The sequence below is a fragment of the Citrobacter sp. GW821-FHT07H02 genome (assembly GCF_059418505.1).
This window is the reverse complement of the sequence record NZ_JBWKPZ010000022.1, coordinates 1-57671: the sequence shown is the minus strand read 5'-3', so window position 1 is coordinate 57671 and position 57671 is coordinate 1. Positions and strand designations below refer to the sequence as shown.

At 53.6% G+C, this 57671-nt stretch carries 55 protein-coding genes and 5 tRNA genes (1 of these 60 running past the window's edge); 15 read left to right on the top strand and 45 right to left on the bottom strand.

Going from position 1 to position 57671, the window contains the following annotated elements; genetic code table 11:
- A protein-coding gene (yigL, locus tag AC07NP_RS18875) for a sugar/pyridoxal phosphate phosphatase YigL (protein WP_494661387.1) crosses the window boundary here: on the bottom strand, position 1 shows a 1-nt sliver of it. Its footprint begins 800 nt before the window's first position; just 1 of its 801 coding nucleotides falls inside the window; the start codon is cut by the window's left edge — 1 of its three bases falls inside, at position 1; its stop codon lies beyond the left edge, outside the window.
- A gap of 15 nt (positions 2 to 16) precedes the next feature.
- Entirely contained in the window at positions 17 to 1033 is a 1017-nt protein-coding gene (gene pldB, locus AC07NP_RS18870) for a lysophospholipase L2 (RefSeq protein WP_494661386.1), read from the bottom strand.
- A gap of 110 nt (positions 1034 to 1143) precedes the next feature.
- On the opposite strand from pldB, the gene rhtB reads away from it, so the two are divergent.
- Positions 1144 to 1764 (top strand): homoserine/homoserine lactone efflux protein, encoded by a 621-nt coding sequence (gene rhtB / locus AC07NP_RS18865; protein WP_494661385.1) that lies wholly within the window; start codon positions 1144 to 1146, stop codon positions 1762 to 1764.
- 40 nt (positions 1765 to 1804) lie between these two features.
- Here rhtB and rhtC read toward each other — a convergent pair whose 3' ends face one another.
- The 3 genes from rhtC to pldA form a co-directional block, all read right to left on the bottom strand.
- A complete protein-coding gene (gene rhtC / locus AC07NP_RS18860) occupies positions 1805 to 2425 on the bottom strand; it encodes a threonine export protein RhtC (RefSeq protein WP_203359453.1) in 621 nt (206 codons plus the stop codon).
- Positions 2426 to 2489: 64 nt separating this feature from the next.
- Positions 2490 to 4319 (bottom strand): ATP-dependent DNA helicase RecQ, encoded by a 1830-nt coding sequence (gene recQ, locus AC07NP_RS18855; RefSeq protein ID WP_494661403.1) that lies wholly within the window; start codon positions 4317 to 4319, stop codon positions 2490 to 2492.
- A gap of 77 nt (positions 4320 to 4396) precedes the next feature.
- Positions 4397 to 5266 (bottom strand): phospholipase A, encoded by an 870-nt coding sequence (pldA, locus tag AC07NP_RS18850; protein WP_203359454.1) that lies wholly within the window; start codon positions 5264 to 5266, stop codon positions 4397 to 4399.
- A 162-nt stretch (positions 5267 to 5428) separates the two neighbouring features.
- On the opposite strand from pldA, the gene yigI reads away from it, so the two are divergent.
- Together yigI and rarD are read left to right on the top strand one after the other, a co-directional pair.
- Positions 5429 to 5896: an acyl-CoA thioesterase YigI gene (yigI, locus tag AC07NP_RS18845; RefSeq protein ID WP_192613959.1), complete on the top strand. Its 468-nt coding sequence runs from the start codon at positions 5429 to 5431 to the stop codon at positions 5894 to 5896.
- Positions 5897 to 5947: 51 nt separating this feature from the next.
- Positions 5948 to 6844: an EamA family transporter RarD gene (gene rarD, locus AC07NP_RS18840; RefSeq protein WP_203359455.1), complete on the top strand. Its 897-nt coding sequence runs from the start codon at positions 5948 to 5950 to the stop codon at positions 6842 to 6844.
- A gap of 82 nt (positions 6845 to 6926) precedes the next feature.
- Here the strand turns inward: rarD and corA are convergent, their stop codons facing one another.
- From corA to lptM, 8 genes are all read right to left on the bottom strand, one after another.
- A complete protein-coding gene (gene corA, locus AC07NP_RS18835) occupies positions 6927 to 7877 on the bottom strand; it encodes a magnesium/cobalt transporter CorA (protein ID WP_192613961.1) in 951 nt (316 codons plus the stop codon).
- Between the two features lie 153 nt (positions 7878 to 8030).
- Positions 8031 to 8087 carry a YsgD/CorL family protein gene (gene ysgD / locus AC07NP_RS18830; protein ID WP_238340021.1) on the bottom strand — a complete coding sequence of 19 codons (57 nt, stop codon included), beginning with the start codon at positions 8085 to 8087 and terminating at the stop codon, positions 8031 to 8033.
- A gap of 213 nt (positions 8088 to 8300) precedes the next feature.
- Positions 8301 to 10463 carry a DNA helicase II gene (gene uvrD, locus AC07NP_RS18825; RefSeq protein WP_192613962.1) on the bottom strand — a complete coding sequence of 721 codons (2163 nt, stop codon included), beginning with the start codon at positions 10461 to 10463 and terminating at the stop codon, positions 8301 to 8303.
- Positions 10464 to 10539: 76 nt separating this feature from the next.
- The gene (gene yigB / locus AC07NP_RS18820; RefSeq protein ID WP_276293366.1) at positions 10540 to 11256 is read right to left on the bottom strand and encodes a 5-amino-6-(5-phospho-D-ribitylamino)uracil phosphatase YigB; all 717 of its coding nucleotides are present in this window, start codon (positions 11254 to 11256) and stop codon (positions 10540 to 10542) included.
- Positions 11256 to 12158, bottom strand: a complete 903-nt coding sequence (xerC, locus tag AC07NP_RS18815; protein WP_276293367.1) for a tyrosine recombinase XerC — start codon at positions 12156 to 12158, stop codon at positions 11256 to 11258. Before xerC ends, yigB begins: the two co-directional genes overlap by 1 nt.
- Positions 12155 to 12862, bottom strand: coding sequence for a DUF484 domain-containing protein (locus AC07NP_RS18810; RefSeq protein ID WP_494661384.1), 708 nt, complete (start codon positions 12860 to 12862; stop codon positions 12155 to 12157). The genes xerC and AC07NP_RS18810 overlap by 4 nt, the downstream gene beginning before the upstream one ends.
- Positions 12859 to 13683 (bottom strand): diaminopimelate epimerase, encoded by an 825-nt coding sequence (dapF, locus tag AC07NP_RS18805; RefSeq protein WP_203361351.1) that lies wholly within the window; start codon positions 13681 to 13683, stop codon positions 12859 to 12861. Before dapF ends, AC07NP_RS18810 begins: the two co-directional genes overlap by 4 nt.
- A 36-nt stretch (positions 13684 to 13719) precedes the next feature.
- Positions 13720 to 13923: an LPS translocon maturation chaperone LptM gene (gene lptM, locus AC07NP_RS18800; protein WP_192613966.1), complete on the bottom strand. Its 204-nt coding sequence runs from the start codon at positions 13921 to 13923 to the stop codon at positions 13720 to 13722.
- 137 nt (positions 13924 to 14060) lie between these two features.
- Between lptM and cyaY the strand changes: the two genes are divergently transcribed.
- The gene (gene cyaY, locus AC07NP_RS18795) at positions 14061 to 14381 is read left to right on the top strand and encodes an iron donor protein CyaY (RefSeq protein WP_192613967.1); all 321 of its coding nucleotides are present in this window, start codon (positions 14061 to 14063) and stop codon (positions 14379 to 14381) included.
- Positions 14382 to 14423: 42 nt separating this feature from the next.
- Here cyaY and cyaA read toward each other — a convergent pair whose 3' ends face one another.
- Positions 14424 to 16970 (bottom strand): class I adenylate cyclase, encoded by a 2547-nt coding sequence (gene cyaA / locus AC07NP_RS18790; RefSeq protein ID WP_494661383.1) that lies wholly within the window; start codon positions 16968 to 16970, stop codon positions 14424 to 14426.
- Positions 16971 to 17359: 389 nt separating this feature from the next.
- Here cyaA and hemC point away from each other — a divergent pair, with 389 nt between their 5' ends.
- From hemC to hemY, 4 genes are read left to right on the top strand one after another with little or no spacing between them, the layout of a single operon-like run.
- On the top strand, positions 17360 to 18301 hold the full coding sequence (gene hemC / locus AC07NP_RS18785) for a hydroxymethylbilane synthase (protein WP_494661382.1): 942 nt from the start codon (positions 17360 to 17362) through the stop codon (positions 18299 to 18301).
- Positions 18298 to 19038 (top strand): uroporphyrinogen-III synthase, encoded by a 741-nt coding sequence (gene hemD, locus AC07NP_RS18780; protein WP_494661381.1) that lies wholly within the window; start codon positions 18298 to 18300, stop codon positions 19036 to 19038. The genes hemC and hemD overlap by 4 nt, the downstream gene beginning before the upstream one ends.
- A gap of 21 nt (positions 19039 to 19059) precedes the next feature.
- The gene (hemX, locus tag AC07NP_RS18775; RefSeq protein WP_494661380.1) at positions 19060 to 20313 is read left to right on the top strand and encodes a uroporphyrinogen-III C-methyltransferase; all 1254 of its coding nucleotides are present in this window, start codon (positions 19060 to 19062) and stop codon (positions 20311 to 20313) included.
- A gap of 2 nt (positions 20314 to 20315) precedes the next feature.
- Entirely contained in the window at positions 20316 to 21512 is a 1197-nt protein-coding gene (gene hemY / locus AC07NP_RS18770) for a protoheme IX biogenesis protein HemY (protein ID WP_494661402.1), read from the top strand.
- 594 nt (positions 21513 to 22106) lie between these two features.
- On the opposite strand, the gene AC07NP_RS18765 is transcribed toward hemY, so the two are convergent.
- From AC07NP_RS18765 to trxA, 20 genes are all read right to left on the bottom strand, one after another.
- A tRNA-Pro gene (locus AC07NP_RS18765) sits at positions 22107 to 22183 on the bottom strand.
- Positions 22184 to 22225: 42 nt separating this feature from the next.
- Positions 22226 to 22312, bottom strand: a tRNA-Leu gene (locus AC07NP_RS18760).
- Positions 22313 to 22334: 22 nt separating this feature from the next.
- Positions 22335 to 22410 (bottom strand) — tRNA-His (locus tag AC07NP_RS18755).
- Positions 22411 to 22466: 56 nt separating this feature from the next.
- Positions 22467 to 22543, bottom strand: a tRNA-Arg gene (locus tag AC07NP_RS18750).
- Positions 22544 to 22645: 102 nt separating this feature from the next.
- Positions 22646 to 24031, bottom strand: a complete 1386-nt coding sequence (gene thrP / locus AC07NP_RS18745; protein ID WP_494661379.1) for a bifunctional threonine/serine APC transporter ThrP — start codon at positions 24029 to 24031, stop codon at positions 22646 to 22648.
- Positions 24032 to 24305: 274 nt separating this feature from the next.
- On the bottom strand, positions 24306 to 25046 hold the full coding sequence (gene wecG / locus AC07NP_RS18740) for a lipopolysaccharide N-acetylmannosaminouronosyltransferase (protein ID WP_494661378.1): 741 nt from the start codon (positions 25044 to 25046) through the stop codon (positions 24306 to 24308).
- 2 nt (positions 25047 to 25048) lie between these two features.
- Entirely contained in the window at positions 25049 to 26401 is a 1353-nt protein-coding gene (gene wzyE, locus AC07NP_RS18735; protein WP_494661377.1) for an ECA oligosaccharide polymerase, read from the bottom strand.
- Entirely contained in the window at positions 26398 to 27477 is a 1080-nt protein-coding gene (locus AC07NP_RS18730) for a TDP-N-acetylfucosamine:lipid II N-acetylfucosaminyltransferase (protein ID WP_494661376.1), read from the bottom strand. Before AC07NP_RS18730 ends, wzyE begins: the two co-directional genes overlap by 4 nt.
- Positions 27474 to 28724: a lipid III flippase WzxE gene (wzxE, locus tag AC07NP_RS18725; protein ID WP_494661375.1), complete on the bottom strand. Its 1251-nt coding sequence runs from the start codon at positions 28722 to 28724 to the stop codon at positions 27474 to 27476. The genes AC07NP_RS18730 and wzxE overlap by 4 nt, the downstream gene beginning before the upstream one ends.
- A 1-nt stretch (position 28725) precedes the next feature.
- Complete coding sequence (rffA, locus tag AC07NP_RS18720) at positions 28726 to 29856, bottom strand: dTDP-4-amino-4,6-dideoxygalactose transaminase (protein WP_494661374.1); 1131 nt, start codon at positions 29854 to 29856, stop codon at positions 28726 to 28728.
- A gap of 4 nt (positions 29857 to 29860) precedes the next feature.
- Complete coding sequence (gene rffC / locus AC07NP_RS18715) at positions 29861 to 30538, bottom strand: dTDP-4-amino-4,6-dideoxy-D-galactose acyltransferase (protein WP_494661373.1); 678 nt, start codon at positions 30536 to 30538, stop codon at positions 29861 to 29863.
- Positions 30516 to 31397 carry a glucose-1-phosphate thymidylyltransferase RfbA gene (gene rfbA / locus AC07NP_RS18710; protein WP_494661372.1) on the bottom strand — a complete coding sequence of 294 codons (882 nt, stop codon included), beginning with the start codon at positions 31395 to 31397 and terminating at the stop codon, positions 30516 to 30518. Before rfbA ends, rffC begins: the two co-directional genes overlap by 23 nt.
- Positions 31398 to 31415: 18 nt before the next feature.
- Entirely contained in the window at positions 31416 to 32483 is a 1068-nt protein-coding gene (gene rffG / locus AC07NP_RS18705; protein WP_494661371.1) for a dTDP-glucose 4,6-dehydratase, read from the bottom strand.
- Positions 32483 to 33745 carry a UDP-N-acetyl-D-mannosamine dehydrogenase gene (wecC, locus tag AC07NP_RS18700; RefSeq protein ID WP_494661370.1) on the bottom strand — a complete coding sequence of 421 codons (1263 nt, stop codon included), beginning with the start codon at positions 33743 to 33745 and terminating at the stop codon, positions 32483 to 32485. The genes rffG and wecC overlap by 1 nt, the downstream gene beginning before the upstream one ends.
- The gene (wecB, locus tag AC07NP_RS18695; RefSeq protein ID WP_494661369.1) at positions 33742 to 34872 is read right to left on the bottom strand and encodes a non-hydrolyzing UDP-N-acetylglucosamine 2-epimerase; all 1131 of its coding nucleotides are present in this window, start codon (positions 34870 to 34872) and stop codon (positions 33742 to 33744) included. Before wecB ends, wecC begins: the two co-directional genes overlap by 4 nt.
- Positions 34873 to 34927: 55 nt before the next feature.
- Positions 34928 to 35974: an ECA polysaccharide chain length modulation protein gene (gene wzzE, locus AC07NP_RS18690; RefSeq protein ID WP_494661368.1), complete on the bottom strand. Its 1047-nt coding sequence runs from the start codon at positions 35972 to 35974 to the stop codon at positions 34928 to 34930.
- 12 nt (positions 35975 to 35986) lie between these two features.
- Positions 35987 to 37090 (bottom strand): UDP-N-acetylglucosamine--undecaprenyl-phosphate N-acetylglucosaminephosphotransferase, encoded by a 1104-nt coding sequence (gene wecA / locus AC07NP_RS18685; protein ID WP_203359474.1) that lies wholly within the window; start codon positions 37088 to 37090, stop codon positions 35987 to 35989.
- Between the two features lie 239 nt (positions 37091 to 37329).
- On the bottom strand, positions 37330 to 38589 hold the full coding sequence (rho, locus tag AC07NP_RS18680) for a transcription termination factor Rho (RefSeq protein WP_002437993.1): 1260 nt from the start codon (positions 38587 to 38589) through the stop codon (positions 37330 to 37332).
- 87 nt (positions 38590 to 38676) lie between these two features.
- Positions 38677 to 38796: a rho operon leader peptide gene (locus tag AC07NP_RS18675; RefSeq protein ID WP_162380372.1), complete on the bottom strand. Its 120-nt coding sequence runs from the start codon at positions 38794 to 38796 to the stop codon at positions 38677 to 38679.
- A 130-nt stretch (positions 38797 to 38926) separates the two neighbouring features.
- Positions 38927 to 39256, bottom strand: a complete 330-nt coding sequence (gene trxA / locus AC07NP_RS18670) for a thioredoxin TrxA (protein WP_001280776.1) — start codon at positions 39254 to 39256, stop codon at positions 38927 to 38929.
- A gap of 118 nt (positions 39257 to 39374) precedes the next feature.
- Here trxA and rhlB point away from each other — a divergent pair, with 118 nt between their 5' ends.
- Positions 39375 to 40640 carry an ATP-dependent RNA helicase RhlB gene (gene rhlB, locus AC07NP_RS18665; RefSeq protein WP_494661367.1) on the top strand — a complete coding sequence of 422 codons (1266 nt, stop codon included), beginning with the start codon at positions 39375 to 39377 and terminating at the stop codon, positions 40638 to 40640.
- Between the two features lie 6 nt (positions 40641 to 40646).
- Positions 40647 to 42134, top strand: a complete 1488-nt coding sequence (gene gppA, locus AC07NP_RS18660) for a guanosine-5'-triphosphate,3'-diphosphate diphosphatase (RefSeq protein ID WP_203359476.1) — start codon at positions 40647 to 40649, stop codon at positions 42132 to 42134.
- Positions 42135 to 42173: 39 nt separating this feature from the next.
- Here gppA and rep read toward each other — a convergent pair whose 3' ends face one another.
- Positions 42174 to 44195, bottom strand: a complete 2022-nt coding sequence (gene rep, locus AC07NP_RS18655) for a DNA helicase Rep (protein ID WP_494661366.1) — start codon at positions 44193 to 44195, stop codon at positions 42174 to 42176.
- Between the two features lie 112 nt (positions 44196 to 44307).
- Between rep and ppiC (AC07NP_RS18650) the strand changes: the two genes are divergently transcribed.
- On the top strand, positions 44308 to 44589 hold the full coding sequence (ppiC, locus tag AC07NP_RS18650) for a peptidylprolyl isomerase PpiC (RefSeq protein WP_192613989.1): 282 nt from the start codon (positions 44308 to 44310) through the stop codon (positions 44587 to 44589).
- 48 nt (positions 44590 to 44637) lie between these two features.
- The gene (ppiC, locus tag AC07NP_RS18645) at positions 44638 to 44919 is read left to right on the top strand and encodes a peptidylprolyl isomerase PpiC (RefSeq protein WP_015960967.1); all 282 of its coding nucleotides are present in this window, start codon (positions 44638 to 44640) and stop codon (positions 44917 to 44919) included.
- An 86-nt stretch (positions 44920 to 45005) separates the two neighbouring features.
- Here the strand turns inward: ppiC (AC07NP_RS18645) and ilvC are convergent, their stop codons facing one another.
- Complete coding sequence (ilvC, locus tag AC07NP_RS18640) at positions 45006 to 46481, bottom strand: ketol-acid reductoisomerase (RefSeq protein WP_494661365.1); 1476 nt, start codon at positions 46479 to 46481, stop codon at positions 45006 to 45008.
- A 155-nt stretch (positions 46482 to 46636) separates the two neighbouring features.
- Between ilvC and ilvY the strand changes: the two genes are divergently transcribed.
- Entirely contained in the window at positions 46637 to 47527 is an 891-nt protein-coding gene (gene ilvY, locus AC07NP_RS18635; RefSeq protein ID WP_192613991.1) for an HTH-type transcriptional activator IlvY, read from the top strand.
- A gap of 90 nt (positions 47528 to 47617) precedes the next feature.
- Here ilvY and ilvA read toward each other — a convergent pair whose 3' ends face one another.
- The 7 genes from ilvA to ilvL form a co-directional block, all read right to left on the bottom strand.
- A complete protein-coding gene (ilvA, locus tag AC07NP_RS18630; protein ID WP_494661401.1) occupies positions 47618 to 49162 on the bottom strand; it encodes a threonine ammonia-lyase, biosynthetic in 1545 nt (514 codons plus the stop codon).
- Positions 49163 to 49164: 2 nt separating this feature from the next.
- Complete coding sequence (gene ilvD, locus AC07NP_RS18625) at positions 49165 to 51015, bottom strand: dihydroxy-acid dehydratase (RefSeq protein WP_490469179.1); 1851 nt, start codon at positions 51013 to 51015, stop codon at positions 49165 to 49167.
- 60 nt (positions 51016 to 51075) lie between these two features.
- Positions 51076 to 52005, bottom strand: coding sequence for a branched-chain amino acid transaminase (locus AC07NP_RS18620; RefSeq protein ID WP_192613993.1), 930 nt, complete (start codon positions 52003 to 52005; stop codon positions 51076 to 51078).
- Positions 52006 to 52022: 17 nt separating this feature from the next.
- Positions 52023 to 52286, bottom strand: a complete 264-nt coding sequence (gene ilvM / locus AC07NP_RS18615; protein WP_192613994.1) for an acetolactate synthase 2 small subunit — start codon at positions 52284 to 52286, stop codon at positions 52023 to 52025.
- Positions 52283 to 53929 carry an acetolactate synthase 2 catalytic subunit gene (gene ilvG, locus AC07NP_RS18610; protein WP_494661364.1) on the bottom strand — a complete coding sequence of 549 codons (1647 nt, stop codon included), beginning with the start codon at positions 53927 to 53929 and terminating at the stop codon, positions 52283 to 52285. The genes ilvM and ilvG overlap by 4 nt, the downstream gene beginning before the upstream one ends.
- A gap of 2 nt (positions 53930 to 53931) precedes the next feature.
- Positions 53932 to 53982 (bottom strand): peptide IlvX, encoded by a 51-nt coding sequence (gene ilvX, locus AC07NP_RS18605; RefSeq protein WP_203361354.1) that lies wholly within the window; start codon positions 53980 to 53982, stop codon positions 53932 to 53934.
- An 86-nt stretch (positions 53983 to 54068) separates the two neighbouring features.
- Positions 54069 to 54167 carry an ilv operon leader peptide gene (gene ilvL / locus AC07NP_RS18600; RefSeq protein WP_001311244.1) on the bottom strand — a complete coding sequence of 33 codons (99 nt, stop codon included), beginning with the start codon at positions 54165 to 54167 and terminating at the stop codon, positions 54069 to 54071.
- A gap of 351 nt (positions 54168 to 54518) precedes the next feature.
- On the opposite strand from ilvL, the gene AC07NP_RS18595 reads away from it, so the two are divergent.
- Positions 54519 to 56039, top strand: coding sequence for a YifB family Mg chelatase-like AAA ATPase (locus AC07NP_RS18595; RefSeq protein WP_494661363.1), 1521 nt, complete (start codon positions 54519 to 54521; stop codon positions 56037 to 56039).
- A 26-nt stretch (positions 56040 to 56065) separates the two neighbouring features.
- On the opposite strand, the gene maoP is transcribed toward AC07NP_RS18595, so the two are convergent.
- A complete protein-coding gene (gene maoP, locus AC07NP_RS18590; RefSeq protein WP_162380306.1) occupies positions 56066 to 56404 on the bottom strand; it encodes a macrodomain Ori organization protein MaoP in 339 nt (112 codons plus the stop codon).
- A 118-nt stretch (positions 56405 to 56522) separates the two neighbouring features.
- On the opposite strand from maoP, the gene hdfR reads away from it, so the two are divergent.
- Complete coding sequence (gene hdfR / locus AC07NP_RS18585; RefSeq protein ID WP_494661362.1) at positions 56523 to 57356, top strand: HTH-type transcriptional regulator HdfR; 834 nt, start codon at positions 56523 to 56525, stop codon at positions 57354 to 57356.
- 116 nt (positions 57357 to 57472) lie between these two features.
- Here hdfR and AC07NP_RS18580 read toward each other — a convergent pair.
- Positions 57473 to 57548 (bottom strand) — tRNA-Trp (locus tag AC07NP_RS18580).
- Between the last annotated feature and the right edge of the window lie 123 nt (positions 57549 to 57671).

Genomic DNA, 57671 nt, shown 5'->3' with positions numbered 1-57671 from the left:
TAAGAAAATTAAACCTCTATGCAAAGCGATTTTCGCTGGATGAATTATGCCTGTTGAAAAATTCAACAATAGCGTTGAGCGCGACTGAGCGCATTGCGTCCTTTTCAAAAAGGATCTCGTGGTACGCGCCTTTGATGACAAGCGGCTGACCTCCTTCTACAGGATGGCCCGCTGCGGCGCGGATTTCACAAAAACGGTCATGCATGCGGTTATCAACCACACGCTCTTCTTCTGCCTGGATGAGCAGCGTAGGCGTCGCATCATCGCCCGCCCCTGCCAATACCTGTTCGCCAGCCTGAATACCTTCACGTACCCAGTGATATGTAGGCCCACCAACCCGCAGTTGCGGTTCGTCGGCATAAAAACGTAAGTTGCGACGGTAGCGTTGTCGGCTGTGGGTTAACGCATTCATGCTAAACGGCAGCGCCCGCCAGCGACCCGTGCCAATCGCGTACCCTTCACGGATGCGTTGATGCCCTTCCGCCCAGTCGAGAATATGGCGCACCATAAACGAGGGCAGACGCATCACAATACCAAACATCGGCGCACAAAGCGCGATGGCATCGCAATGCGCGGGGTGACGTTGCAGAAACAGGGTGGCAATCGCACCGCCCATGGAATGGGCGAGAATGTAGCGTTTTCGCCACGGCCCCGGTTGAACTTCTTGCCGCCAAAAGTCGGTTAAATCATCGACATAATCATTAAAACTCACCACATGTCCACGGTGCGTGTCCGACAATAACCGCCCGGATCGCCCTTGCCCACGATGGTCGATAATGAGCACGTCAAAACCCGTCTGAAACAGGTCATACGCCAGTTCAGCGTACTTTACATAGCTTTCAATGCGGCCGGGGCAAATCACGACCACACGATCATTTTTTTCTGCGCGAAAACGGACAAAGCGTACCGGAACATTGTCCACGCCCGTAAACTCCGCTTCCTCCCGCTGACGCCAGAAATCTGTCAGTGGTCCCATGGAAAAAGCGGCAAACGCGTTTTCTCTTGTTTCCCAGTCTTTTTGCTGCTGAAACATCGGGTATCCAGCCTCGTTAACCACGTAAAATCGTTTTTTTTGTCATGTCTGACACAACACAGCAACAGTAGCGTATTGTGGCATAAAAATAGACAATCCGGGAGTTTCTCATGACCTTTGAATGGTGGTTCGCCTACCTGCTGACATCCATTATTTTGAGTCTTTCACCAGGTTCCGGCGCCATCAATACCATGACCACTTCAATCAACCACGGCTATCGTGGCGCAGCGGCATCCATTGAGGGTCTGCAAACCGGACTCGGCATTCACATCGTTCTGGTGGGGATCGGTCTGGGGACGCTATTTTCACGCTCGGTCATCGCCTTTGAAGTTCTGAAGTGGGCGGGTGCCGCCTATCTTATCTGGCTGGGCATCCAGCAATGGCGCGCTGCGGGCGCTATCGATCTGAACACGATGGCAAACACACAATCACGTGGCCGATTATTCAAACGCGCCGTCTTTGTCAATCTGACCAACCCAAAGAGCATTGTTTTTCTTGCCGCCCTGTTTCCGCAATTTATCCTGCCGCAGGAACCGCAACTGATGCAGTACGTCATCCTCGGCATCACCACCATCGTGGTCGATGTAATTGTGATGATCGGTTACGCGACGCTGGCGCAACGCATCGCGGCGTGGATTAAGGGGCCAAAACAAATGAAGGCGCTGAACAAAGTGTTCGGTTCGTTGTTTATGCTGATCGGCGCGCTATTGGCCTCAGCAAGACATGTCTGAAATGTTGCCGGAAAGCGCGAGCGCTTATCCGGCGTATCACTTAGCGAGAAATAATCAGATGAATGCCGAAACCTGCGAATAACGCGCCGGCAAAACCGTCGATCCATTTCGCCATACGCTGATAACCGCGACGCATTTTCGGCAGGGCAAACAGACTGGCAACAATCGTAAACCACGCCAGCGTCTCCACAATAATCAGCGCGAAAATACCCCAGCGCTCAGTCGTGCCAACATTATCACCGACAAACAGTGAGAACACCGAGCCGAAGTAAATAATCGCTTTCGGGTTCGCCAGGTTGGTCAGCAAGCCTTTCAGAAAGCTACGCCCACCCTGAGCCAACTCCACCTGCGGCGCGGGAGCCGTCGTTTCCTGCTTTTTTAACGCGCCACGGAGCATTTGATACCCCATCCAGCACAGGTACAGACCGCCGCCCACCATGATAATGGTGTGCAGCCAGGCCATTTTCTCAATGATCAGATGCAGCCCAAGCAGCGCCACGCTCGCCCAGACCATCACGCCACAGGTAATGCCCAACACGCCCATCATCGCTTCTTTACGTGAACGACTGACAGCCGTTTGGGAGACAAAGAAAAAGTCTGGTCCAGGACTCATCAGCGCAACAATGTGCACCATGGCCACGGTGAGGAATAGCATCAACATAAAAAATGACTCGCGGGGAAATAGTTCAGTGAGTCACCATCCTGGCACTTTTTTTCCTGGCTGACTACTCTTCGTCGTCGCCATCGACATGCGCGCGGATCAGCGCCATAAACTCTTTGCCAAAACGCTCCAGTTTTCGCATGCCGACACCGTTAACGCTGAGCATTTCACTCGGCGACACCGGCATCTGTTCCGCCATTTCGATAAGCGTTGCATCGTTGAAAACCACATAAGGCGGGATATTCTCTTCATCGGCAATCGCTTTACGCAATTTACGCAATTTGGCGAACAGCTTACGATCGTAGTTACCGCCGAAGGATTTCTGCATCACACGCGGCTTCAACGCGACAATACGCGGCACGGCAAGCTGAAGAGCCACATCGCCGCGCAACACCGGACGTGCTGCTTCGGTTAACTGGAGCGCCGAGTGATGGGCGATGTTTTGCGTCACCAGCCCAAGATGAATCAGTTGACGGATGACGCTCACCCAATGCTCGTGGCTCTGCTCGCGGCCAATGCCGTAGACCGGCAGTTTGTCATGGGCTAATTCACGAATGCGCTGGTTATTCGCGCCGCGAAGGACCTCCACGACATACCCCATACCAAAGCGCTGGTTAACACGATAGATAGTCGACAGCGCTTTGCGCGCATCCATTAATCCGTCGTACTGTTTTGGCGGGTCGAGACAGATATCGCAGTTGCCGCACGCTTCCTGACGCCCTTCGCCAAAATAGTTGAGCAACACCAGACGACGGCAGGTTTGCGCCTCAGCAAACGCGCCCATCGCATTCAGCTTATGACGTTCAATATCCAGCAATTGTCCGGCAGGCTTTTCTTCAAGACAGCGTCTGAGCCACGCCATATCCGCCGGATCGTAGAACAGCATCGCTTCTGCAGGCAGACCGTCGCGACCAGCACGCCCGGTTTCCTGATAGTAGGATTCGATATTTCGCGGAATGTCGAAGTGCACCACGAAGCGCACGTTGGGTTTGTTAATCCCCATACCGAACGCCACAGTCGCCACGACGATTTGCAGATCGTCACGCTGGAATTTTTCCTGCACATCAGCGCGAACGTCGTTTTCCAGGCCCGCATGATACGCCGCCGCGCTGATCCCGCGGCTTTGCAAACGTGCGGCGGTGTCTTCCACTTTCGCCCGGCTATTACAGTAAATAATGCCCGACTTACCGCGCTGTTCCTGAACGTAACGCATGAGCTGATCGAGCGGCTTAAACTTCTCCATCAGCATGTAGCGAATGTTCGGGCGGTCAAAACTACTGATCTGAATTAACGGATCGTTCAGCCCCAGCAGGCGAACAATGTCCAGCCGCGTGGTTTCATCGGCTGTCGCGGTCAACGCGACGAACGGCAGGGCGGGGAAACGCTGGCGAAGCTGGCCCAGTGTGGCGTATTCCGGGCGGAAATCGTGCCCCCACTGTGAAATACAGTGGGCCTCGTCAACGGCTAGCAACACCGGATTCCAGTGCGCCAGATGCTCAAGGAAGTTATCCAGCATCAGGCGTTCTGGTGCGATATACAGCAAGCGGATTTGTCCGGTACGGCAACCCGTCATCACCTCAAGCTGTTGTTCACGGCTCTGGGTTGAGTTCAGACACGCCGCCGCCACACCGTTGGCCAGCAGTTGATCAACCTGGTCTTTCATCAGCGAGATGAGCGGCGAAACGACCACGGTTAACCCGTTCAGAAGCAGCGCCGGGATTTGATAGCACAGGGATTTCCCGCCACCGGTTGGCATCACGACCAGACAGTCGCGACCGGAAATAACGGTGTCGATAATCTGTTCCTGACCTGGGCGAAACTGTTGGTAGCCGAAGGTTTCCTGCAAAACCTGTTTAGCTCCCGACTCCAGATTCAACACTTCCGCCTGCGCCACATTAACCCCATTCACCAGTATAAAAACAGGCGCTATTTTCAGCGCCTGAGAGAGAAACTGCAATGTTTAACTGCTTATCAGAAGATATCGTTCAGCATCACACCCACGCCGACACGCGTCTGATTAAAGTTATAGTCGATCAGGGATTCGCCATATCCGCTGTAAACCTGGGTGTAGAGACGCACGTGCTTCGTTATCGGATAGCTGAGTCCAAGTTCTGCGCCGCCGTATCCGGTATTCCAGTTGTACTGCCCTTTTGCACTTAACACCGCGTCACCGAGGTGGTAGCCGATTTTAAGCTGGTAATAGCCCATGTATTTGGTGATATCAGGGTTATCATCGGTACTGCCCACGACAAACCACGGCTTCACTTCCACCAGCCAGTTGCCATTATCAGCCATCAGACGGGTATAAATGCGGTTCCAGCTACGCGATGTCGGATCTGAACGCCCATTAGAATCGTGGTTATACCCCATCTCTACATCGCGCAAGGTCCAGCCCGCAAGCTGATAATCGGTGGCAAATCCAAGGAATAGCTGCGGTTCGTAGTTCGTTTCGCGGAAAGGCGAGGACTCTTCGCTATTCGACAGTTGCCACCAGGATTTTTGGGTGTAGGACGCCCCCAGCACCGAATTCGCCCCCAGAATGCCGCGCCAGAGAGGGAAAGCCAGACTCAGCTGAAACTTCACTTCATCTTTTCGGGCATTATCCGACCAGTTATAGCTACTGATAGCCTCTTTGTTCAGGTCACTGGTACTGGTGTAAATCAGATAGTTGGTATCATAGGGATACAGTGTGAACGGATTGTCATGCTCTAGCAGCATGTTGGCGATAATACTGCCTCGCACCGCCGGTGCATCATGAACGTCTTTCACTGTCGCTTCCTGCGCATACGCGGCCAACGGCAGCATTGCTGCTGGTAATAACCATCCCAGAATCGCCCGCATCGGTACTCTTCTCCTGAACTAAATATTGATGATTTGTATAATTATCTACCAAGCATTCTACATACTTACTCAATTCCTGTTTAGTTATCCTCTCCTAAAGTAGAAAACAACAAACAAGAAGCATAATATCAACATTTCATTAACCATGGAGTGTCCAATCGTATGTCTGCTGTACTTACTGCTGAAGAAGCCCTGAAATTAGTGGGTGAAATGTTTGTCTACCATATGCCGTTTAACCGGGCATTGGGGCTGGAACTGGAGCGCTATGAAAAGGAGTTTGCCCAATTAGCTTTCAGTAATCAGCCGATGATGGTTGGGAACTGGTCACAGAGCATTTTGCATGGCGGGGTGATTGCCTCTGCATTAGATGTTGCTGCCGGGCTGGTTTGCGTGGGGAGTACCCTGACCCGTCACGAAACCATCAGTGAAGATGAACTACGCCAGCGGATGTCACGCATGGGCACCATTGATCTACGCGTCGATTACTTACGTCCAGGCCGTGGTAACCGTTTTACCGCCACCAGCAGTTTACTCCGGGCGGGCAATAAGGTCGCCGTGGCACGCGTGGAGTTACATAACGAGGACCACCTTTATATCGCCAGCGCGACCGCCACTTATATGGTGGGGTAAGTACGTGAAAAAAGGTAAACTGCCGTTCTATTTCTGATATGAGTTTTCCCGATGGATGCTAAGCAAACGCGGCAGGGCGTATTACTCGCTCTTGCTGCTTATTTTATTTGGGGTATCGCACCCGCGTACTTCAAGCTGATCTCTTACGTTCCAGCGGACGAAATCCTGACGCACCGCGTAATTTGGTCATTCTTTTTTATGGTGGCGCTGATCAGCGTCAGTCGTCAGTGGTCGTATTTAAAAACGCTGCTACAAACGCCGAAGAAGATCTTCCTGTTGGCGTTGTCGGCGGTTCTGATCGGTGGAAACTGGCTGCTCTTTATCTGGGCGGTGAATAACCACCACATGCTGGAAGCCAGCCTGGGCTACTTTATCAACCCGCTGGTGAACATCGTGCTGGGGATGATTTTCCTCGGCGAGCGCTTTCGTCGAATGCAGTGGCTGGCCGTCGCGATGGCGGCTTGCGGCGTGCTGGTGCAACTCTGGACGTTCGGTTCACTGCCGATTATCGCGCTGGGGCTGGCGTTTAGTTTCGCCTTTTACGGTCTGGTGCGTAAAAAGATTGCGGTGGAAGCGCAAACCGGCATGCTGATTGAAACGCTGTGGCTTTTGCCGGTCGCCGCGATTTATCTCTTTGGCATTGCCGACAGCGCCACCAGCCATATGGATAAAAACCCCATGTCGCTGAACCTGTTGCTGGTAGCCGCAGGGATTGTCACCACAATACCGCTGCTCTGTTTTACCGCCGCGGCAACGCGTCTGCGCCTCTCCACCCTGGGATTCTTCCAGTATATCGGCCCAACATTGATGTTTATTCTGGCGGTCGTGTTTTACGGCGAAACGCCGGGTGCCGATAAAATGGTGACGTTCGCCTTTATCTGGGCGGCGCTGGCGATTTTCGTGATGGATGCAATTTATACCCAGCGCAGAACGCGCAAAGGGATGTGATTGTACCTGATGGCGCTTCGCTTTAAGGCCTACACAACCTGTAGGCCGGATAAGGCGTTAGCCGCCATCCGGCAGCAAAACGTTAAAGCCAGTTCTTGCGCTTAAAGTACAGATACGGCGCCAGTCCGGCGAGAAGCATAAAGATAATCGCCCCAGGATACCCAAAACTCCACTTCAGCTCCGGCATAAACTCAAAGTTCATCCCGTAGCTGGAGGCCACCAGCGTCGGCGGCAGGAACACCACGGAAACCACCGAGAAGATCTTGATGATGCGGTTCTGCTCGATGTTGATAAAGCCCATTGCCGCCTGCATCAGGAAGTTCACTTTCTGGAACAGGGATTCGTTATGCGGCAGCAGGGATTCGATATCGCGCAGGATCTCACGCGCCTGCTCCAGTTGTCCGCCCGGTAAACGCGCTTTACGTACCAGGAAGTTGAGTGCGCGCTGAGTATCCATCAGACACAGGCGAACCTTCCAGCCGATATCTTCCAGTTCCGCCAGCGTGGAGAGTGCTTCGTCATATTCATCGCCCTGATGCCCTTCCATGATCACACGGCTGAGTTTTTCCAGGTCGCTGTAGATGTTTTCAATTTCATCCGCCAGCTGTTCGATTTTGGTTTCAAACAGATCCAACAGCAGCTCATACGCATTGCCATCCACCATCGCCTGGCTGCGGGCGCGCATACGATAAAGACGGAACGCGGGCAGTTCACGTTCACGCAGGGTGAACAGACGGCCATCACGGATGGTAAATGCCACCGTGGAGTTACCGGCGTGGTCTTCCGCATCTTCAAAGAAGAAAAAGGAGTGGATGTGCAGACCGTCTTCGTCTTCAAAGAAACGGGCGGATGCTTCGATGTCTTCCAGTTCAGGACGTGTTGCCAGGCTCTGACCCAGTTCAGATTGTACGCGCAGGCGCTCGTCGTCATCCGGCTCAACCAAATCGATCCAGACAGCATCAATCAGGGTTTGTGACTCTTCGACTTCCAGCCGGGTTAGTCGGTTTTTTTCCAGTTGAAATGCGCTCAGCATGACCGGGACTCCCAATGCATAAAAATATCGGACGCTCGGTGGGCACACAGAAACAAATTGGGTTTCAGACCATTAAACAGCCTGACTCAACGCGACGGGAAAAGAGAGAAAGTCGCTGACAACCGCGAAGGCTATCAGCAAAAAGGGATAGCCTTAGGAGTTGATCCTGGATGACAGGATAATGAGCCAGCATCTACTGGGTGTGTCCAAGGCGAATGTCCTCTTAGCGTAATCGTGCGCGCATGTTACGCCAGCATAAATTTGACGTCAACACGCAACGGAACGCGAAAAAGTAATAATTCCCCCTAATGCTTTAAGGTTAGCAGAGAGGGATGATTTATCTATGTTTTCAGAACATTAAGCGGCAGAATGCCGGATGGCGGCTTCGCCTTATCCGGCCTACGAATCATAAGGTTAGTGATGTTAGACCGTTTCCAGCCTGGCGTACGCCGCCACTAACCATTTGATTCCCTGCCCCTGAAACGCCACCTGCAGGCGACTGTGTTCACCGCTGCCTTCCAGATTCACAATCGTGCCCTCGCCGAACTTGGCGTGGCGCACGCGCTGGCCGAGTTTGTAACCAGTGTCGTTCTCAGCCATCGGCGTTCCCATCCGCTGATGGCTGACCGGGCGGCTCACCGTCGCGCGCAGACGAACTTCTTCCACGCAGTTTTCCGGTAGTTCACCGATAAAGCGCGACGGGCGATGGTAAACCTCTTTTCCGTACAGACGACGCGTTTCGGCGTAGGTCAGGGTCAGTTTTTGCATCGCTCGGGTAACGCCGACGTAGGCCAGACGACGTTCTTCTTCCAGACGCCCGCCCTCGTCGAGCGACATCTGGCTCGGGAACATCCCCTCTTCCATACCGACGATAAATACCTGCGGGAACTCCAGCCCTTTCGCGGAGTGCAGCGTCATCAGCTGTACCGCGTCCTGCCAGGTATCCGCCTGCCCTTCGCCCGCTTCCAGCGCAGCATGGGAAAGGAACGCCTGTAACGGCATTAAGTCTTCGTCTTCTTCGTTGTAGCTGAACTGCCGCGTTGCCGTCACCAGTTCGTCTAAGTTTTCGATACGCGTCTGACCCTTCTCGCCCTTTTCCTGCTCATACATCATGCGCAGGCCGGAGTCTTTCACCACGCGGTCAGTCTGCACGTGCAGCGGCATATCCGCCGTTTCTTGTGCCAGCGCATCAATCAGTTCCATAAAGCGCTGTAACGCGCTCGCAGCGCGGCCCGCCAGCGCTTTTTCCTGCAACAACTCGCGGCAGGCTTGCCACAGCGTCAGCTGACGATCACGTGAGGTCTGGCGTACTACGTCCAGCGTACGGTCGCCGATGCCGCGCGTTGGCGTATTCACCACACGCTCAAACGCCGCATCATCGTTGCGGTTGGCAATCAGGCGCAGATAAGAGAGCGCGTCTTTGATTTCCTGACGCTCGAAGAAGCGCATACCGCCGTAGATGCGGTACGGCATGCTCGCCTGCAGTAACGCCTCTTCCAGCACACGCGACTGGGCGTTGCTGCGATAGAGAATGGCGCACTGATCCAGCGCGCCGCCGTTGTCCTGCCAGGTTTTTATGCGGTTGACCACAAAGCGCGCTTCGTCGAGTTCGTTAAAGGCGCAGTAGAGCGAGATAGGCTCGCCGTCCGCGCCATCGGTCCACAGCTTCTTACCGAGACGACCGTTGTTGTTCTCAATCAGGGCGTTCGCCGCGCTCAAAATATTGCTGGTTGAACGGTAGTTCTGCTCCAGGCGGATAGTCTCCGCGCCGGGGAAATCGTTGAGGAAGCGCTGGATGTTTTCAACCTGCGCGCCGCGCCAGCCGTAGATTGACTGGTCATCGTCGCCCACGATCATCACTTTGCCGGTATCGCCCGCCAGCAGGCGGATCCACGCATACTGAATGTTGTTGGTATCCTGGAATTCGTCGACCAGAATATTGGTGAAGCGTTCACGGTAGTGCTGAAGAATGTGCGGCTTATTGAGCCACAGTTCGTGAGCGCGCAGCAGCAGTTCGGCGAAATCGACCAGCCCTGCACGGTCGCACGCTTCCTGATAAGCCTGGTAGACCTTCTGCCAGGTCTGCTCAACCGGGTTGCCGTAGCTCTGAATATGGTGTGGGCGCAGCCCTTCGTCTTTCTGGCTGTTGATGTACCACATCGCCTGACGCGGCGGCCACTGCTTCTCGTCGAGATTCATGGCTTTGATCAGGCGCTTCAGCAGACGCAGCTGGTCTTCGCTATCGAGGATTTGGAAATCCTGCGGCAGATTGGCATCCAGGTGGTGCGCGCGCAGCAGACGGTGCGCCAGCCCGTGGAAGGTACCGACCCACATCCCGCCCTGCGTCGTCCCCATCAGTTGCCCGATACGATGACGCATCTCTGCCGCCGCTTTGTTGGTAAAGGTCACCGCCATAATGGAGTACGGCGAGCAGTTTTCCACGCTCATCAGCCAGGCGATGCGGTGTACCAGCACACGCGTCTTACCACTGCCCGCCCCCGCCAGCACCAGCATGTTGGTGCGCGAAGCAGCGACGGCTTCGCGCTGTTTGTCATTAAGGCTGTCGAGCAGGTAAGAAACGTCCATTGATGGCACCGTGTGTAGGGCGGACGGCAAACGCCCTCCGCAAAAACCCTGTTAATTTATACAATACTGCTGGTGATTATATCAGCGAGGTCAGCGATGCCAACCGGGAAATTTCCAGATGCGGTAACAAACGGCTGTCATTGGTCTGCATCAGGTCGGCATTCTCCGGCTTGATCCAGCACGCCTGCATGCCGCAGCGAATGGCGCCAGCGACGTCGGTGGTGAGATCGTCGCCCACATGCAGGATCTCGCCGATCGGGACGTTGAGCTTCTCAGCAGCTAAGGCATACATGTCGCTAAACGGCTTCGAACGACCGTCCGGACCCGCCCGCAGGACAAACTTAAAATAGTCGCCCAGCCCAAACAATTCCGGCTGCGCATTGCCGTTGGTAATCGCCACCAGCGGCCATTTTTTTGCCAGTTGCGTAAGCGTGTCGTGTGTCTCCTGCGGGACGTCGATCCGACTACGCCACTTTGCGAAATTCATCATCGCGGCGTTGGCGCCTGCCGTCGCCTCTTCTGCTGATAATCCCGCATTCAACATGGCACGTTCTACGGCACGATACCGCCACTCAGTGACGTCATGGTAAATGTCCGGCTCCGCTTCGCGTATTGCCTGGCGTAAACGCTGCAGGTCAGCGTTTTGTAATGTGCGCAGCGCAGGGTGATAGTTTTGCACAAAGGCGAGCGCTTCCTGCTCCGTGCGCAGAATAACCTGACGGTTATCATAAAGGGTGTCGTCCAGGTCAAAAGTGAGCGCAGAGATGCGCCCCAACGGCCGGTAAAAACGCATTATTTCCCCCGTTTGGCGCGTGGATGCGCCGCATCGTACACCGAGGCCAGGTGTTGAAAATCAAGATGAGTATAGATTTGGGTGGTCGAGAGATTGGCGTGCCCCAGTAACTCCTGCACACCGCGCAGATCGCCGCTCGACTCCAGCATATGGGTGGCAAATGAGTGGCGCAGTTTATGTGGATGCACATGGCTATTCAGCCCCTGCTTGATGCCCCACTCGGCAAACCGTTTTTGCACGTTACGCGCTGAAATCCGTTTTCCCAGTTTTGAGAGAAACAGCGCGTCGTCGTCACCGCCAAACAGGCCACGCAGATCCAGCCAGTGTTCAATCCACGCTACCGCATTACGTCCGATGGGCAGGCGTCGCTCTTTGCTGCCTTTCCCCATCACCCACACTTCGCCAGTGTCGAGATCGAGATGTTTGATATCCAGCCCAACCAATTCTGACAAACGTAGCCCCGCGCCGTACATCACCTCCAGCATTGCGCGGTCACGCACGGCAAGCGGGTCATTGAGGTCGATATTCAGCAGGCGATTCACATCGTCAACGTCGATATTTTTCGGCAGATGGCGCGGCGCTTTGGGTGCGGAGATCCCTTTCGCCGGGTTGGCCGGCAACTCGCCCTGGCTCACCAGCCAGTCGAAGAAACTGCGCAATGCAGAGAGGCGCAGCGCCAGACTGGCAGGACCAAGCCCTTTGCGACGACTGCGCACCGCAAAACTGCGTACTCTCGCAGCATCACATTGTTGCCAGCTCTGCATTCCGGTTTCCCCGGCTAACGCGATAATGGCATCAAGCTGACGCTGATAATTCAGGAGCGTTATTGGGCTAAGCTGCCGCTCCACGCCCAGATAGCGCAAAAAGCGGGCAACGTCCTGAGAAAGCGGCAAATCCGTCATATGCGTTCAATCCAACGCTCAAGCAATTCCGGCAATATCAGCGCTATTTCATGCAGCAACTGCGTCCCTTGCCCCTGCTGATAATGATGAGCATCACGACTGCTGAACAGCATGACGCCGAGATCGCCCTCGCGTCCCAGCATTGACATCGCCACCGAGCCTATCGCTTTTGCTTCCGGCAGCACCACCAGCAGTTCCGGGCCGTTGAGCGGGCCAAGATAGTGCTGCTCGTGCCCCAGACGTTGAATACGCAACGGTTCGAAGGCCTGACGGCTTAATGCCAGATGCGTGAAACTCGACGGCGCGCCGAGTCGCCAGCGATCGGGGAATAAGCGGATTGTTGCCCCTGCCAGCCCCAGATCGCGCGCCCAGCGATGAAAACGTATCAGCAGCTCATCCAGACTACTGGCTGACGCCAGCCGCCCCTGGAGATACAACAGCCGATTAAACAGACTTTCGTTGGCGTTAGCCTGCTCCATCAGTAGCGTCATGTTCTCTTCGAGCACATTGATATGGTTGCGCGCGCGCACCATATGCCATTCAACTAAAGAGATGGTCCCACGCACCGGGTGCGGGACACGCATCGCTTCGACAGCGCGCGCATTGCGGATAAAAAACTCAGGGTGACGCTGTAAATACTCGACGACCGCACGGTCATCCAGTTCCATGAGTGTGTCCTGTAGTTCTTCCCCTGGTTGCTTCATAGATGAATAAATCCGTCGTAGACATGTGCCGCCGGGCCAGTCATATATAACGGATGGCCCGGACCTTTCCAGGCGATATCAAGACGACCGCCGGGTAATTCCACGCGTACTTCTTCTGCCAGCAAACCCTGCTGAATGCCGACCGCCACGGCAGCGCACGCACCACTGCCGCAGGCCTGGGTTTCTCCTGCCCCACGCTCATAAACGCGTAACCGGATATGCTCGCGTTTGACCACTTGCATAAACCCGATATTGGCGCGCTCAGGAAAGCGTTCATGATTTTCCAGAACCGGTCCCAACGTTTCTACGGCGGCCGTATCAACATCATCAACCTGAATCACGCAATGCGGGTTCCCCATCGAAACGACGCCGCACAATACTGTTTGTTCAGCGACTCGCATAATATAGGTCTTTTCCGCTTTGTTGGCGCGAAAAGGCACCTGCGCCGGTTCAAAGTTGGGCTCGCCCATGTTGACCCGCACCAGGTCGTCGTCGGTGACGCTCAGAACCATGCGGCCATTGGCCGTGCTGACGCAAATATCGCGCTTGTTCGTCAACCCTTTCAGGCGAACAAACCGGGCAAAACAGCGTGCACCGTTACCGCACTGCGAGACTTCACTCCCATCCGCATTAAAGATGCGGTAATGAAAATCCAGCTCAGGATCGTAAGGCGGTTCGACCACCAACAGCTGATCGAACCCGACCCCCAGATGTCTGTCCGACAGACGGCGGATCAATTCCGGCGAGAAAAAAACATTCTGCGTTACCGCGTCGACGACCATAAAATCGTTGCCAAGGCCATGCATTTTAGAGAATTGCATCATTCGCTCCATTCACGCGGGTACAGAGGGTTACCGTCAGTAATTCACCTGAGTAGGGCCGTCGCCTGTTGCACGATCATTTCGTTCTGGCATGGTGGATTGCGTTTGCGGTTCAACCTTATGCGTCGGAGGCGGTGCATTTTTGTCCTCTGGCGGAAAATAGAGCGGGCCTTTAAGACCGCAGCCCGTCAGGCTGAACAGAGTAAGAAGTACAGCGAGTGCCTGAAACACGTTTTTCATTATGGATTGCCTGTAAGTTCATGCTTTCTGTTTTCTATCATCGCAGGAGAAGACGTAAAAGCAAGAGTTTGCCTGCAAACTGCAACGTGTTTTGTTTCGCGTTATACTGCGAACATCACGAAAAATGGGATAAAAAAATGAATGACAGTGAATTTCATCGCCTTGCGGACACCCTGTGGATGACCATTGAAGAGCGTCTGGACGACTGGGACGGCGACAGCGATATCGACTGCGAAATCAACGGTGGCGTGCTGACCATTACCTTTGAAAACGGCAGTAAAATTATCATCAACCGCCAGGAGCCGTTGCACCAGGTGTGGCTGGCGACCAAACAGGGCGGCTACCATTTTGATCTGAAAGGCGACGAATGGATCTGCGACCGCAGCGGCGAGACTTTCTGGGCGCTGCTTGAGCAAGCGGCAACGCAACAAGCGGGTGAAGCGGTTAGCTTCCGTTAAGATTTTTGCCGGATAGGGTCTTCGCCTTATCCGGCATACATATCAAGAGAAATACTGCTGCAACAGCGGTGTATCGTTGTCCTGACTGGCCGGGGGCACCGTACCAATCGACTGCGTGCGGAATGGGATCACCTGCGCACGACCCTCGGTATTCACGATCTGGTAGAACTGTGGCAAGTTAAAGTTGATGAAACTGGAGCCATACGTAAAGCGATCGTGGGAAGATGAATAGAAGCGGCTAACGTCGCGCACCAGCTCCTCTTTGCTACCTTCGCAGTGATGGTACACTTCCGCCCGGTTACTTTCGTCCAGAATGTAGATATTAAAGCCTTTTTCATCGCCGGTTTCTTCGAAGAAGAACTGAATAATGCCTTCACTGGCGAAACCATCCACCACTGACGGTAACTTCACATGGTTTGTCTCAACCTGCACAGAAAGCCCATGCAGCTTGTTATGTGAAATAGCGCCATAGAACTCGATGGCGTTTTCCAGCTTCTGCACTGAAACGTTCAGACGTTCAAAGAACAGTCCCCAGGTCTGGCCCGCAACGCGTAGCGCTTTGAAGCGCCCCGTTTCCTGCCGCGTGCTGGAGAGACGCAGTTCAATACACTCAGAAACCAGTTGCTGTACGCGGGTGCGAATCAGTCCACGCAAATGCTGGCTGTAGCAGAAGACTTCCACGCTGTCCGGAGGGGCGGCATCCTGGTGCATTTTGCCCAGAATCGTTTTCAGCGCTTCAATCATCGCCTGTTCGCCGTTGAAATGCAGAGTACGCACTTCGTTCCATGAGTTGCGATACAACAGGTCAACGCTGCCCACCAGGCAATTTTGTTCTTCGCCAAAGCTGAAGATATCCAGCTTGCGGAAATCAAAATGCACGACCTGATTACGGAACGCCGCTGTCGGGTCATATTCAAGGTTGACGATAATCGCCAGGTGGCGAATTTCACACGGACTGTAGAGCGCTTTTGGCGTTGGCGCTGGCAAACGCAGAGGGAAATGGTGTGACACGTCAGCCACCATCTCCTGCAACTTCGACAGATCAACAATGCCGTTGCCTTTAATAAACAGGTGCGTACGTGAGGTCAGCAGGCCGTTAAACCACGCCCAGGCCACCAGCTTGTTCAGGTAACGGTTATATTCCAGCGGCTGATGGCTGATGATGGAATCCATGTTTGGCGCGCGGTTGTAGAGATACCAGCCTGAACGGTTGGCACGACCCGGCGGCACATGGATAAACGTCAGATTCGGCTCGGAGAGATCCGGCGAAATCTGCGGGTTCACCAGCGTCACTTTACCCGGCAGCGCCTCAAATGCGGCATAGAGTTTACGGGTCAATACCCCGATATCCTGTGGACTGGCGCTAACGCTGAGGTTGTTACGGCGCGCAAAGCGGATCAGGTTACGATAGCTCTGCATCATGGCATCGAGCAGTTCGTTGTGCGCTTCGCGGACTTGATCGATCTTCCAGTTAGCGCGGTTGTCGAGCATGGCCAGACGTGCTTCGTCCCATCCCCACTCTTTGACTAACTGACTTAATACTTCACGGCGCCAGCCAACACAGGCGCGTTCACGACTCAGTTTCTCGCAGACTTTCAGGTAGAAACATCGACGCACCAGATCCAGGCGCGTTGGGTCTTCAATCGCCGTGAGATATTCGGTAACACGTTCCAGCATCATGCAGTAGGGATCAAGACCAAAGGAAACGATCTCGCCATCGTGCAGACGCTGTTTGATGTCTTTCGCCAACAGGCGAGGATCCGGGTATTCCCAGGAATACGCTTCCAGCAGCAGCGTTTTCAGCACCGCTTTGTACGGTGAATCAATGCTTTTGTAGAGCTGCCAAAGGCTGGCACCAAAGTACTCTTCCGCTGAAAGTGAGCTCAGTCCGCCCAGATCCAGCCATTCGTTTGGCGTCAACACCCCCTGCGCGTAGAGCGTCATCACGTAATCGTCGTAATGCTCTTCTTCGTCGCACGGCACCATATTCCACAGAATACGTTTACCGGCCAGACGCACAGCGGTGCGATAAAATTCGTCGAGCAGCAGGATATGCTGCGTGGAGCCACAGTCTTCACCACCCAGACTGCCGCTTTCATTGTGGCGGAAACGGTTTTCATCGATCAGGAAGAAGCTGACTTCAACGCCCAGCGAAGCGGCCCAGCTTTCCAGAAGGCTGCATTTGCGTTGCAGCAACTGGCGCTCTTCGCTGTCGAGCCAGGATTGGTGGCAGACCCAGATGTCCAGGTCAGAAGAACAGCTTTGCCCTACTGAAGACGTACTGCCCATTGAGTAAACGCCGGTAATCGGCAATTCACCTTTCGGCGGGTTCTGCACAGACATACCACGGTGCAGTTCCAGTTCATTCAGATAGTGGCGTTGGGTTTCATCAGGCGAGTAGAAACAGATGCCTTTGGGAACGTTACCATCCAGGTAACCCGGCATCAGCGGATGGTGATAATGCAATAATGTCGGCAGCAGACTGTATACCTGCTGGAAAGCAGGTCCCATGGCAGCAAGCGCGCGGTCCACACGCAGTTGATTTATGGCATCCAGTCTCTGTTTCAAAGTCTCAATATAGAGGTACAAGACGTATCGCCTGATGTTGCTACCCGTCATGTTTCTGTTTGTCGCCACCGTTACGTGGTTTCGCAAACGTCATCATTCGGGATATACCGTATGTCAAAAATAGCCGTTACCTTTTTTCGGTCTCCTCTTTGAGGCACAGACGAAAAAATGGTCTAAAACGTGATCAATTTAACACCTTGCTCATTGACCGTAAAGAAAGTTGCACTACTTACCAGTGTAGCACCGTTCGCTTCGTGTAAATTCTGTAATAAGGCAAGGCGCTTTCTCGTCACGCTTCACTGTCATTGACGACACAACGCCGACTCTCTCACTCACCTTTGACCGTAACACTGACATCCCACTTGTAAGGATGTTAGGATGGTCCACGGACGATAATGACGGTAACAAGCATGTTAGACAATGTTTTAAGAATTGCCACACGCCAAAGCCCCCTTGCGCTCTGGCAGGCACATTTTGTCAAAGACGCCTTGCTGGCGAATCATCCTGGACTGGTTGTTGAACTGGTGCCAATGGTGACGCGTGGCGACGTAATTCTTGATACTCCTTTGGCGAAAGTGGGCGGAAAAGGCTTGTTCGTCAAAGAGCTGGAAGTCGCGCTATTGGAAAAACGCGCGGATATCGCGGTGCATTCCATGAAAGATGTACCCGTTGAGTTCCCGCAGGGCCTTGGACTGGTCACCATTTGCGAACGCGAAGACCCGCGCGATGCGTTTGTCTCAAATACCTATCATCATCTGGATGAACTGCCGGCGGGCAGCATCGTAGGCACCTCCAGTCTGCGTCGCCAGTGCCAACTGGCTGAACGCCGTCCGGATCTCATTATCCGCTCGTTGCGCGGCAATGTCGGAACGCGCCTCAGCAAACTGGATAACGGTGACTATGACGCCATTATTCTGGCCGTTGCCGGGTTAAAACGCCTGGGTCTGGAGTCACGTATTCGCACCGCCATGCCGCCAGAAATTTCGCTTCCTGCGGTCGGACAAGGCGCGGTTGGCATTGAATGTCGACTGGATGATACCCGTACCCGTGAACTGCTGGCGCCGCTGAATCATGATGACACCGCCGTGCGTATCAAAGCCGAGCGCGCCATGAACACCCGCCTGGAAGGTGGCTGTCAGGTGCCCATTGGCAGCTATGCTGAAATCATCGACGGTGAAATCTGGCTACGTGCATTAGTGGGTGCCCCTGATGGTTCGAAGATGATTCGCGGCGAACGACGCGGCTCGCCTCAGGATGCCGAACAGATGGGCATCTCCCTGGCAGAAGAATTGCTGGAGAACGGAGCCCGCGCCATTCTGACAGAGGTCTACAACGGAGAAGCCCCCGCATGAGTATTCTGGTCACCCGCCCGTCTCCCTCAGGGGAAGAGTTAGTGAGCCGTCTGCGCACACTGGGGCAGGTGGCCTGGAGCTTTCCGCTCATTGAGTTCACGCCAGGTCGTGAGCTCAATACACTTGCCGATCGCCTGGCCACACTGACTCAGAACGATCTCGTCTTCGCCCTTTCCCAACATGCTGTCGCTTTCGCCCATGCCCAACTTCAGCAGCAAGGGCAAAACTGGCCAACGCTCCCGCAGTATTTTGCTATTGGCCGCACCACGGCGCTGGCGCTGCATACGGTGAGCGGGTGCAATATTCGTTATCCTCTGGATCGGGAAATTAGCGAAGTCTTGCTACAATTACCTGAATTACAAAATATTGCAGGTAAGCAGGCACTTATTTTACGTGGCAATGGCGGACGTGAACTGTTAGGAGACACCCTAATGGAACGCGGGGCTGATGTCATTTTTTGTGAATGTTATCAACGCAGTGCAAAACATTACGACGGTGCAGAAGAGGCCATGCGCTGGCACTCTCGTGGTGTCACAACGGTGGTTGTCACCAGTGGCGAGATGTTGCAACAGCTCTGGTCAATGACACCACAATGGTATCGGGAACACTGGTTACTACGCTGTCGGCTGCTGGTCGTCAGCGAGCGTCTGGCGCACCTCGCCCGGGAATTGGGCTGGCAAGATATTAAGGTCGCTGATAACGCCGACAACGATGCGCTACTGCGCGCATTACAATAACTCTCATAATGGGATGCCATAATGACGGAACAAGAAAAATCCTCCGCCGCGGTTGAAGAGACCAGGGAGGCCGTGGAAACCACATCACAGCCAGTCAACACTGAGAAAAAGAGCAAAAATAGCACCTCGCTGATCCTGAGCGCGGTAGCCATTGCCATTGCCCTTGCGGCAGGTGTTGGACTTTATGGCTGGGGAAAACAGCAGGCGACGACGCAGACAGCCACCAGCGATGCGTTAGCTAACCAGCTGACAGCGTTGCAAAAAGCGCAGGAAGCCCAAAAAACAGAACTCGAAAGCATTATTAAAAAACAGGCAACACTGTTGGATGAGGCGAGCCGTCAGCAAACGGCACTGGCGAAACAACTCGCCGACGTGCAGCAGAAAGTCGCCACCATCTCTGGAAGCGACGCCAAAACCTGGCTGCTGGCACAGGCTGATTTTCTGGTGAAGCTTGCCGGACGTAAGCTGTGGAGCGATCAGGATGTCACCACCGCCGCAGCGCTGTTAAAGAGTGCGGACGCCAGCCTTGCAGATATGAACGATCCGAGTCTCATCACCGCTCGCCGGGCCATTACCGATGATATCGCCAGCCTGTCCTCTGTCTCGCAGGTGGACTACGACGGTATTATCCTCAAGGTCAACCAACTCTCTAACCAGATCGATAATCTGCGTCTGGCTGACAACGACAACGATGACTCACCGATGGATTCCGACAGCAGCGAACTTTCGAGCTCTATCAGCGAATGGCGCGTTAACCTGCAAAAAAGCTGGCAGAACTTTATGGACAGCTTCATCACCATTCGTCGCCGCGATGAGACTGCCGTGCCGCTGCTGGCGCCAAATCAGGATGTTTATCTGCGTGAAAATATCCGTTCACGTCTGTTAGTCGCGGCGCAAGCCGTTCCGCGCCACCAGGAAGAGACCTACCGCCAGGCGCTGGATAACGTTTCCACCTGGGTTCGCGCGTACTACGACACCGAAGATGCGACGACCAAAGCGTTCCTTGATGAAGTGGACAAACTGAGCCAGCAGAGCATCACCATGGATGTGCCGGAAACGCTGAAAAGCCAGGAAATTCTTGAGAAGCTGATGCAAACTCGCGTGCGTAATTTGTTGGCGCAATCAACAACGTCTACATCTGCGCCTACATCTACATCCGCACCTGCACCTGCACCTGCACCTGCACCTGCACCTGCACCTGCACCTGCACCTGCACCTGCACCTGCACCTGCACCACAAGCTGACACTCCGTCCGCTGCGCCGCAAGGAGAATAATGATGCTAAAAGTATTATTGCTCTTTGTATTGTTGATCGCCGGTATCGTGGTGGGTCCGATGCTCGCGGGTCATCAGGGATATGTGCTGATCCAGACCGACAATTACAACATTGAAACCAGCGTCACTGGCCTGGTGATTATTCTGATCGTCATGATGGTTGCTCTGTTTGCGATCGAATGGCTGCTACGCCGCATTTTCCGCACAGGCGCACACACGCGCGGCTGGTTTGTTGGTCGTAAACGCCGCCGTGCGCGCAAGCAAACAGAGCAGGCGCTCCTCAAACTGGCAGAAGGCGATTATCAGCAGGTTGAGAAGCTGATGTCGAAAAATGCCGATCATGCTGAACAGCCGGTGGTGAACTACCTTCTGGCCGCCGAAGCGGCACAACAGCGTGGTGATGAAGCGCGTGCGAATCAACACCTTGAGCGCGCTGCCGAGATCGCAGGCAACGACACCATCCCGGTGGAAATCGCCCGCGTACGTCTGCAACTGGCACGTAATGAGGACCACGCAGCGCGCCATGGCGTAGACAAACTGCTGGAAGTGACGCCACGCCACCCGGAAGTGTTACGTCTGGCAGAGCAAGCCTATATCCGTACCGGCGCATGGGGATCGTTGCTGGAGATTATCCCGTCGATGGCGAAAGCCAAAGTCGGTGATGAAGAGCACCGAGCCCTGCTGGAACAGCAGGCGTGGATTGGTCTGATGGATAAGGCGCGCGCCGATCAGGGCAGTGAAGGGTTACGAGACTGGTGGAAAAATCAAAGCCGTAAAACCCGCCATCAGGTTCCCCTGCAGGTTGCCATGGCAGAGCATCTGATCGAGTGTGACGATCACGATACCGCGCAGCAGATCATCATCGATGGCCTGAAACGCCAGTACGACGATCGTCTGGTATTACCGATCCCGCGTCTGAAAACCAACAATCCGGAGCTGGTGGAAAAAGTACTCCGTCAACAGATTAAAAATGTTGGCGATCGTCCGCTACTGTGGAGCACGCTGGGTCAGTCACTGATGAAACATGGCGAGTGGCAAGAGGCCGCCCTGGCCTTCCGTGCTGCGCTCAAACAACGCCCGGATGCCTATGACTACGCCTGGCTTGCCGATGTGCTGGACAGACTCCATCAGCCGGAAGACGCTGCGGCTATGCGTCGCGATGGCCTGATGTTGACGTTGCAGAATAACCCTCCGCAGTAACACCTTCATGCCCGGTGGCGAGCAGCTTGCCGGGCATGCCACTCTACGGTAACACCCATAAAAAAACGCCCGCTCCATCAGGAGCAGGCGTTAAACAGGTCTGTATGACAACATAAATGGGTGCTTCACTCAACGTTATGCCCATGGTGTTTGATGAGGCGAAAGCGACATCTGTCTGTGGACGATAAGCACCGTAAACGGCTCTGCATCATTCCTGAGTTTATGAGGCACTAAGGCGAGCATAAGAGATGGAATGAGCATCTACCCGTATATTATTGCACAATGCGTGCCATGATTGAACTGCAAAAAGCAGGGATTCAGACGATTCGGGGAACCGCGCCCAGAGCGGGTCTGCGACGGTTAGCTTCCTTCCCCTTCTTCACCACGAAGCGCCGTTTGTCTCTGTATAACGACAACTCTTCGCGAATATAAAGAAACACTGTAAAAACATAAAATTACTTGTCGCCAGACAGCGACAATCTCACGCAATGACGTCGCCAGGTGGTGACATATCGTATGTGGATGAATTCGGAGATATAACAAAAGAAGGGAACAGCAGAAAACAAAAAACCCCGCCGAAGCGGGGTTCAAAATTGGTCGGCGAGAGAGGATTCGAACCTCCGACCCACTGGTCCCAAACCAGTTGCGCTACCAAGCTGCGCTACTCGCCGATGTACTGCTTTTTTGAATTTTTAGTTCAATTCTTTAAGTCGTGGTGCGAGGGGGGGGACTTGAACCCCCACGTCCGTAAGAACACTAACACCTGAAGCTAGCGCGTCTACCAATTCCGCCACCTTCGCATTGTCACAACTTATCAAATAATGGGGTGGCTAATGGGATTCGAACCCACGACAACTGGAATCACAATCCAGGGCTCTACCAACTGAGCTATAGCCACCACTGCAAATCTTTTACGCGGTCTTTAAAACCACCGCAGCTCCAGCACCGGGTAAATGGTGCGCCCGACAGGATTCGAACCTGAGACCTCTGCCTCCGGAGGGCAGCGCTCTATCCAGCTGAGCTACGGGCGCTTAGCGCCGTTGCGGGGTCGGATAATACGGACTTCCCCCCCCGCTGTCTAGTGTCTTTTTAAAGAAAATTATCGTTTGCTCATGGTTTGTGCGTTTTGTCGCTTATTTCTCCACTTTCTGAATATCAACACCCCGATTCAGGCCAAAAACCTTGTAGACGAGGGTAATGACAAGCAGAAAGAGGATGCCGACAAACAGCGACAAACGCGTATCATCATTAAAGTACATGCCAATTAAAACGCAAACCAGGAACGCCATCGTCAAATAATTCGCCCAGGGGAACATAATCGAGCGGAAAGGATGGCTGGCGATCGCCTCTTTATGCGCCTGACGGAAGCGCAACTGGCTAATCAGGATCACAAACCACGGCACCATGCCCGGCAATACGCTCGCACTGTAGACATAGACAAAGACACGCTGAGGATTTGGGATGATGTAGTTGAGGCAAGAGCCAATCAGCAAAATCACGATAGAGAGCGCCACACCGGCAACCGGTACGCCGTGACGAGACACTCTGGCCATCGCTGTCGGAAGCTGGCGGTTCTTCGCCAGCGCGTACAGCATACGCCCACAGCTATACATTCCACTGTTACAACCGGAAAGCGCCGCCGTCAGCACCACAAAGTTAATAATACCCGCCGCTGCGGTAATCCCGATTTTGGCAAAGGTCAGAACGAATGGGCTACCGTTGCTGCCAATCTCGTTCCACGGGAAGATGGTCACAATAACGAAAATCGCGCCCACGTAGAAAATCAGGATACGCCACAACACTTTGCCTACCGCGCTACGCAGCGTCACCTGCGGGTTTTTCGCTTCACCGGCGGTAATGCCGATCAGCTCAACGCCCTGGTAGGACGCCACCACAATGCACAATGCCGTGAGAAAGCCTTTCCAGCCACCAGCAAAGAAACCGCCGTGCTCCGTCAGGTTGCCAAAACCAATGGCCTGACCGCCGTTACCAAAGCCGAAGAAAATCACTCCCAGACCGACCACTATCATCACAATAATGGTGGTGACTTTAATCATCGCAAACCAGAACTCAATTTCGCCATACAGACGTACGGCGGCGAGATTCGCGAGCGCAACCAGCCCTACGGCGATCAACGCGGGTATCCATTGCGCCATTTCTGGAAACCAGAATTGCACATAGACCCCAATAGCGGTGATCTCCGAGATCCCCACCGCCATCCACATAAACCAGTAAGACCACGCCGTGAGATACCCGAAGAAAGGGCTCATGTAGCGGTGAGCGTAAACAGCAAATGAACCGGCGACCGGCTCAAGGAACAGCATTTCGCCCATTGAACGCATGATGAAAAAAACAAAAAGCCCAGCGACAATGTACGCCAGCAGGACTGACGGTCCGGCCCATTTCAGTGTACTGGCGGCGCCCATAAACAGGCCGACGCCAATCGTGCCCCCGAGAGCAATCAATTCGATATGACGAGCTTCCAGCCCACGCTGTAGCTCCGGTTTATTCTCTGCCATAGTTCCTCTGGTTGTGTTTGCCTTTTTCCCGGGATGACCGGTTATTGTAATGAGTACCTTTTTCCATCACAGAGCCTGTGCGCCGGGCGGTTAACGGCTGACGCAATAAACACCACGGCACTGCAATGATGGGGGCGAATAGTTTCTTAAATTTTCCAAAATGGCAAACGAAGCATTAAAAAAATGAATGTGCTGAGCAATAAAGCAGCAACTATTGTGCGGCGGGGTAGTGCATTACGCAGAATGCACTACCCGAAAGGATCAAGAGGGAGATTCAGAGGTCGCCGGTATAGTGCCAGCGGAGGTAACGCAGTAAACGTAACTGTCGGGTAATACGACTCGGCTGTGATAATAAGCGGTACAGCCATTCCAGCCCCAGTTTTTGCCATACTTTTGGCGCGCGCTTAACGTGTCCGGTAAAAACGTCATACGTGCCCCCCACGCCCATGTATAAGGCATGTGGATGAATAAGACGGCAATCACGCATCAGGATTTCCTGTTTTGGCGACCCCATCGCGACCGTCACAATCTTCGCGCCGCTGGCGTGAATCCGCTCAAACAGCGCCTGACGGTCTTCAGGCTTAAAATATCCATCCTGGCTGCCGACGATATTCACACTCCATTGCGCGCGTAATTTTGCTTGCGTTTGCGCCAGCACATCCGGCTTGCCGCCAACCAGAAAAACAGGCGTGCCTTCCTTTCCTGCCCGCGCCATCAACGCTTCCCAGAGATCGGCCCCCGCAACACGCGAGATGCGGGCCTGAGGGAATTTTTTGCGCACCGAGCGCACAACGCTAATACCGTCCGCATATTTGAACTCAGCGGCGTTAATCAACGCCCGGACTTCGGGGTTATCTTCCGCTGTCAGCATCTTCTCAGCGTTAATCGCGACCAGTGTTCCCTGCCTGATCTGGCCTTCTGCAAACAGGTAATTGAGCGCGTGCTGCATATCACGCCATCCAATCAACTGTAATCCACGCAGCGCGTAGACGGGTGCAGTCGTGTTATCTGTCATCTTTACCCTTCAACCTGTGTCTGCGGCAGCGAGGATTTTCGTTTTTGAATGAGCCCGGCATAGTCAAAAAGCCAGAACAACAGTTTCGCCACCAACAGACAAACACCAAAAATCACGAGGAAAAAAACCACCCGTGAGACAAACGAATCCAGACCTTCTCGCGCCAGAACAATCATGTTGAAGATGGCGCCGAAGCAAAAACTGTGCAGAATCGCCGTCTTATAACGATTGGTTTCCCGATTCCCCAGTTCATACAGCCAGTCGAACCACTTGATAATCAAGCCAACCACAATCGCCCCGAGCGGAATAAACAACGCCCCTCCCATCACCACCAGCGAACCGATAAGGGTCGGTGAGATGGCAAGGCCCGAATGGTTGTTGAGCACTTCCCAGGTAAAATAATTCGCGGAGTTGAGCACAATACCTGGCCGTCCAGGCCAGAGCCAGGACGGGATAAAGACGTAAAAGTCACGGACGATCGGCGCCAGCCCCTGAAATTCGATATTGCTATAGTTCTGCAATAACAGCGCCAGGTTCTCCCACGGAGAGAAGGTGTCCCGGGTCAGATACAAGAAGGTGTAAAACGCTTCATCGCCGCTGACGTTCATCCCGTAGCGCTTCAGCGCCAGCCAGAACATGCCGACAATCCCCAGCACTCCCGCCGCGGCCAGCATCCACAGTGAAATCCAGCCGCGAATAATGCCAATGAACAGGAAGATGGCAAACGCGATGATAATGTTCGCACGCGTGCCGCCGACAATTATGTAGGTAAGCAAACCGAACGCGACCGTGCTGACCAAAAAGAACAGCCACGCTTTGCTGTCCTGGCGTAAAAAATAAATCACCAGCATCGCCGGAATAAAGAAGTAGAAGAAGCGTTTCAATGCCACACCAGAGACTTCACTGGAGAATATCTGACTGTATGAATTGAGCTTGAACAGCAGAAATCCGTTGTGCATGAAGAAGATCCCCACGCTTACCAACGCAATCCCCATCAGCAAGACCCAGGTAAGATGCGTCTCGACCCGGTTCATGGTAAACAGCGGCTTACGCGGTGTATCGGAAAACTGCTTACGCAAACGGGTCTTATACGTCACGTAATACACCGCGTAGAAACAGGTCGCAGACAACAGCGCCTGCAGCAGAATTTCCGGCGGCGCAACGCCAACGTCAAAACGAAACACCAGAACGCTGGTCAGTGGGAATCCAAAAAAGAACGTCAGCAGAAACAACAAGGTGAAAAACACATTGAAGTTAAAACGGACGCGACGGAATTCAAACCAGGCCAGCGTCCCAATAAACAGGGTGGAGAGCAGCCAGACCACCAGCAGACCGCTGAATTGCATCAAACTCATACAACGTCTCCTGCGGCAATCTGTAACGCGTTATGCCAGGGTTGCAGATAGTTCGGGCTAAAGAAGGTAATGCCGTTCTTATCGACGGACGCCAACTGGCGCTGCGCTTCACGAACGACGGGTTCATTGAGAAGATCGGTCGTGAACAGCACCGGGAGATGCTGCTCCGCCATATCCTGCCAGAACGGGTTCTCGCGGTTAAGTACGCACGGAATGCCGGCCTGAATCAGAAGGCACAACGTCCCAATCCCCTGCTGTCGCGCAAAAATAAAATAGCCCAAATCACACTGACGAAGCAGCGCAAGATACGCATCAAACGCCAGCTTTTCGCTGAGGATCTGTAAATTTTCAGTGCTAAACAGCGTCAGTCCCGCCTGGCGAACCTCTTCGATGTAGGCTTCGTTATTCGCCGGATACCCCATCGGGACGATCACATTCACTGTATCGCCAAACTGCTGGTGCACAGCGCGTAACGCAGCAATGTGTTCGTTGCTCCGATCGCCGGAATTCCCCACCAGAATCGTCATTTTCCCTTCGCGCTGGCGTCCGTTTGCCATGTTATTCAGCGAAGGGTCCATGCGCGTCGGGAAATAGAGCAATTCCCCACGCACACGCGGATGCCGCTGGGCGAAATAGCTGAGGTCGCCGCGTGTGGCAAACACACAGCCCACACGACCCTGCGCCATACGGCGAATCGGGTAAAACAGTTTGAATTTCAGCCCGTTGGAGACTTCATACAGATCTGCCCCCCAAATGTGCCAGTAAAACTGTTCCGGCTTAATACCGCCGCTCAACAGTGCCAGCCACAGACCGGTATTGAACTGACCGTGGAAGAAGAAGCGCTGTTGGCGATTGGCTTTCGCAAGGGCAATCACCGCATCTGCCAGCGTTTTTTTACCAGCATAGAAACGCAATGAGAGCGCCGGACAGCTTTCACTGTATCCCGCATCCTTGCCTGCAACCATAAAGACGCGCGCATGCTCGCTCGTGGCAGCCAGCGCGTCATTGAAAAACCGCAACACGGTTTGATTATGGTGAGGGATATCCGATCCCAGTACGTGAATCAGTACAGTCATGCCCGCCTACGCCAGAGTAAAAATACGCCACAACAAAGGGAAAAATAGACGATATAGGTTGCCATATACGCCTGTGCAGCTCCCAGCGCGCCATGCGCGGGGATCAACCAGTGGGCAAACGCCGTCAACAAAATGAACTGGCTGATTTCAGCCAGAATATAAAACCGCAGCGATGCTTTGGCGATCACCAGATAGCCAAAAACATAGGCACCAACTTTCAATACATCACCGACGAGCTGCCAGGCGAATAAATCGCGCATCGCCGTGAATTTGGCGGAAAACAGCAGCCAAATGGCAAAATCGCGCAGCAACCAGACGGTAAAACTCGCTACCGCGACCGCTGGTAAAACAAACCGGAGCGACTTCACAACTTCACGCGTAACATCGCGCTTTTCCGTCAGACGCGACAATGTCGGCAGCAGATAAACGCTAAACGAGGCGGTAATAAATTGCAGATACGCATCTGAGATACTGCTGACACCTTGCCAGATCCCAACGTCATCCCAGCTGTAGTGCGCCGCCAGCAGATTTCGCATCATCACGTACGCCACCGGTATCGTGATGGAGGTGATCAGCGCCATCAGTGTAAATTTACACAGTTGCCCAGCAAGGACACTATTCCAGGACGGTTTAAGATAGCGCAGAGGGAGTGTTCCACGCTTAAACAACAGCACTGCAGCCGGCACAACGACCAACGCGGGCACCAGCGCCATCCCCAACAATGCCCCTTCGTAACCGCCGACGCGGTAGCAGATATACCAGGCCACTACACCCAACACACTACCCACGATCAACGACAGTGCATTACCCGCCGCGTCACGAAAGCCTTTCATCAGCGCCAACAGCAGATTTGCCCAGGCAATCCCCATTTGCACCAGTGCGACCAGACGCACCAACCCCTGATAGTGAGTATGGCCAAACAGTCCCTGGCTGATGGGGGCCGCCGCCAGCAAAAAAATCAGCGCCAGCAGGGTCGAGAACCCCAAAACCATCGCCGAGGAGGTGCCGACCACGTTCCGCAATTGCGCCGGATTGTCGTGATTCTGGGCAACGTATTTGGTGACGCCGTTAAAGATACCTGCGCCAGCCAAAACGCCCAGTACGGTTACCATCTGGCGAAAGTTACCCGCCTGGCCGACACCTGCGGGACCAAACGCCACAGCCAGCAGTTTCACCACCAGTAGCCCCGCGCCAATTTTTACCAGCGTGCTGGCCGCCGTCCACAGGGACGCTTTTGCGAGCGACATTTCAGGAGAAGTAGTTGAGCAAGGTCGTGATCACCGTGCGCTGATTGGCGGGTGACAGATTGTAAAACAGTGGCAGGCGCAGTAAACGCTCGCTCTCTTTGGTGGTGTAGCGATCTTCACCGATAAACTCACCAAATTTGTCGCCTGCCGGGCAGGCATGCAGCGGAATATAGTGGAAGACAGCCATAATTTCGGCTTCTTTCATGAAGTTAATCAATGCGCTACGATCATCAATATCCCGCAGTTTGATGTAGAACATATGGGCGTTTTGCGCACAATCATCAGGAACTGAAGGTAAGGTAATGCGTCCGGCGCGCGCCAGCGGAGCGAGGGCGTCATAATACGTCTGCCACAGCGTCAGACGCTGTTGATTGATGCGATCTGCCGCTTCCAGCTGCGCCCACAGATACGCCGCCTGAAGATCGGACATCAGATAGCTGGAACCAATATCCCGCCAGGTGTATTTGTCCACCTGACCACGGAAGAACTGGCTACGGTTAGTGCCTTTTTCGCGGATAATTTCCGCACGTTCGATTAACGATCGGTCATTAATCAGCGTCGCACCGCCTTCACCACCGGCTGTGTAGTTTTTGGTTTCATGGAAGCTGAAGCAGCCAATATGCCCAATCGTGCCTAACGCGCGACCTTTATAGGTGGACATGACGCCCTGCGCGGCATCTTCGACCACAAACAGGTTGTACTTTGCCGCCAGCGCCATAATGACGTCCATCTCACAGGCAACGCCTGCGTAATGGACCGGAACAATGGCTCGCGTCTTCTCAGAAATAGCGGCTTCGATGAGCGTCTCATCGATGTTCATGGTGTCCGGGCGGATATCGACAAAGACGATTTTTGCCCCGCGCAATACGAAAGCATTCGCTGTCGACACAAAAGTGTAGCTCGGCATGATGACTTCATCGCCGGGCTGAATGTCCAGCAGCAGCGCCGCCATCTCAAGCGAGGCGGTGCAGGACGGCGTCAGCAGCACTTTTGCGCTGCCAAAGCGTTGCTCCAGCCACTGCTGACAGCGGCGTGTAAAGCCGCCGTCGCCACAAAGTTTGCCGCTGCCCATGGCCGACTGCATGTATTCGAGTTCGGTTCCCACCACCGGCGGTGCGTTAAATGGAATCATTTTGTCACCTGTATAACCAGTACGCGGTGCTTTCTATGTTGGCACCACTTTGTATGTAACGTTTAAGCGCGGCGGTGTTGCCCATCTGGGTCGCCACCCGCAATGTTGTCTTTCCGCGAGATTGCGCCCAGCTGAGCGCGGCCTGCATTAATTCAGCGCCCGCGCCACGCCCCGCCAACAAGCCAATTCGCGCATCGGCGTCATTCAGTTCACGCAGCGAAACATAACCGCGAATCTCGCCCCCCGTAGCCCGGAGAACCAGACACTGGTGGTCAAACGTGCCCAGCACGGCGTTCTCGATCCATTGTGCGTAGAAGCGGGCGCTGGCATCCGGCGCATACCACGGCGCGCGAAAACGGCTTTGCGAGAACGCTTCGCTGGCTAACTCACGTAACGCCGGAATATCGCCTCGTTGCGCCACTTCCGCACCGCCATCATTGCTAACATTTGCGACCGACAGTGCTAAATCGACTTCACCTTCGACCAGCGAGAACCCCAGCGCTTGTAAGGCATCCAACTCATCCGCGCACGACGCTGAAATTTTTGCCTGTACCCGTGACCAGGGCTGTAATGCCTCCGGCGTCAAAAGCGGCGCGTCGGGGCTAATACGCACAATGGCGCTGCTCACGCCAAAGAACGTATTTTCCCAGCTCAGCGGTTCAATACTGGCGCGGACGAGCACGGAGCAACTCCAGTAAATATTGGCCGTAACCTGTTTTCGCCAGCGAACTGGCGGCACGCTTCACGCCTTCGTCATCCAGCCAGCCGTTACGCCATGCGATCTCTTCCAGGCAGGCTATCTTAAAGCCCTGCCGTTTTTCCACCGTCTGCACAAAGGTGCTCGCTTCAATCAGGCTGTCGTGCGTTCCGGTATCCAGCCAGGCAAAACCACGCCCCAGCAGCTCAACCGTCAGATTGCCCGCCTCCAGATACATCTGGTTGATGGAGGTAATCTCCAGTTCGCCGCGTTCTGAAGGTTTTACCTGTTTCGCATACTCAACCACCTTGTGGTCGTAGAAATAAAGCCCGGTTACCGCCCAGTTGGATTTCGGCTGCTTCGGTTTCTCTTCCAGCGAGACAGCGCGGAAATTGTCGTCAAACTCGACCACGCCAAAACGCTCAGGATCCATCACCTGGTAGCCAAATACCGTCGCCCCTTCCGTGCGCGCGGCAACGTGGCGCAGCTTCGGACTAAACCCCTGACCAAAAAAGATATTATCACCAAGGACCAGGCAGGAAGGTTCACCGTTCAGAAAGGATTCACCGATGATAAACGCCTGCGCCAGGCCGTCAGGGCTGGGTTGTTCGGCATACTGCAATACAATGCCAAACTCTGAACCATCGCCCAGTAAGCGCTGAAAATACCCTTTGTCTTCCGGCGTGGTGATGATCAGGATTTCGCGGATCCCCGCCAGCATCAGTACCGAGAGCGGGTAGTAGATCATCGGTTTGTCGTAGATCGGCAATAGCTGTTTTGACACACCGCGCGTGATTGGGTGCAACCGGGTGCCTGAACCGCCTGCCAGAATGATACCTTTCATGTATGCCTCCGCCGCAAGTTAGCCCTTCAGACCTAAACGTTCGCCCTGATAGCTGCCGTCCTGAACCTGTTTCCACCAGGTTTCATTAGCCAGATACCACTGCACTGTTTTCCGCATCCCGCTTTCAAACGTTTCCTGCGGCATCCAGCCAAGTTCGCGGGCAATTTTCGACGCATCAATGGCATAGCGCAGGTCGTGCCCCGGGCGGTCAGTGACAAACACGATCAGGTCGCGATAGTGCGCCACGCCGTGCGGTTTATTCGGTGCCAGCTCTTCCAGCAACGCGCAAAGGGTTTCCACCACGTCGAGATTCTTACGCTCGTTATGACCACCAATATTATAGGTTTCTCCCACTTTTCCCGTGGTCACCACGCAATAAAGCGCACGAGCGTGATCTTCCACAAAAAGCCAGTCGCGGATTTGCTGTCCATTGCCATACACCGGCAGCGGTTTTCCCGCCAGCGCGTTGAGGATCATCAGCGGAATCAGTTTTTCCGGGAAGTGGTAAGGACCGTAGTTATTGGAACAGTTGGTAATCAGCGTTGGCAGGCCATAGGTGCGCAACCAGGCGCGTACCAGATGGTCACTGCTGGCTTTAGAGGCTGAATAAGGGCTGCTGGGTGCATACGGGGTGGTTTCGGTGAAGAAATCATCCGCGGAGTGCAGATCGCCGTAGACTTCATCAGTGGAGATATGATGGAAGCGGAACGCCGATTTTTTCTCATCGGTCAGTGCGTTCCAGTAAGCTCTTGCCGCTTCCAATAGCGTATAAGTCCCAACGATGTTGGTTTCAATAAACGCCGCCGGGCCATCAATGGAGCGGTCTACGTGGCTTTCGGCCGCCAGATGCATAACGTAATCCGGCTGATACTGTTGGAACACTTGTTCAAGCGAGGCCCGATCACAAATATCTACTTTCTCAAACGCAAAGCGGTCATTTTGAGCCACGGGAGCCAGCGACATGAGGTTTCCTGCGTAGGTGAGTTTATCGACCACCACCACCGCATCAGAGGTATTGTTGATAATATGTCGCACGACAGCAGAGCCGATAAATCCGGCGCCTCCAGTGACCAGGATCCGTTTCATTAACGCCAGACTCCTTTGGTATCCACCACATATGGCTGGTGAACCGCATCACCGTTAATCGCTTTAAAGTCGTTATGATCAACCAACATCACCAGCACATCGGCGTCAGCCAGCGCGTTTTCCAGCGTGGCTAAAGTACAATGGCCATCCAGTTTTTTCGGCAACTGGTGAATGTTCGGCTCCACCACCAGTGTTTCACCGGCGTGCCACTGGGCAATGTTTAGCGCAATGCCCATCGCCGGGCTTTCGCGCAGGTCATCAATATTGGGTTTAAATGCCAGACCAAAGCAGGCAATTTTCACTTCGCTGGCACGTTTGTTCGTTGCGGTCAGACAATCCGCCACGGCCGCTTTTACCTGATCGACCACCCAATGTGGTTTACCATCGTTCACTTCGCGGGCAGTACGGATAAGACGCGCCTGCTGTGGGTTCTGCGCTACGATAAACCACGGATCGACGGCAATGCAGTGCCCGCCGACGCCGGGACCGGGCTGGAGAATATTCACGCGCGGATGGCGGTTCGCCAGACGAATCAGTTCCCAGACGTTAATCCCCTGATCGGCGCAAATGAGCGACAGTTCGTTAGCAAATGCAATGTTGACGTCACGAAAACTGTTTTCGGTCAGCTTACACATCTCTGCTGTGCGGGAGTTAGTGACCACACATTCACCTTCAAGGAAGATGTTGTAGAGTTCACTGGCGCGCGCTGAGCAAACAGGCGTCATACCGCCAATTACGCGGTCATTCTTAATCAGTTCCACCATCACCTGGCCTGGCAATACGCGTTCTGGACAGTACGCAATATTCACCTCAGCCTGCTCACCCGCTTGCTGCGGGAACGTCAAATCAGGGCGCATCTCCGCCAGCCACGCCGCCATCTGCTCCGTCGCCCCGACCGGAGAGGTCGACTCGAGGATAACCAGCGCGCCTTTCTTCAGCACGGGCGCAATAGACTTAGCCGCAGCCTCGACATACACCATATCGGGGTCATGATCGCCTTTGAAGGGTGTCGGTACCGCGATCAGATATGCATCGGCTTCAACAGGCGTCGTCGTGGCTCGCAGATATCCCCCTTCAACAGCCGTTTTCACGACGCTGCCCAGGTCCGGTTCAACGATATGGATTTCACCGCGATTGATGGTTTCCACCGCGTGCTGGTTAACATCCACGCCAATGACATGCTTTTGGCGGGAAGCAAAGGCGGCTGCAGTTGGCAGTCCAATGTATCCCAACCCAACAACAGAAATGGTCGTAAAACTCATAGCGATACCCGATTATTTTTTAACGCGTCTAAAATCCGGCCACATGCCTGACCGTCACCATAAGGATTATGGGCGCGGCTCATGGTTTGATATTCATTTTCGTCGTGCAGCAAGCGCGTGACCTCTTCCACAATACGCAGCTGATCTGTACCAACCAAACGCACCGTACCTGCAGTAATGGCTTCTGGTCGTTCCGTTGTTTCACGCATCACCAGCACAGGCTTACCTAAGGATGGCGCCTCTTCCTGAATACCGCCGGAATCGGTCAGGATCAGCCAGGCGTGGTTCATCAGCCAAACGAACGGCAAATAGTCCTGCGGCTCAATCAGAACCACATTTTCAACGTGACCAAGAATGCGGTTAACCGGTTCGCTGACATTCGGATTCAGGTGAACCGGATAGACAATCTGCACATCCTGATTAGCGGCTGCAATCTCTGCCAACGCATGACAGATATGCTCAAAGCCCTTGCCAAAACTTTCGCGGCGATGGCCTGTTACCAGGATCATTTTTTTATTGTTGTTAAGGAAAGGGTACTGCACCGCCAGTTCTGCCCGTAAGGTATCGCTCGCCAGAACACGGTCGCGAACCCAAATCAGCGCGTCAATGACGGTGTTACCGGTGACGAAAACGCGATTATCAGGAATATTTTCCCGCAGCAGATTCTGGCGAGAATTTTCGGTCGGCGCAAAATGATACATCGCCAGATGCCCGGTCAACGTGCGGTTGGCCTCTTCTGGCCAGGGGGAGTATAAATCGCCGGTGCGCAATCCGGCCTCAACATGCCCAACCGGAATACGTTGGTAAAAGGCGGCAAGGCTGGTGGCAATCGTCGTTGTCGTATCGCCATGAACCAGCACCACATCTGGCTTGAAGTCAGCAAGGATAGGTTTTAATCCTTCCAGGATCCGACAGGTTATTTCCGTTAGTCCCTGACCCGGTTGCATTATATTGAGATCGTAGTCAGGTTCGATGGAAAAGAGGTTTAACACTTGATCGAGCATCTCCCGATGCTGCGCAGTGACGCAAACTTTGGCCTCAAAATAGGGGTCTTTTGCCAGCGCATGAACCAGAGGCGCCATTTTAATCGCCTCCGGTCGCGTGCCAAATACAGTCAGTACTTTCACATCGATTCTCTTCGGATTGGCAGCGAGGGCCCAGCCCCTCACTGCAACGGTATTGCTAAATCGTGCGGCGACGGGTTAGTGCGACACCAGCACCGATCAGCCCTCCCACAATGCCCCACATAATCATCAGGAAGGCACGGCGTGGGCTATCACGTTTTACCGGTTCTTCCGGCGTACGCAAATAACGATAGGTCTGAAAACGCGGGTCCAGAGTTGGACCTACATTCAGTGTGTTCAACATTGCCCGGTTTTGGAAGTAATCCAGATCGAACGCGGGGCCGACGGCCTGCAGGTTTTCAAGTCGAGCCTGCAACATCGGACGTCCAAGCAAAAATAGCTCAGAATCGGGCAATTCATCGGCAGGAATATCGGTAGAAGTGCGAGAAATATTATGTTGTTCTGCGATTTTAAGCGCTTGTTCAATGCTGTGAGCACGACGAGAGAAAATAGCTTTGGCGACCTCTTCCTGGCGTTTCACCTGCGCTTTCATTTGTACCGTACGCGCTGCCCATGCCCCTTTTAATTCTTCGTTGAGGTGACTTGCCGCCCGCTGACTGGCAAATGCAACATACTGTCGCAGCAAATTATTGGCATCAGGAGCCGTCTCCGCCACCAGCTTTACACTGTCATTGGTATTGCGGGCAACGTCGCCTGGGGTAAACAGAATATTGTTGATCATCTCATCCAGCATTGCCGCATCGGCTTTGCTGTTTCCGACCATGCGCTGCTTGTAATAATCCGTCTGTAACCAGAAATCGCGACGCGTATCCCAGGAGGCTAACTGCATCACGAACTCTTTATACGCTTCATCCATGACTGAAGGTTGATCGAGTGGCGCAACGCTCGCCTTGACGTCCAGATTACGTAAGAACTGTTGCTGAGAGTAATACCCTCCCAGCATATTGACGGTTGGACGGTCTGAGATAGCGGTTGCGCTCCACTCCTGACGAGCAAAAAAAGTGTAGGCTAACGCAACCAGCGCAAAGACCAACGCAGTGCCCACAATCCATAGTTTTCCAGCCCATAAGGTACGAAACAACCCACGAATATCCAGTTCATTTTCAGCGCTCACAGCGTGTGCCCCCGGTAATGGTTGTGTCATCGTATCCTCAATTTACTTGGTTAAGTTTGGCTTGGTATCACGGTTCCTACGGAGTCTGCGCTTCACACGCTTGATAAATCTTGCCACCTTCCAGGCACGCTTAATACAGTAACCGTAAAGGAAGAATGCTAGCAAAAAGAGCACCAACATGACCCATTCAGGGACAAAATGAGAATATTCTGCCGCAACGCCGATGGATGCCAGAATCGCCGCAGCCAGCGTAATAAGCACAAAAGCCTGTCGGGAAGTAAACCCTGCTCGCATGATCAAATGATGAATGTGTTGGCGATCGGGAGAGAAGGGACTCATCCCTTTACGCAAGCGTCGGTACATGATCGCCACCATGTCCATCAATGGAATGGCAATAATCCATAGCGCCGTTACCGGGCTTATCGGGTGTGTCTTCCCCTGTGTTGTTTCCAGCAGAACCCAAATGACGGTGAAACCAATCAGCGTACTGCCCGCATCGCCCATAAAGACTTTGTAGCGGCGCCCCAGAATCCCCAGGTTCAGCATAATGTAAGGCAGGATGGCGGCAATCATCGCAAAACACCAAATCGCCAGGCTTGTCTGTCCATCAAACCACAGGATAAGCCCCATTGCCGCGAACGAGACGCTGGAAAGCCCGCCGAGCAATCCGTCAATGCCATCGACCATGTTAAAGGCATTAATGGCCGCCCATACGGCGAACAGCGTGAGAAAATAACCGAAAGGACCGAGCACCATCTCCCAGGGTCCAAAAATATATCCCAGGCTACGTAAATAAAGTTGACCGGCGACCATCATGACGATGCCGATAGCGGCCTGAATAGTGGCGCGAATTTTTACGCTGATATCAAAGCGATCGTCAAGTGCGCCAATAAAGACCAGCACGCCAGCACAAGCCAGATAGAGAGAAGCATGTGGAATGTAATAATCAACAATTCCGAAGGTGAAGCAAATGCCTGCGTAAACCGAAATTCCACCAACCAACGGTATCAGTCCCTGGTGACGTTTGCGGAAGTTGGGTTTATCCACTAAACCGACCTTTTTTGCCACCTTACGGGCAAAAAACAGGAACAGTGTCGTGAATAAAAAAATACTGATGAGATCAGTACTCACTGTAAGTAAATTCACAATGCATGCTCTCAGAGAAAATTAATAGCAGAAGTATAACCATGAAGACCTTTATTCAGAAGGGAAACCCTGTGCTGAATCAGGTGCTTTTGTATAATTATCAACCACACGGTACAAATTACGAATGAAACGCAAAGCAACGGCATGTGATACCGTACTTTTGTAAATGTGTCGTTAAGATTACAGATATAAATGAAAAACGCCACGTAAAAACGTGGCGTTTTCGGGTAAAAACTGACTTACGAGCGTTTCATCATATCGAAGAAGTCGTCGTTGGTTTTGGTCATCGCCAGTTTATTGATGAGGAATTCCATTGCATCGATTTCGCCCATTGGGTGAATGATTTTGCGCAGGATCCACATCTTCTGCAGCTCTTCCTGAGTGGTGAGCAGCTCTTCTTTACGGGTACCAGAACGGTTGTAGTCGATTGCCGGGAAGACGCGTTTTTCAGCGATCTTACGAGAGAGGTGCAGTTCCATGTTACCTGTACCTTTAAACTCTTCGTAGATGACTTCGTCCATTTTGGAGCCGGTATCAATCAGCGCCGTGGCGATGATGGTCAGGCTACCGCCCTCTTCCACGTTACGCGCGGCACCGAAGAAGCGTTTCGGACGGTGCAGGGCGTTGGCATCCACACCACCGGTCAGCACTTTACCGGAAGCCGGTACCACGGTGTTGTAAGCACGCGCCAGACGGGTGATGGAGTCGAGCAGAATGATAACGTCTTTCTTGTGCTCGACCAGGCGTTTCGCCTTCTCGATCACCATTTCCGCAACCTGAACGTGGCGAGATGCCGGCTCGTCAAAGGTGGAAGCAACCACTTCACCTTTAACCAGACGCTGCATCTCAGTCACTTCTTCCGGACGTTCGTCGATCAGCAGAACCATCAGCACGCAGTCCGGGTGATTGTACGCAATGCTCTGTGCAATGTTCTGCAGCAGCATCGTTTTACCGGCTTTCGGCGGCGCCACAATCAGACCACGCTGACCACGACCAATAGGCGAAGCCAGATCCAGTACGCGAGCGGTCAAATCTTCTGTTGAACCATTACCACGTTCCATACGCAGACGAGAGTTTGCGTGCAGCGGGGTTAAGTTCTCAAACAGGATTTTATTACGGGCGTTCTCCGGTTTGTCATAGTTAACTTCGTTAACTTTCAACAGCGCAAAGTAGCGTTCGCCTTCTTTCGGCGGACGAATCTTACCAGAAATGGTATCACCAGTGCGGAGGTTGAAACGACGGATTTGGCTGGGGGAAACGTAGATGTCATCAGGACCGGCGAGGTAGGAGCTGTCTGCAGAGCGGAGGAAACCAAATCCATCCTGCAATATCTCCAGCACACCGTCACCAAAGATATCTTCGCCACTCTTTGCGTGCTGCTTCAGGATGGCAAAAATAATGTCCTGCTTGCGCATACGAGCCAGGTTTTCCAGCCCCATATTTTCGCCGAGAGTGATCAGCTCAGAAACCGGCGTATTCTTTAATTCGGTAAGATTCATAATGGTGTGAGTTCTTAAACTTGGGGTAAATCTCGAACTTAATGTTGTGAATGGTATGGCAGGATCATCCATGCCTGTTTACGGCCATCAACTCATGTCTGTTCGCTGTCTGGTCACAGGAAAGTACACAGAACTGAAACGACAAGACGGATTGAGTGACAAGCCAGGAATCTGTCCACTTCTCGCGTGAGATAAAACGGGAAGTATTGGATAAAACTAGATTCAAACTTAATAAGGTATGTTTAATACGAAGTCAACACTAACTTAGCATGACTCAAGCCGGGCGTCCAGTCATCCGCATAATTTAGGATGCTGGTCGCCCGAACATGATATTTCCTTACGCCAGGTTGGCGTCGAGGAACTCTTTCAGCTGACCTTTGGACAGAGCGCCCACTTTGGTTGCAGCCACTTCACCATTCTTGAACAGCAGCAGGGTCGGGATGCCACGGATACCATACTTCGGCGCAGTGCCTGGGTTCTGGTCGATGTTCAGTTTAGCAACCGTCAATTTGCCCTGATATTCGTCAGCGATTTCATCCAGAATCGGGGCGATCATTTTGCACGGTCCGCACCACTCTGCCCAGAAATCAACGAGGATCGCCCCGTCCGCTTTGAGTACATCCGTGTCAAAACTGTCGTCAGTCAGGTGAATAATTTTATCGCTCATATATAACTCCACAGGAATAAGCCTGGCGTGTTGGTGTAGCATTAACCAACTAAAGGTTGACTTTATTTCACCGGATACGCTTTCGTAAAGCAATAGTAAGCTGATATTCTACCACACTATGAGCAAAACACATTTAACAGAACAGAAGTTTTCCGACTTCGCCCTGCACCCTAAGGTGATAGAAGCCCTTGAAAATAAAGGGTTTCATAACTGCACGCCCATTCAGGCACTGGCCCTCCCGCTAACGCTGGCAGGTCGTGATGTTGCAGGGCAGGCGCAAACCGGTACCGGGAAAACGATGGCGTTTCTGACGTCGACGTTTCATTATCTTCTCTCTCATCCCGCAATTGGCGATCGCAAGGTGAACCAGCCGCGCGCGCTAATTATGGCGCCGACGCGCGAATTAGCCGTGCAGATCCACGCTGATGCGGAACCGCTGGCACAAACGACCGGCCTGAAGTTAGGTCTGGCTTACGGCGGCGACGGTTACGACAAACAGCTTAAAGTGCTGGAAAGCGGCGTCGATATTCTGATCGGCACCACCGGTCGTCTGATCGACTATGCGAAACAGAATCATATCAACCTTGGCGCCATTCAGGTCGTCGTGCTTGATGAAGCCGATCGCATGTACGATCTGGGCTTTATTAAAGATATCCGTTGGCTGTTCCGCCGCATGCCGCCAGCCACTCAGCGCCTGAACATGTTGTTCTCCGCCACCCTGTCTTACCGCGTACGCGAACTGGCGTTCGAGCAGATGAACAACGCCGAATACGTTGAAGTTGAGCCGGAACAAAAAACGGGTCACCGCATTAAAGAAGAGCTTTTCTACCCTTCTAATGAAGAAAAGATGCGTTTACTGCAAACGCTGATCGAAGAAGAGTGGCCAGATCGCGCCATTGTTTTCGCCAACACCAAACACCGTTGCGAAGATATCTGGGGTAGCCTTGCCGCTGATGGCCATCGCGTGGGTCTGTTGACCGGCGACGTGGCGCAGAAAAAACGCCTGCGCATTCTCGAGGAATTTACCCGTGGTGACCTCGATATTCTGGTAGCGACTGACGTTGCAGCGCGCGGTCTGCACATTCCTGCGGTGACGCACGTCTTTAACTACGATCTGCCGGATGACTGTGAAGACTACGTCCACCGTATCGGTCGTACGGGTCGTGCTGGCGCAAGCGGTCATTCCATCAGCCTGGCCTGCGAAGAGTACGCGTTGAATCTGCCCGCCATTGAGACCTACATTGGTCACTCTATTCCGGTGAGCAAATACAATCCGGACGCGCTGATGACCGATTTGCCTAAGCCACTGCGTTTGACGCGTTCACGCCCTGGCAACGGACCACGCCGCACCGGCGCGCCTCGTAACCGTCGTCGTTCAGGTTAAGAAAATATGCTCAGCTCCACCTCGTCGCTTTATGCAGCTATCGATCTCGGTTCCAATAGTTTTCATATGCTGGTTGTACGCGAGGTGGCTGGAAGCATCCAGACGCTTACCCGCATCAAGCGCAAGGTGCGTCTGGCTGCTGGGCTGAACAGTGATAATGCCCTTTCTGCAGAGGCAATGGAGCGCGGCTGGCAGTGCCTGCGTCTGTTTGCTGAACGCCTGCAGGATATTCCCCAACCGCAAATCCGCGTGGTCGCAACGGCAACATTGCGCCTTGCCGTCAATGCGGGCGAGTTTATTGCCAAAGCACAAGATATCCTTGGTTGTCCCATTCAGGTGATTAGCGGTGAAGAAGAAGCCCGTCTGATTTATCAGGGTGTCGCCCATACCACCGGCGGCGCCGACCAGCGTCTGGTGGTAGATATCGGCGGTGCCAGTACTGAAATGGTCACCGGTACCGGTGCGCAAACCACCTCTCTGTTTAGTTTGTCGATGGGTTGCGTTACCTGGCTTGAGCGTTACTTTACCGACCGCAACCTGGCGCAAGAAAATTTTGATGAGGCGGAAAAAGCCGCACGCGAAGTGCTGCGTCCCGTTGCTGATGAGTTGCGCTATCATGGCTGGAAAGTGTGTGTGGGTGCCTCTGGCACAGTGCAAGCGCTACAAGAAATCATGATGGCGCAGGGCATGGATGAGCGAATTACGCTGGCGAAGCTCCAACAGTTAAAGCAGCGAGCCATTCATTGCGGCCGTCTGGAAGAGCTGGAAATTGAAGGATTAACGCTTGAGCGCGCATTAGTCTTCCCCAGCGGTCTCGCCATTCTAATTGCCATTTTCACCGAACTGAACATTCAGTGCATGACCCTTGCCGGCGGTGCGCTGCGTGAAGGTCTTGTCTACGGTATGCTGCATCTGGCCGTCGAACAGGATATTCGCAGTCGCACGCTGCGTAACGTTCAGCGGCGATTTATGGTCGATACCGAACAGGCAAACCGCGTCGCGAATCTCGCTGCCTCTTTCCTCGATCAGGTGGAGAGTGAGTGGCATATTGAACTGATCAGCCGCGAAATATTGATCAGCGCCTGTCAGTTGCATGAGATTGGGTTAAGCGTCGATTTCAGGCAAGCGCCACAACATGCGGCCTACCTGGTGCGCAATCTTGATTTACCGGGCTTTACGCCTGCGCAAAAGAAATTGCTGGCAACGTTATTATTAAATCAGACCAACCCTGTCGATCTCTCGTCACTCCACCAGCAAAACGCGGTGCCGCCGCGCGTGGCAGAGCATCTTTGTCGCTTACTGCGTCTGGCAATTATTTTTGCCAGTCGTCGACGCGACGATCTGGTGCCTGATATTGTGTTGCAGGCACAGAATGAAAATCTGACGTTAATTCTCCCCGAAGGTTGGTTTGCGCACCATCCACTGGGTAAAGAGCTTGTTGATCAAGAAAGCCAGTGGCAAAGCTATGTCCACTGGCCGCTGGACGTGTTGTAAGACGCTTTTGCCGGGTGGCGCTAACGCTTATCCGGCCAACTATTTCGCTCTCTTTGCCGCCATCATCGCTTTCAAATTAGCCAGATGGTTCTGCCCTTTCTGCATCCGCTCTTCGGCCGTCACGACTTTACGTTCCTGCTCCCAAATGAGATCGTCCTGCGGCAGCTCCAACAGAAAACGACTCGGTTCAGGCCGAACCAGCTCGCCGTACTGACGGCGTTCTTTGCACAGTGTGAAGATAAGCTCTTTCTGTGCACGAGTGATCCCCACATAGGCCAGACGGCGCTCTTCATCGATATTATCTTCATCAATACTGCTCTGGTGCGGCAGAAAGCCCTCTTCCATCCCCACCATAAAGACATACGGAAATTCGAGGCCTTTTGAAGCATGCAACGTCATCAGTTGAACCTGATCTAACTCCTCTTCACTTTCGCCACGTTCCATCATGTCGCGCAGCGTAAAGCGCGTCACCACCTGGGTAAGCGTCATCGGTTCATCAATTTCACTGCCTTCCAGCATTTCCGTCATCCAGCTAAACAGCTGGTTGACGTTTTTCATGCGCATCTCCGCCGCTTTTTGACTCGGCGAGGTTTCATACAACCAGGATTCATAGTCGATGCCGTGAATAAGGTCGCGTACTGCCGCAATCGGCTCACGCTCCGCCAGGCGCTGAATTTCGCCCAGCCACTGCGTAAAACGGGTTAACGAATCATACCCGCGCCCGGTCAATGTCTGACTAAGCCCCATATCAAAGCTGGCGGTAAACAGACTCTTGTTGCGGGTCATCGCCCACTCGCCCAGTTTTTGCAGCGTGGCCGAACCGATTTCGCGTTTTGGGGTGTTCACAATGCGCAAAAACGCGCTGTCATCGTCCGGATTGGTCAAAACGCGCAGGTAGGCAAGCAGATCTTTAATCTCCGGGCGGGAGAAGAACGACGTGCCGCCGGAAATTTTGTACGGGATCCGGTTCTGCATGAGGAATTTTTCAAACACCCGCGACTGGTGATTCCCGCGGTACAGAATGGCGTAATCCTTGTATTCGGTTTTATTCACAAAGTGGTGGGCGATAAGCTCGCCGGTGACGCGCTCGGCTTCATGCTCTTCATTGTTCGCACTCAACACTTTAAGCTCGGCGCCATAACCCAGCTCGGAAAAGAGACGCTTTTCAAAGACGTGCGGATTGTTGGCGATGAGGATATTTGCCGCCTTCAGGATGCGCCCGGAGGAACGGTAGTTCTGCTCGAGTTTAATCACCTGCAACGCCGGGAAATCCTGGCTCAGCAGCACCAGGTTTTGCGGGCGGGCACCGCGCCAGGAGTAGATTGACTGATCGTCATCCCCCACCACCGTAAAGCGCGCGCGTTGGCCCACCAACAACTTCACCAGTTCGTACTGGCTGGTGTTGGTATCCTGATATTCATCCACCAGCAAGTAGCGGATCTTGTTTTGCCAGCGCTCACGCACCTCTTCATTACGTTGCAGCAGCAGCGTGGGCAGCAGGATCAGGTCATCAAAGTCGAGGACGTTACAGGCTTTCATATGCGCATCGTACAGACCGTAGCAGTGTGCGAAGATACGATCGCGTTCGCCTTTCGCACTAGCTGCCGCCTGGGCAGGGGTTTTCAGATCGTTTTTCCAGTTAGAGATCGTCGAGATCAGCTGTTGCAGCATCACTTTATCGTCTTCGATCAGCCCTTCGGTCAGATCCTTCAACAACGCAACCTGATCGGTGTCGTCAAACAGCGAGAAGTTGGATTTCATCCCCAGCGCAGCGTACTCCCGCTTGATGATGTCCAGCCCCAGCGTATGGAAAGTGGAAATCATCAGGCCGCGCGCTTCTTTGCGCCCCAGCGTCTGCCCGACACGTTCTTTCATCTCACGCGCAGCCTTGTTGGTAAAGGTCACTGCAGCAATGTGGCGCGCCTGATACCCACAGCCACGAATGAGGTGGGCAATCTTGTTCGTGATAACGCGTGTTTTGCCAGAACCTGCCCCCGCCAGCACCAGGCAGGGTCCGGTGACGAATTCAACAGCGTGTTGTTGGCCGGGGTTTAAACGCATAGGAGTATTGCTCAATCTTCGAACGGGGGGAGGATTGTAGCAGAAAGTTGCGCTGAGATTTACCCGCCGAATGGTAAAGTGTTGGCAGCACAAACACGATGAGAAAATCACCATGGCAAAGAGCGCCGCCGCCCTGCATATCCTGGTAAAAACCGAAAAACTCGCCCTTGAGATCCTCGCCAAACTGGAACGCGGCATCAGTTTTGATCATCTGGCAAAGCGCTATTCGCGCTGCCCGTCTGGTCGCAACGGTGGCGATTTGGGCGAATTTAAGCAGGGTATGATGGTGGGACCGTTTGATGCCGCGGTCTTCAGTTGCCCGTTGTTGAAACCCTATGGGCCGGTGAAAACCAAATTTGGCTATCACATCATCAAGGTGTTATATCGCCGATAACGCATGCTAAAATTGCCAGCCTTATTGACCCCTTTGAAGGCGCATATCATGGCAAAAACAGCAGCAGCACTGCATATCCTTGTTAAAGAAGAGAAACTGGCTCTGGATCTTCTGGAACAAATTAAAAACGGTGCAGACTTCGAGAAACTGGCGAAGAAACACTCTACCTGCCCGTCAGGCAAAAAAGGCGGCCACTTAGGTGAATTCCGTCAGGGTCAGATGGTCCCGGCGTTCGATAAAGTGGTTTTCTCCTGCCCGGTGCTGGAGCCAACCGGCCCGCTGCACACCCAGTTCGGTTACCACATCATTAAGGTGCTGTACCGTAACTAACAAAAAGCCCGAGGTCTGAACCTTCGGGCTTTTTTTGTAGGCCGGATAAGGCGTTTACGCCGCCATCCGGCAATTCGTGCTATGCCTTATCCGGCAACAGCAATACGTTTCATATCAGTCATATAGCCACGCAGTTTCTGGCCCACTTTCTCGATCGCATGGTTGCGAATCGCTTCGTTCACATCACGCAACTGCGCGTTATCGACTGCACCTTCGGCAATGGCTTTGCCCAGGTCGCCCGGCTGAATTTCAGTCATGAACGATTTCAGCAACGGTACGCAAGCGTATGAGAACAGGTAGTTACCGTATTCAGCGGTATCAGAGATAACCACGTTCATTTCATACAGACGCTTACGGGCGATAGTGTTCGCAATCAGCGGCAGCTCGTGCAGGGATTCGTAGTAAGCAGACTCTTCGATGATGCCGGAATCCACCATGGTTTCGAACGCCAGCTCAACGCCCGCTTTCACCATCGCGATCATCAGCACACCTTTATCGAAGTACTCCTGCTCACCGATTTTGCCTTCAAACTGCGGTGCGGTTTCAAACGCGGTTTTGCCGGTCTCTTCACGCCAGGTCAGCAGTTTCTTATCGTCGTTAGCCCAGTCAGCCATCATGCCGGAGGAGAATTCGCCGGAGATGATGTCGTCCATGTGCTTCTGGAACAGCGGCGCCATGATCTCTTTCAGTTGTTCTGACAGCGCGTAAGCACGCAGTTTCGCCGGGTTGGACAGGCGGTCCATCATCAGAGTAATACCGCCCTGTTTCAGGGCTTCGGTGATGGTTTCCCAACCGAACTGAATCAGTTTTTCGGTATATGCCGGATCGGTGCCTTCTTCCACCAGCTTATCGAAGCACAGCAGAGAACCTGCCTGCAACATACCGCACAGAATGGTCTGTTCGCCCATCAGGTCAGATTTCACTTCTGCCACGAAGGAAGATTCCAGTACACCCGCACGGTGACCGCCAGTTGCTGCGGCCCAGGCTTTGGCAATCGCCATGCCTTCGCCTTTTGGATCGTTTTCCGGGTGAACGGCGATCAGGGTCGGTACGCCGAAACCACGTTTGTACTCTTCACGTACTTCGGTACCCGGGCACTTCGGCGCAACCATCACGACGGTAATGTCTTTACGAATCTGCTCGCCTACTTCAACGATGTTGAAACCGTGAGAGTAACCCAGCGCCGCGCCGTCTTTCATCAGCGGCTGTACGGAACGCACCACGTCGGAGTGCTGTTTGTCTGGCGTCAGGTTAACGACCAGGTCCGCCTGTGGGATCAGCTCTTCGTAAGTACCGCATTTGAAGCCGTTTTCGGTCGCTTTACGCCAGGAGGCGCGTTTCTCAGCAATCGCTTCTTTACGCAGGGCGTAAGAGATATCCAGACCGGAATCACGCATGTTCAGGCCCTGGTTCAAACCCTGAGCGCCGCAGCCAACGATGACCACTTTTTTACCCTGAAGGTAGCTCGCGCCATCGGCGAATTCGTCGCGACCCATAAAGCGACATTTGCCCAGCTGTGCCAGCTGCTGGCGCAGGTTCAGTGTGTTGAAGTAGTTAGCCATGGTGAACTCCGTGATGTTGTGTTGTCGTGCTTTATTGTTCGGTTCGCGTTTTGCGAGAATGGAACCACATTACAACAGGAAATTTATTGCGGAAATTGATATATTCACAACGTCACGTTGCAATTTCTGCAATATAAACGAGTGGAGTGCGATCTGTGGATTTACGCGATCTGAAAACCTTTCTGCATCTGGCGGAGAGCCGCCATTTTGGCCGCAGCGCGCGGGCGATGCACGTCAGCCCCTCGACGCTTTCCCGGCAGATTCAGCGCCTGGAAGAAGATCTCGGTCAGCCGCTGTTTGTGCGTGACAACCGCACCGTGACGCTGACCGAAGCAGGTGAAGAGTTACGCGTCTTTGCCCAGCAAACGTTGCTGCAGTATCAGCAACTGCGCCATACCATCGATCAGCAAGGGCCGTCGCTTTCTGGCGAATTGCATATCTTCTGCTCGGTGACCGCCGCCTACAGCCATCTGCCGCCGATTCTCGATCGCTTCCGCGCGGAACATCCGTCGGTGGAAATTAAGCTCACGACCGGTGATGCCGCCGATGCGATGGAAAAAGTGGTAACAGGCGAAGCGGATCTGGCGATTGCCGGCAAACCGGAAACGCTGCCCGGCGCGGTGGCCTTTTCGATGCTGGAAAATCTGGCGGTGGTGTTGATCGCACCCGCACTGCCCTGCCCGGTGCGTAATCAAGTTTCGGTAGATATCCCGGACTGGTCGACAATTCCATTTATCATGGCCGACCAGGGACCGGTACGCCGCCGTATTGAGCTGTGGTTCCGGCGCAACAAGATCAGCAATCCTTTGATTTACGCCACGGTGGGAGGCCATGAAGCGATGGTTTCGATGGTGGCGCTCGGCTGCGGTGTAGCGCTGCTGCCGGAAGTGGTGCTGGAAAACAGCCCGGAGCCGGTGCGCAACCGCGTGATGATTCTGGAGCGCAGCGATGAAAAAACACCGTTCGAACTTGGCGTCTGCGCACAAAAAAAGCGGCTGCATGAGCCGCTTATTGACGCGTTTTGGGCGATTTTGCCGAACCACTAGCTTTGTAGGCCCGATAAGCGTAGCGCCATTGGGCGGGATTTGCCGGATGGCGGCGCAAGCGCCTTATCCAGCCTACAAAAGCCATTGGTATTAACCCGCCAAAAAGAACCTGAACGCCGGGTTTTGCGTCTCATCGTGGCAGTCGTAGCCCAGCTCATTGAGCCGGGTTTCGAAATCCGGTTCATGATCGCCCAACTCGAACGCCGCCAGTACACGTCCGTAGTCGGTGCCATGGCTGCGGTAGTGGAACAACGAGATGTTCCAGTGTGTGCCCAGTGTGTTGAGGAAGCGCAGCAACGCCCCCGGTGATTCCGGAAATTCGAAACTGTAGAGGCGTTCCTTGAGCGGTTTCGATGGGCGTCCGCCGACCATATAGCGTACGTGCAGCTTCGCCATTTCATCATCGGAGAGATCGACCACGCTGTAACCGCCGTCCTTGAGCAGTTGCAGAATTTCTTTACGCTCTTCCAAACCTCGGCTCAGACGCACGCCCACGAAAATGCAGGCATCTTTAGCATCGGCAAAGCGGTAGTTGAACTCGGTGACCGAACGCCCGCCGAGTAGCTGGCAGAACTTCAGGAAGCTGCCCTTCTCTTCCGGGATAGTGACCGCCAGCAGGGCTTCTCGTTGCTCGCCCAGCTCGCAGCGTTCGGACACGTAGCGCAGGCCATGGAAGTTAACGTTAGCGCCGGAAAGGACATGGGCCAGCCGTTCGCCACGGATATTGTGCTGAGCGATGTACTTTTTCATCCCCGCCAGCGCCAGCGCGCCTGACGGTTCCGCCACCGCACGCACATCTTCGAACAGATCTTTCATCGCCGCACAGATAGCATCGCTGTCGACAGTGATGATGTCGTCGAGATACTCCTGGCACAGACGGAAGGTTTCATCGCCAATGCGTTTGACCGCCACGCCCTCAGCAAATAAACCTACGCGCGGCAGATCCACCGGATGACCAGCTTCCAGCGCCGCCTTCAGGCAGGCGGAGTCTTCCGCTTCTACGGCAATAACTTTAATTTGCGGCATCAGTTGCTTGATCAGCACCGCCACGCCCGCCGCCAGTCCGCCGCCGCCGACCGGCACAAACACGCGGTCCAGGTGGGCGTCTTGTTGCAGCAGTTCCAGCGCCAGCGTGCCCTGGCCAGCAATCACCATCGGATGATCGAACGGCGGCACCCAGGTGAAGCCTTGCTGCTGCGACAACTCAATCGCTTTGGCTTTCGCCTCATCAAAATTGGCGCCGTGCAGCAACACTTCGCCGCCGAAACCGCGCACCGCATCGACTTTGATGTCGGCGGTGGCGGTTGGCATGACAATCAGCGCTTTTACACCTAAACGCGCGGAGGAAAACGCCACGCCTTGCGCGTGGTTACCCGCGGAAGCAGTGATCACACCCTGCGCTTTCTGTTCTTCCGTCAACCCCGCCATCATGGCGTAAGCCCCACGCAGCTTGAAGCTGTGCACCGGCTGGCGGTCTTCGCGTTTCACCAGGATCACGTTATCAAGGCGCGACGAAAGTTTTTCCATTTTTTGCAGCGGCGTGACCTGCGCTGCTTCGTAGACCGGTGCGCGTAGCACCGCTCTGAGATATTCGGCACCCTCAGGGGTGCCAGACAGGGGTTGCGAGTCAGCCATCATTAGCCCCCCAGCTTCGATTTATCGCGCACCGCACCTTTGTCGGCGCTGGTCGCCAGGCTGGCATAGGCACGCAGGGCAAAGGAGACCTGACGTTCACGGTTCTTCGGCGTCCAGGCTTTATCGCCACGGGCTTCCTGCGCCTCACGACGAGCCGCAATTTCCTGCTCGCTCAGTTGCAGTTGGATGCCGCGATTCGGGATATCAATTTCGATCAGATCGCCGTCTTCAATGATCGCAATATTGCCGCCGCTCGCCGCTTCCGGAGAAACGTGGCCAATAGAAAGGCCGGAAGTGCCGCCAGAGAAACGACCGTCGGTCACCAGTGCACAAGCTTTGCCGAGGCCCATCGATTTCAGGAACGTGGTGGGGTAAAGCATCTCCTGCATCCCCGGACCACCTTTCGGGCCTTCGTAGCGGATGACAACCACATCGCCAGCGACCACTTTGCCACCGAGGATAGCGTCTACCGCATCATCCTGGCTTTCGTAGACTTTGGCCGGGCCAGTGAATTTGAGGATGCTGTCGTCGACGCCTGCGGTTTTGACGATACAGCCGTTTTCCGCGAAGTTTCCGTACAGCACGGCCAGGCCGCCGTCTTTGCTGTAAGCATGCTCCAGAGAGCGGATACAGCCATTCGCGCGGTCATCATCCAGCGTATCCCAGCGGCAATCCTGCGAGAATGCCTGGGTGGTGCGGATACCCGCAGGCCCTGCGCGGAACATGGTTTTCACGGCGTCGTCCTGCGTCACAACAACGTCGTATTGCTCAAGGGTTTGCGGCAGCGTCAGACCGAGCACGTTTTTCACGTCGCGGTTAAGCAGTTTGGCACGATCCAGTTCGCCCAGAATCCCCAGTACGCCGCCCGCGCGGTGCACGTCTTCCATATGGTATTTCTGCGTACTCGGCGCGACTTTACACAGCTGAGGGACTTTGCGGGAGAGCTTGTCGATATCACTCATGGTGAAGTCGATTTCCGCTTCCTGCGCCGCCGCCAGCAGATGCAGAACGGTGTTGGTGGAGCCGCCCATGGCGATGTCCAGGGTCATCGCGTTTTCGAACGCGGCTTTGTTGGCAATATTGCGCGGCAAGGCGCTTTCGTCGTCCTGCTCGTAGTAGCGTTTGGTCAGTTCAACGATGCGAGTACCGGCATTCAGGAACAGCTGTTTACGGTCGGCGTGGGTCGCCAGCAGCGAGCCGTTGCCTGGCTGAGACAGGCCCAGCGCTTCGGTCAGACAGTTCATTGAGTTGGCGGTGAACATGCCAGAACAGGAGCCGCAGGTCGGACACGCGGAGCGTTCTACCTGATCGCTCTGCTCGTCGGAGACTTTCGGGTCCGCCCCCTGAATCATCGCGTCAACCAGGTCGAGCTTGATGATTTGATCGGAGAGTTTGGTTTTCCCGGCTTCCATCGGGCCGCCGGAGACAAAGATCACCGGAATGTTCAGGCGCAGGGAGGCCATCAGCATCCCCGGGGTTATTTTGTCGCAGTTGGAGATGCAGACCATCGCGTCAGCGCAATGGGCGTTGACCATATACTCAACAGAGTCGGCGATCAGCTCGCGAGACGGCAGTGAATAAAGCATACCCCCGTGGCCCATGGCGATACCGTCGTCCACCGCAATGGTGTTGAACTCTTTGGCAACACCGCCTGCCGCTTCAATCTGTTCAGCAACCAGTTTACCGAGGTCGCGCAGGTGCACATGGCCCGGCACAAACTGGGTAAACGAGTTTACAACCGCAATAATCGGCTTGCCGAAATCGGCGTCGGTCATCCCGGTTGCGCGCCACAGTGCGCGGGCCCCCGCCATATTACGGCCATGGGTGGTGGTAGCGGAACGATACTTAGGCATGCTTTATTTACTCCCGTCTGACTATTTAGCGGGACGGTGCGTGCCGTCCCGAATTTATATTTATGGATTAACCTGATCCAACCAGCCCCATTTATCTTCCGTTTCACCGGTGAAGAGGCCAAAGAATGCTTGCTGGATGCGTTTGGTGACCGGGCCACAGCGACCTTCACCCACCTGGATGCCGTCTACACTGCGAACTGGCGTGATTTCTGCTGCGGTTCCGGACATGAACACTTCATCCGCCAGATACAGTGATTCACGGGACAGCACTTGCTCACGCACTTCGATATCCAGCTCTTTCGCCAGCTTGATGATCGCATCACGCGTAATGCCCGGCAGCGCGGATGAGGTGAACGGCGGGGTGAACAGAATGCCATCTTTCACTTCAAACAGGTTCTCGCCTGCGCCTTCGGAAATGTAGCCGTTCACATCCAGCGCAATCCCTTCCTGATAACCGTGGCGACGCGCTTCGCTACCCACCAGCAGAGAAGAAAGATAGTTACCGCCCGCTTTTGCCGCGGTCGGAATGGTGTTTGGCGCAACGCGGTTCCAGGAAGAAACCATCGCATCGATCCCCTGCTCCAGCGCTTCAGCGCCCAGATAGGCTCCCCACGGGAACGCGGCGATGATCACATCAGTGGTGTATCCCGCAGGTGGGTTAACGCCCATCCCCACATCGCCCACAAAGACCAGTGGGCGGATATACGCGCTGGTCAGATTGTTTTTGCGGATAACGGCGCGGCAGGCTTCCATTAACTCATCAACGCTCTGAGTCACCGGGAAACGATAAATTTTTGCTGAGTCGCGAAGGCGCTGCATGTGTTCGCGATGGCGGAACACCACAGGTCCTTTGTGAGAATCGTAGCAACGGATCCCTTCAAACACTGAAGTACCGTAGTGCAACGCGTGGGACATTACGTGAACTTTCGCATCTTCCCAACGAATCATCTCGCCATTGGACCAAATGTAATCAGCTTTTTTCGTCGTCATTTTTCTTCCTTTTGCGCTCAGGCGCGGATCTGTTGTGATGTGGTTGTGCTCTGGCAAATGGCAACATGTGCAACGTCTACCAGTTTACTTAACTGACTAAACAGTAAGTCGACCGACCGGGGGCTGGCAACGGTCAATTCGATATTTATATTCTGCGCATCGCTGGCTGTTTCCATATTCATAGCGCACACCTGAAAACCGCGATGACGTACCACACGTAAAACACGCTCTAACGTTTCCGGACTGAAACGCGCCGCCACATTAACCTGATGTTGCATCATGATAATTTCTCCAGCATTTCTGAGTTACTGGCACCGGGGGGCACCAGGGGCCAGACATTCTCAAGCTCGTCGATTGAGACATGAAGCAGGTAAGGCCCCTCACTGTTCAGCATGGTGTCGAGTGCCGCTTCAACCTGGTCTTTACGGGTGATGTGTTGGCCAGGAATGCCGAAGGCGCTGGCTAACATGAGGAAATCGGGATTATCGGTAAGGGTAGTTTCGCTATAGCGTTCCTGAAAAAACAGCTGCTGCCATTGTCGTACCATCCCTAAACGTTGATTATCGAGTAAGACGATTTTCAACGGTAACTGCTTGCGTTTTACGGTGCCCAGCTCCTGCACATTCATCATGAAGGAACCGTCACCGGAGATACAGATAACAGTGTCATCCGGTCGCGCCACTTGCGCGCCCACCGCCGCTGGCAGGCCGAAGCCCATCGTACCCAGGCCGCTGGAGGTGATAAAGTTTTCCGGACGGGTATAGGTCATATGCTGCGCCGACCACATCTGATGTTGCCCAACATCCGTCGTCACGACGCTGTCTGCCGGTTTACGATCTGACAACTGCTTTAACAACAGCGGGGCATAGATAGCCTCACCAGGGTGATCATAGCGCCAGCTATGCTCGGTGCGCAGTTGAGCGCAATGTTGACGCCAGTCCTCAATATTCAACGACTGCTGCAGAGCAGGCAGCAATGTATTCAGATCGCCCTGAAGGGCGACGTGCGCCTGACGAAGCTTGTTCATTTCGGCGGGATCGATATCCATGTGGATTACGCAGGCATTTGGCGCGAAGGTATTCAGCTTGCCAGTCACCCGGTCATCAAAACGTGCACCGACCGCCACCAGCAGATCGCATTCCTGCACCGCAAAGTTTGCCGCTTTCGTGCCATGCATCCCCAGCATGCCAAGATAATACGGATAGTCTGCATCGACAGCGCCAAGCCCTTTCAACGTGCAGGTGACTGGCATGCGAGTCGCGTCGAGAAATTCACGCAACGCGGGTACCGCCTGCGCCATCCCCACACCGCCCCCGACGTACAGCATCGGTTTTTGCGCTTGCGCTATCATTCGACACGCCTGCTCAACATCAGCGTGCGGGAACGTAACATCATTTTTCACAGTGGAGAAATAGGGCTCAAGACTACCGCTGGCCAGCTGGATATCTTTAGGGATATCAACCAGAACGGGTCCTGGTCGTCCAGAATTCGCGATCCTGAAGGCGTCGGCCATGATGCGGGGTAACTCTTCTAGCGACGGCACCAGGAAGCTGTGTTTGGTACAGGCCAGGGACAGCCCTAACACGTCCACTTCCTGAAATGCATCAGTGCCAATGAAGGGCGCAGAAACCTGGCCAGTGATGGCGACAACGGGAACGGAATCTAACAGCGCATCAGCCAGACCGGTGATCAGATTGGTCGCCCCTGGTCCGGAGGTTGCGATACAGACGCCGGTTTTACCGGTCGAACGCGCATACCCGATGGCTGCCATAACAGCCCCTTGCTCGTGTCGGCACAACAGGTGTTCCACGCCGCCGTCATACAACGCATCGTAAACCGGCATAATTGCGCCACCGGGATAACCAAAAACGGTTTTAACACCCTGTGCTCGCAAAGCATGTACTACCCATTGCGCCCCATTCATAGTTACTTCCCCGCCATAAATTTAGAGAAACAGAATTTTATGCTGTTATTCATTTTCTGCTCCTCGGTTATGTTTTTAAGGTCAAAAAAAACCCCCGGACCTTTCGGTGCGGGGGTCTTAGTTCGTTAAGGCTTGATTTCTAAGCCTTTCCTCGTCCAAGTGCAGCCCCGCACGGTGGGATAATAATCACCACCACGCTAATCACGACCAGGCTAATCACTCGTAGAAGGGCTGTCATTTTCGTATATTCTTGCATCTTGTTCGAAGGAATACCTAAAGAGTTACCATAGATATCGCAAATAACACAAGATATTTTTATTCTCTTTTTTCTGACGCAGCTAACGGTTTAGTAAAAACATATTGTTTTATATAAGAAAAACAAAAAGTGAAAATATTTCATATTATTTCCCACAGAACGGCCACTTCCCCTCCAGAATCTCGCGTATTTTCCCTTTTGCGAGCAGCATTCCGCTCATCGGCCTTCCGTTTCAAGGTTGCATAAAAACTCATGAATCAGCCGCTAAAAGTCGTTATTTAGATAAACATTGTTATCATTATCTTCGACATAATGACTGTATCAGGAGGAGTTATGTCACTTTCGATTGTTCACACTCGCGCCGCCCTTGGCGTTAATGCCCCCCCTATAACTATCGAGGTCCATATCAGCAATGGCCTTCCTGGTTTAACCATGGTGGGATTACCTGAAACCACAGTAAAAGAGGCTCGAGATAGGGTGCGCAGCGCCATTATCAATAGTGGGTATGAATTTCCGGCGAAGAAAATCACGATCAACCTCGCCCCTGCCGATCTCCCCAAAGAGGGAGGGAGATATGATTTACCGATCGCTGTTGCGCTTCTGACCGCATCAGAGCAGCTTACAACGCATAGGCTTAGCGAATATGAATTAGTAGGTGAACTGGCGCTTACAGGGGCATTACGCGGCGTTCCCGGTGCGATTTCGAGCGCAACAGAAGCGATTCGTGCTGGCAGGAGGATTATTGTCGCCAGTGACAATGCAGCTGAAGTCGGTTTAATCAGTGGCGAGGGGTGCCTGATAGCCGATCATTTACAATCCGTATGCGCATTTCTGGAAGGTAAGCATGAGCTTGAAAGGCCTGTAACAGGAGATCTGGCTTCCGGCACATCGTCGGATGACCTCAGTGATGTCATCGGCCAGGAACAAGGAAAGCGAGGACTGGAAATTACTGCAGCGGGTGGTCATAACTTGCTGCTGATAGGACCTCCCGGGACAGGAAAAACGATGCTTGCCAGTCGCTTAAATGGGCTGCTTCCGCCACTCAGCAACGAAGAAGCACTGGAAAGCGCAGCGATTCTCAGTCTGGTCAATTCCGACACCGTACAAAAGCGCTGGAAGCAGCGCCCATTCCGCTCACCTCACCACAGTGCATCATTGGCCGCCATGGTCGGTGGTGGCTCAATACCCGCCCCAGGAGAAATCTCGCTGGCGCACAATGGCATTCTGTTTCTTGATGAACTGCCAGAATTTGAACGACGTACGCTGGACGCGTTGCGGGAACCCATTGAGTCCGGGAAAATTCATCTTTCCCGCACGCGAGCTAAAATTACCTATCCAGCACGTTTCCAGTTGATTGCCGCCATGAATCCCAGTCCCACAGGCCACTATCAGGGAAACCATAATCGCTGTACGCCTGAGCAGACACTGCGCTATCTCAACCGTCTATCCGGTCCTTTTCTCGATCGCTTTGATCTTTCACTCGAGATCCCACTCCCACCACCTGGCATTCTTAGCCGGTCGATAGCCAAAGGAGAAGATAGTTTTACGGTTAAACAACGTGTTATCGCTGCCCAGGAACGTCAGTACACACGACAGGGAAAATTAAACGCGCAAATGAATACTCAGGAAATTCGGAAGCACTGCAATTTGCACAGTGATGATGCACACTGGCTTGAGGAAACGCTGCTGCAGTTGGGGTTATCTGTACGCGCCTGGCAACGACTGCTGAAAGTTGCACGTACCATTGCCGATATAGAGCACTCAGACAGTATTAAACGACAGCACTTACAAGAAGCTGTCGGCTATCGGGCGATAGACAGACTGCTCATTCATCTGCAGAAACTGCTGGCATAAAAAAAGGGCAAGATGCCCTTTTTTTATTAATCGTCAGATTCGGTGTAATCTTCAGCGCCTTCCATCTGCGGCTTACCACCAGACAGCGTGTGAAAACGCTTGGGACGCTTGATACGCGTCATGTATTTAGACCAAACGCGTTCAGCCTCTGTAACAGGTTCACGTTCGCCACGGCATACCGCGACAAACAGTTTTTCTTCTTCAGTGACTGGCTCACGTTTACCCAGATCCAGCTCATTAAAGGCATAACCATAACGTTCAAGCAGTTGTGCCTCTTTGATGGTGAAATCACCATGACGAGAGAATCCGCGAGGATAATACTTATTGTCGAAATATCGATTAGTCGTCGTAAAGCTTTCCGCCATCCTGCACGCTCCTAATTCTTTGGCCGAGCTATTTATGGCGCGGAGTATTAGTTACGCTTGACAGAGTGTAAAACAAAAGATTTAAATCATAACGACAAATAATTTTGTGGAGTGAATTGTGGATACGGAATTGTTGAAAACTTTCCTGGAAGTGAGTCGGACACGCCACTTTGGTCGTGCAGCTGAAGCACTCTATCTGACTCAATCAGCAGTAAGTTTTCGTATTAGACAACTGGAAAATCAGCTTGGCGTGAACCTGTTCACTCGCCACAGAAACAATATCCGTTTAACTGCGGCCGGAGAGAAGCTTCTGCCTTATGCAGAAACACTGATGAACACGTGGCAGGCCGCACGCAAAGAGGTCGCACATACGTCACGGCATAATGAATTTTCTATCGGTGCCAGCGCCTCTCTTTGGGAGTGCATGCTAAATGACTGGCTGGGGCGGCTGTACCAGTCTCAGGATCCACAAGCCAGTCTGCAATTTGAGGCCAGAATCGCTCAGAGACAGTCGTTAGTTAAGCAACTCCATGAGCGCCAACTGGATCTTCTGATTACCACTGAAGCGCCCAAAATGGACGAATTTAGTAGCCAGCTTCTCGGCCACTTCACATTAGCGCTTTACAGCACCGCTCCATCACGAACAAAAGACGAGTTGAATTACTTACGTCTTGAGTGGGGCCCAGACTTTCAACAAAATGAAACAGGATTGATTGCGAGTGATGAAGTCCCCGTACTCACAACCAGTTCAGCAGAACTCGCACGGCAACAACTTTCTCCCCTCAACGGCTGCAGTTGGCTACCGGTGATCTGGGCTAAAGAGAAAGGTGGACTCCACACGGTTACCGATAGCTCAACGCTTTCACGACCGTTATATGCAATATGGTTACAAAATAGCGATAAAAATGCGTTAATTCGCGATCTTCTAAAAACAAACGTACTGGAAGATTAAGGTAGTTGGATCTGGCAAGGATGCCGGGTGAAATACAATGACAGGTAATGCGGATACTACTTCCAGGCAAGTTTCAGGCAAAAAAAATCCTTAGCAAAAATGCTAAGGATTATTTCTGGCAGGGGCGGAGAGACTCGAACTCGCGACACCCGGTTTTGGAGACCGGTGCTCTACCAACTGAGCTACGCCCCTAAATTTTCTTATCATTAAGCCTGCTAAGATAGCAGGCTTAATTTTCTAATAAGTGGCGGAACGGACGGGACTCGAACCCGCGACCCCCTGCGTGACAGGCAGGTATTCTAACCAACTGAACTA

What these genes read in the sequence shown, in the direction of transcription:
- ilvC (WP_494661365.1), bottom strand. Translation starts at nt 46,481, where the DNA reads ATGGCTAACTACTTCAACACACTGAACCTGCGCCAGCAGCTGGCACAG.
- hemC (WP_494661382.1), top strand. Translation starts at nt 17,360, where the DNA reads ATGTTAGACAATGTTTTAAGAATTGCCACACGCCAAAGCCCCCTTGCG.
- rho (WP_002437993.1), bottom strand. Translation starts at nt 38,589, where the DNA reads ATGAATCTTACCGAATTAAAGAATACGCCGGTTTCTGAGCTGATCACT.
- wzxE (WP_494661375.1), bottom strand. Translation starts at nt 28,724, where the DNA reads ATGTCGCTCGCAAAAGCGTCCCTGTGGACGGCGGCCAGCACGCTGGTA.
- AC07NP_RS18810 (WP_494661384.1), bottom strand. Translation starts at nt 12,862, where the DNA reads ATGAAGCAACCAGGGGAAGAACTACAGGACACACTCATGGAACTGGAT.
- wzzE (WP_494661368.1), bottom strand. Translation starts at nt 35,974, where the DNA reads ATGACACAACCATTACCGGGGGCACACGCTGTGAGCGCTGAAAATGAA.
- ilvD (WP_490469179.1), bottom strand. Translation starts at nt 51,015, where the DNA reads ATGCCTAAGTATCGTTCCGCTACCACCACCCATGGCCGTAATATGGCG.
- uvrD (WP_192613962.1), bottom strand. Translation starts at nt 10,463, where the DNA reads ATGGACGTTTCTTACCTGCTCGACAGCCTTAATGACAAACAGCGCGAA.
- rfbA (WP_494661372.1), bottom strand. Translation starts at nt 31,397, where the DNA reads ATGAAAGGTATCATTCTGGCAGGCGGTTCAGGCACCCGGTTGCACCCA.
- rep (WP_494661366.1), bottom strand. Translation starts at nt 44,195, where the DNA reads ATGCGTTTAAACCCCGGCCAACAACACGCTGTTGAATTCGTCACCGGA.
- lptM (WP_192613966.1), bottom strand. Translation starts at nt 13,923, where the DNA reads ATGAAAAACGTGTTTCAGGCACTCGCTGTACTTCTTACTCTGTTCAGC.
- hemX (WP_494661380.1), top strand. Translation starts at nt 19,060, where the DNA reads ATGACGGAACAAGAAAAATCCTCCGCCGCGGTTGAAGAGACCAGGGAG.
- ilvL (WP_001311244.1), bottom strand. Translation starts at nt 54,167, where the DNA reads ATGACAGCCCTTCTACGAGTGATTAGCCTGGTCGTGATTAGCGTGGTG.
- AC07NP_RS18730 (WP_494661376.1), bottom strand. Translation starts at nt 27,477, where the DNA reads ATGACTGTACTGATTCACGTACTGGGATCGGATATCCCTCACCATAAT.
- xerC (WP_276293367.1), bottom strand. Translation starts at nt 12,158, where the DNA reads ATGACGGATTTGCCGCTTTCTCAGGACGTTGCCCGCTTTTTGCGCTAT.
- hemY (WP_494661402.1), top strand. Translation starts at nt 20,316, where the DNA reads ATGCTAAAAGTATTATTGCTCTTTGTATTGTTGATCGCCGGTATCGTG.
- hemD (WP_494661381.1), top strand. Translation starts at nt 18,298, where the DNA reads ATGAGTATTCTGGTCACCCGCCCGTCTCCCTCAGGGGAAGAGTTAGTG.
- yigB (WP_276293366.1), bottom strand. Translation starts at nt 11,256, where the DNA reads ATGCGTTTTTACCGGCCGTTGGGGCGCATCTCTGCGCTCACTTTTGAC.
- gppA (WP_203359476.1), top strand. Translation starts at nt 40,647, where the DNA reads ATGCTCAGCTCCACCTCGTCGCTTTATGCAGCTATCGATCTCGGTTCC.
- corA (WP_192613961.1), bottom strand. Translation starts at nt 7,877, where the DNA reads ATGCTGAGCGCATTTCAACTGGAAAAAAACCGACTAACCCGGCTGGAA.
- rarD (WP_203359455.1), top strand. Translation starts at nt 5,948, where the DNA reads ATGGATGCTAAGCAAACGCGGCAGGGCGTATTACTCGCTCTTGCTGCT.
- wecG (WP_494661378.1), bottom strand. Translation starts at nt 25,046, where the DNA reads ATGACAGATAACACGACTGCACCCGTCTACGCGCTGCGTGGATTACAG.
- rhtC (WP_203359453.1), bottom strand. Translation starts at nt 2,425, where the DNA reads ATGTTGATGCTATTCCTCACCGTGGCCATGGTGCACATTGTTGCGCTG.
- maoP (WP_162380306.1), bottom strand. Translation starts at nt 56,404, where the DNA reads ATGGCGGAAAGCTTTACGACGACTAATCGATATTTCGACAATAAGTAT.
- pldA (WP_203359454.1), bottom strand. Translation starts at nt 5,266, where the DNA reads ATGCGGGCGATTCTGGGATGGTTATTACCAGCAGCAATGCTGCCGTTG.
- dapF (WP_203361351.1), bottom strand. Translation starts at nt 13,683, where the DNA reads ATGCAATTCTCTAAAATGCATGGCCTTGGCAACGATTTTATGGTCGTC.
- AC07NP_RS18595 (WP_494661363.1), top strand. Translation starts at nt 54,519, where the DNA reads ATGTCACTTTCGATTGTTCACACTCGCGCCGCCCTTGGCGTTAATGCC.
- rffA (WP_494661374.1), bottom strand. Translation starts at nt 29,856, where the DNA reads ATGATTCCATTTAACGCACCGCCGGTGGTGGGAACCGAACTCGAATAC.
- ppiC (WP_015960967.1), top strand. Translation starts at nt 44,638, where the DNA reads ATGGCAAAAACAGCAGCAGCACTGCATATCCTTGTTAAAGAAGAGAAA.
- trxA (WP_001280776.1), bottom strand. Translation starts at nt 39,256, where the DNA reads ATGAGCGATAAAATTATTCACCTGACTGACGACAGTTTTGACACGGAT.
- yigI (WP_192613959.1), top strand. Translation starts at nt 5,429, where the DNA reads ATGTCTGCTGTACTTACTGCTGAAGAAGCCCTGAAATTAGTGGGTGAA.
- rhtB (WP_494661385.1), top strand. Translation starts at nt 1,144, where the DNA reads ATGACCTTTGAATGGTGGTTCGCCTACCTGCTGACATCCATTATTTTG.
- rhlB (WP_494661367.1), top strand. Translation starts at nt 39,375, where the DNA reads ATGAGCAAAACACATTTAACAGAACAGAAGTTTTCCGACTTCGCCCTG.
- ppiC (WP_192613989.1), top strand. Translation starts at nt 44,308, where the DNA reads ATGGCAAAGAGCGCCGCCGCCCTGCATATCCTGGTAAAAACCGAAAAA.
- wzyE (WP_494661377.1), bottom strand. Translation starts at nt 26,401, where the DNA reads ATGAGTTTGATGCAATTCAGCGGTCTGCTGGTGGTCTGGCTGCTCTCC.
- AC07NP_RS18620 (WP_192613993.1), bottom strand. Translation starts at nt 52,005, where the DNA reads ATGACGACGAAAAAAGCTGATTACATTTGGTCCAATGGCGAGATGATT.
- ilvG (WP_494661364.1), bottom strand. Translation starts at nt 53,929, where the DNA reads ATGAATGGGGCGCAATGGGTAGTACATGCTTTGCGAGCACAGGGTGTT.
- rffG (WP_494661371.1), bottom strand. Translation starts at nt 32,483, where the DNA reads ATGAAACGGATCCTGGTCACTGGAGGCGCCGGATTTATCGGCTCTGCT.
- ilvM (WP_192613994.1), bottom strand. Translation starts at nt 52,286, where the DNA reads ATGATGCAACATCAGGTTAATGTGGCGGCGCGTTTCAGTCCGGAAACG.
- pldB (WP_494661386.1), bottom strand. Translation starts at nt 1,033, where the DNA reads ATGTTTCAGCAGCAAAAAGACTGGGAAACAAGAGAAAACGCGTTTGCC.
- ilvA (WP_494661401.1), bottom strand. Translation starts at nt 49,162, where the DNA reads ATGGCTGACTCGCAACCCCTGTCTGGCACCCCTGAGGGTGCCGAATAT.
- wecC (WP_494661370.1), bottom strand. Translation starts at nt 33,745, where the DNA reads ATGAGTTTTACGACCATTTCTGTTGTTGGGTTGGGATACATTGGACTG.
- cyaY (WP_192613967.1), top strand. Translation starts at nt 14,061, where the DNA reads ATGAATGACAGTGAATTTCATCGCCTTGCGGACACCCTGTGGATGACC.
- thrP (WP_494661379.1), bottom strand. Translation starts at nt 24,031, where the DNA reads ATGGCAGAGAATAAACCGGAGCTACAGCGTGGGCTGGAAGCTCGTCAT.